Origin of the sequence: Xanthomonas sp. 3058 (assembly GCF_014199765.1) — a bacterium.
Taxonomy (GTDB): Bacteria; Pseudomonadota; Gammaproteobacteria; order Xanthomonadales; family Xanthomonadaceae; genus Xanthomonas; species Xanthomonas campestris_B.
In genome coordinates, this window is the sequence record NZ_JACHOF010000010.1 from 67,542 (window position 1) to 123,728 (window position 56,187).

The 56,187-nt window shown below is 65.5% G+C and carries 54 protein-coding genes, 2 tRNA genes and 2 pseudogenes (1 of these 58 cut by a window edge); 23 read left to right on the forward strand and 35 right to left on the reverse strand.

Annotation, left to right across the window (positions count from 1 at the left end; translation table 11 throughout):
- The 5 genes and pseudogenes from GGR61_RS21195 to GGR61_RS13665 all read right to left on the reverse strand — a co-directional run.
- Nucleotides 1-440: pseudogene (locus GGR61_RS21195) on the reverse strand (hypothetical protein); the annotation flags it as partial.
- A gap of 273 nt (nt 441-713) precedes the next feature.
- Complete coding sequence (locus GGR61_RS21385; protein WP_326520252.1) at nt 714-776, reverse strand: hypothetical protein; 63 nt, start codon at nt 774-776, stop codon at nt 714-716.
- 1,825 nt (nt 777-2,601) lie between these two features.
- On the reverse strand, nt 2,602-2,862 hold the full coding sequence (locus tag GGR61_RS13655) for a hypothetical protein (RefSeq protein ID WP_184622000.1): 261 nt from the start codon (nt 2,860-2,862) through the stop codon (nt 2,602-2,604).
- A complete protein-coding gene (locus GGR61_RS13660) occupies nt 2,863-3,507 on the reverse strand; it encodes a CDP-alcohol phosphatidyltransferase family protein (RefSeq protein WP_184622002.1) in 645 nt (214 codons plus the stop codon).
- Nucleotides 3,507-5,006, reverse strand: a complete 1,500-nt coding sequence (locus GGR61_RS13665; protein WP_184622004.1) for a TIGR04222 domain-containing membrane protein — start codon at nt 5,004-5,006, stop codon at nt 3,507-3,509. The genes GGR61_RS13660 and GGR61_RS13665 overlap by 1 nt, the downstream gene beginning before the upstream one ends.
- A 538-nt stretch (nt 5,007-5,544) precedes the next feature.
- On the opposite strand from GGR61_RS13665, the gene purH reads away from it, so the two are divergent.
- The 4 genes and pseudogenes from purH (at nt 5,545) to yccS (ending at nt 11,125) form a co-directional block, all read left to right on the forward strand.
- On the forward strand, nt 5,545-7,128 hold the full coding sequence (purH, locus tag GGR61_RS13670; RefSeq protein WP_184622006.1) for a bifunctional phosphoribosylaminoimidazolecarboxamide formyltransferase/IMP cyclohydrolase: 1,584 nt from the start codon (nt 5,545-5,547) through the stop codon (nt 7,126-7,128).
- A gap of 120 nt (nt 7,129-7,248) precedes the next feature.
- Nucleotides 7,249-8,544 carry a phosphoribosylamine--glycine ligase gene (gene purD / locus GGR61_RS13675; RefSeq protein ID WP_184622008.1) on the forward strand — a complete coding sequence of 432 codons (1,296 nt, stop codon included), beginning with the start codon at nt 7,249-7,251 and terminating at the stop codon, nt 8,542-8,544.
- A gap of 99 nt (nt 8,545-8,643) precedes the next feature.
- A pseudogene (locus GGR61_RS21200) lies at nt 8,644-8,845 on the forward strand (hypothetical protein).
- A gap of 66 nt (nt 8,846-8,911) precedes the next feature.
- Nucleotides 8,912-11,125, forward strand: a complete 2,214-nt coding sequence (gene yccS / locus GGR61_RS13680; protein ID WP_184622010.1) for a YccS family putative transporter — start codon at nt 8,912-8,914, stop codon at nt 11,123-11,125.
- A 131-nt stretch (nt 11,126-11,256) separates the two neighbouring features.
- On the opposite strand, the gene GGR61_RS13685 is transcribed toward yccS, so the two are convergent.
- Nucleotides 11,257-12,447 (reverse strand): MFS transporter, encoded by a 1,191-nt coding sequence (locus tag GGR61_RS13685; RefSeq protein WP_184622012.1) that lies wholly within the window; start codon nt 12,445-12,447, stop codon nt 11,257-11,259.
- 97 nt (nt 12,448-12,544) lie between these two features.
- Here GGR61_RS13685 and GGR61_RS13690 point away from each other — a divergent pair, with 97 nt between their 5' ends.
- The 4 genes from GGR61_RS13690 (at nt 12,545) to GGR61_RS13705 (ending at nt 16,547) form a co-directional block, all read left to right on the forward strand.
- Nucleotides 12,545-13,447, forward strand: a complete 903-nt coding sequence (locus GGR61_RS13690) for a LysR family transcriptional regulator (protein ID WP_184407817.1) — start codon at nt 12,545-12,547, stop codon at nt 13,445-13,447.
- A gap of 68 nt (nt 13,448-13,515) precedes the next feature.
- On the forward strand, nt 13,516-15,438 hold the full coding sequence (locus GGR61_RS13695) for an MFS transporter (RefSeq protein ID WP_184622014.1): 1,923 nt from the start codon (nt 13,516-13,518) through the stop codon (nt 15,436-15,438).
- A gap of 318 nt (nt 15,439-15,756) precedes the next feature.
- Nucleotides 15,757-16,137 (forward strand): CD225/dispanin family protein, encoded by a 381-nt coding sequence (locus GGR61_RS13700; RefSeq protein ID WP_070689523.1) that lies wholly within the window; start codon nt 15,757-15,759, stop codon nt 16,135-16,137.
- A gap of 44 nt (nt 16,138-16,181) precedes the next feature.
- Nucleotides 16,182-16,547, forward strand: a complete 366-nt coding sequence (locus GGR61_RS13705; protein WP_326520253.1) for a DUF2752 domain-containing protein — start codon at nt 16,182-16,184, stop codon at nt 16,545-16,547.
- Nucleotides 16,548-16,635: 88 nt separating this feature from the next.
- Here the strand turns inward: GGR61_RS13705 and GGR61_RS13710 are convergent, their stop codons facing one another.
- The 5 genes from GGR61_RS13710 to GGR61_RS13730 form a co-directional block, all read right to left on the reverse strand.
- Entirely contained in the window at nt 16,636-17,529 is an 894-nt protein-coding gene (locus tag GGR61_RS13710) for a cobalamin biosynthesis protein (RefSeq protein ID WP_184407820.1), read from the reverse strand.
- Nucleotides 17,530-17,606: 77 nt separating this feature from the next.
- On the reverse strand, nt 17,607-18,497 hold the full coding sequence (nudC, locus tag GGR61_RS13715) for an NAD(+) diphosphatase (RefSeq protein ID WP_184622016.1): 891 nt from the start codon (nt 18,495-18,497) through the stop codon (nt 17,607-17,609).
- 103 nt (nt 18,498-18,600) lie between these two features.
- The gene (erpA, locus tag GGR61_RS13720; RefSeq protein WP_184407822.1) at nt 18,601-18,987 is read right to left on the reverse strand and encodes an iron-sulfur cluster insertion protein ErpA; all 387 of its coding nucleotides are present in this window, start codon (nt 18,985-18,987) and stop codon (nt 18,601-18,603) included.
- An 83-nt stretch (nt 18,988-19,070) separates the two neighbouring features.
- Complete coding sequence (locus GGR61_RS13725; protein ID WP_184407823.1) at nt 19,071-19,520, reverse strand: polymer-forming cytoskeletal protein; 450 nt, start codon at nt 19,518-19,520, stop codon at nt 19,071-19,073.
- A 3-nt stretch (nt 19,521-19,523) separates the two neighbouring features.
- Nucleotides 19,524-20,264: a DUF6776 family protein gene (locus tag GGR61_RS13730; RefSeq protein ID WP_326520630.1), complete on the reverse strand. Its 741-nt coding sequence runs from the start codon at nt 20,262-20,264 to the stop codon at nt 19,524-19,526.
- 130 nt (nt 20,265-20,394) lie between these two features.
- On the opposite strand from GGR61_RS13730, the gene GGR61_RS13735 reads away from it, so the two are divergent.
- From GGR61_RS13735 to GGR61_RS13745, 3 genes are read left to right on the forward strand one after another with little or no spacing between them, the layout of a single operon-like run.
- Nucleotides 20,395-21,021: a DUF4126 domain-containing protein gene (locus tag GGR61_RS13735; RefSeq protein ID WP_184407825.1), complete on the forward strand. Its 627-nt coding sequence runs from the start codon at nt 20,395-20,397 to the stop codon at nt 21,019-21,021.
- 39 nt (nt 21,022-21,060) lie between these two features.
- Nucleotides 21,061-23,004 (forward strand): EAL domain-containing response regulator, encoded by a 1,944-nt coding sequence (locus GGR61_RS13740; RefSeq protein WP_184622020.1) that lies wholly within the window; start codon nt 21,061-21,063, stop codon nt 23,002-23,004.
- Between the two features lie 39 nt (nt 23,005-23,043).
- Nucleotides 23,044-25,311, forward strand: coding sequence for an ATP-binding protein (locus tag GGR61_RS13745; protein ID WP_184622074.1), 2,268 nt, complete (start codon nt 23,044-23,046; stop codon nt 25,309-25,311).
- A 331-nt stretch (nt 25,312-25,642) separates the two neighbouring features.
- Here GGR61_RS13745 and bfr read toward each other — a convergent pair whose 3' ends face one another.
- The 3 genes from bfr to GGR61_RS13760 form a co-directional block, all read right to left on the reverse strand.
- A complete protein-coding gene (gene bfr / locus GGR61_RS13750; RefSeq protein ID WP_005990707.1) occupies nt 25,643-26,113 on the reverse strand; it encodes a bacterioferritin in 471 nt (156 codons plus the stop codon).
- Between the two features lie 152 nt (nt 26,114-26,265).
- The gene (locus tag GGR61_RS13755; RefSeq protein ID WP_184407827.1) at nt 26,266-26,475 is read right to left on the reverse strand and encodes a bacterioferritin-associated ferredoxin; all 210 of its coding nucleotides are present in this window, start codon (nt 26,473-26,475) and stop codon (nt 26,266-26,268) included.
- 80 nt (nt 26,476-26,555) lie between these two features.
- On the reverse strand, nt 26,556-27,173 hold the full coding sequence (locus tag GGR61_RS13760; RefSeq protein ID WP_184622022.1) for an RNA pyrophosphohydrolase: 618 nt from the start codon (nt 27,171-27,173) through the stop codon (nt 26,556-26,558).
- Nucleotides 27,174-27,291: 118 nt separating this feature from the next.
- On the opposite strand from GGR61_RS13760, the gene GGR61_RS13765 reads away from it, so the two are divergent.
- Both GGR61_RS13765 and GGR61_RS13770 read left to right on the forward strand, forming a co-directional pair.
- Nucleotides 27,292-27,368: transfer RNA gene (locus GGR61_RS13765), tRNA-Met, on the forward strand.
- A 52-nt stretch (nt 27,369-27,420) separates the two neighbouring features.
- A tRNA-Gln gene (locus GGR61_RS13770) sits at nt 27,421-27,494 on the forward strand.
- Nucleotides 27,495-27,937: 443 nt separating this feature from the next.
- On the opposite strand, the gene rpsI is transcribed toward GGR61_RS13770, so the two are convergent.
- The gene (rpsI, locus tag GGR61_RS13775) at nt 27,938-28,330 is read right to left on the reverse strand and encodes a 30S ribosomal protein S9 (RefSeq protein ID WP_005990700.1); all 393 of its coding nucleotides are present in this window, start codon (nt 28,328-28,330) and stop codon (nt 27,938-27,940) included.
- A 2-nt stretch (nt 28,331-28,332) separates the two neighbouring features.
- A complete protein-coding gene (gene rplM / locus GGR61_RS13780) occupies nt 28,333-28,761 on the reverse strand; it encodes a 50S ribosomal protein L13 (RefSeq protein ID WP_003483082.1) in 429 nt (142 codons plus the stop codon).
- Nucleotides 28,762-28,942: 181 nt separating this feature from the next.
- Here rplM and coq7 point away from each other — a divergent pair, with 181 nt between their 5' ends.
- Nucleotides 28,943-29,596, forward strand: coding sequence for a 2-polyprenyl-3-methyl-6-methoxy-1,4-benzoquinone monooxygenase (gene coq7 / locus GGR61_RS13785; protein WP_184622024.1), 654 nt, complete (start codon nt 28,943-28,945; stop codon nt 29,594-29,596).
- Nucleotides 29,597-29,875: 279 nt separating this feature from the next.
- On the opposite strand, the gene GGR61_RS13790 is transcribed toward coq7, so the two are convergent.
- Both GGR61_RS13790 and speD read right to left on the reverse strand, forming a co-directional pair.
- Complete coding sequence (locus GGR61_RS13790) at nt 29,876-30,190, reverse strand: multidrug efflux SMR transporter (protein ID WP_003483069.1); 315 nt, start codon at nt 30,188-30,190, stop codon at nt 29,876-29,878.
- A 162-nt stretch (nt 30,191-30,352) separates the two neighbouring features.
- Complete coding sequence (gene speD / locus GGR61_RS13795) at nt 30,353-31,147, reverse strand: adenosylmethionine decarboxylase (RefSeq protein WP_010368069.1); 795 nt, start codon at nt 31,145-31,147, stop codon at nt 30,353-30,355.
- 137 nt (nt 31,148-31,284) lie between these two features.
- On the opposite strand from speD, the gene crp reads away from it, so the two are divergent.
- Nucleotides 31,285-31,977: a cAMP-activated global transcriptional regulator CRP gene (gene crp, locus GGR61_RS13800; protein ID WP_184407830.1), complete on the forward strand. Its 693-nt coding sequence runs from the start codon at nt 31,285-31,287 to the stop codon at nt 31,975-31,977.
- Between the two features lie 272 nt (nt 31,978-32,249).
- Here crp and GGR61_RS13805 read toward each other — a convergent pair whose 3' ends face one another.
- From GGR61_RS13805 to GGR61_RS13845, 9 genes are all read right to left on the reverse strand, one after another.
- Entirely contained in the window at nt 32,250-32,966 is a 717-nt protein-coding gene (locus GGR61_RS13805) for a haloacid dehalogenase-like hydrolase (RefSeq protein ID WP_184407831.1), read from the reverse strand.
- Complete coding sequence (trpC, locus tag GGR61_RS13810) at nt 32,959-33,756, reverse strand: indole-3-glycerol phosphate synthase TrpC (protein ID WP_184622026.1); 798 nt, start codon at nt 33,754-33,756, stop codon at nt 32,959-32,961. Before trpC ends, GGR61_RS13805 begins: the two co-directional genes overlap by 8 nt.
- A 319-nt stretch (nt 33,757-34,075) precedes the next feature.
- The gene (locus GGR61_RS13815) at nt 34,076-34,960 is read right to left on the reverse strand and encodes a hypothetical protein (protein ID WP_184407833.1); all 885 of its coding nucleotides are present in this window, start codon (nt 34,958-34,960) and stop codon (nt 34,076-34,078) included.
- A gap of 206 nt (nt 34,961-35,166) precedes the next feature.
- Nucleotides 35,167-36,225: an anthranilate phosphoribosyltransferase gene (gene trpD, locus GGR61_RS13820; protein ID WP_184622028.1), complete on the reverse strand. Its 1,059-nt coding sequence runs from the start codon at nt 36,223-36,225 to the stop codon at nt 35,167-35,169.
- A gap of 110 nt (nt 36,226-36,335) precedes the next feature.
- A complete protein-coding gene (locus tag GGR61_RS13825; RefSeq protein WP_184622030.1) occupies nt 36,336-36,968 on the reverse strand; it encodes a flavin reductase family protein in 633 nt (210 codons plus the stop codon).
- A 130-nt stretch (nt 36,969-37,098) separates the two neighbouring features.
- On the reverse strand, nt 37,099-37,677 hold the full coding sequence (locus GGR61_RS13830) for an aminodeoxychorismate/anthranilate synthase component II (protein ID WP_184407836.1): 579 nt from the start codon (nt 37,675-37,677) through the stop codon (nt 37,099-37,101).
- A 214-nt stretch (nt 37,678-37,891) separates the two neighbouring features.
- A complete protein-coding gene (locus tag GGR61_RS13835) occupies nt 37,892-39,241 on the reverse strand; it encodes a chloride channel protein (protein WP_184622032.1) in 1,350 nt (449 codons plus the stop codon).
- Nucleotides 39,242-39,368: 127 nt separating this feature from the next.
- Complete coding sequence (locus tag GGR61_RS13840) at nt 39,369-40,847, reverse strand: SulP family inorganic anion transporter (protein WP_221237398.1); 1,479 nt, start codon at nt 40,845-40,847, stop codon at nt 39,369-39,371.
- 682 nt (nt 40,848-41,529) lie between these two features.
- Entirely contained in the window at nt 41,530-42,798 is a 1,269-nt protein-coding gene (locus tag GGR61_RS13845) for a PAS domain-containing sensor histidine kinase (protein ID WP_184622033.1), read from the reverse strand.
- 74 nt (nt 42,799-42,872) lie between these two features.
- Between GGR61_RS13845 and GGR61_RS13850 the strand changes: the two genes are divergently transcribed.
- Nucleotides 42,873-43,241, forward strand: a complete 369-nt coding sequence (locus GGR61_RS13850; RefSeq protein ID WP_184622035.1) for a response regulator — start codon at nt 42,873-42,875, stop codon at nt 43,239-43,241.
- A 40-nt stretch (nt 43,242-43,281) separates the two neighbouring features.
- Here the strand turns inward: GGR61_RS13850 and arsC are convergent, their stop codons facing one another.
- Together arsC and arsH are read right to left on the reverse strand one after the other, a co-directional pair.
- Nucleotides 43,282-43,713, reverse strand: coding sequence for an arsenate reductase (glutaredoxin) (gene arsC / locus GGR61_RS13855; protein ID WP_184622037.1), 432 nt, complete (start codon nt 43,711-43,713; stop codon nt 43,282-43,284).
- A 73-nt stretch (nt 43,714-43,786) separates the two neighbouring features.
- Nucleotides 43,787-44,533: an arsenical resistance protein ArsH gene (arsH, locus tag GGR61_RS13860; RefSeq protein ID WP_184622084.1), complete on the reverse strand. Its 747-nt coding sequence runs from the start codon at nt 44,531-44,533 to the stop codon at nt 43,787-43,789.
- Between the two features lie 23 nt (nt 44,534-44,556).
- On the opposite strand from arsH, the gene GGR61_RS13865 reads away from it, so the two are divergent.
- The 3 genes from GGR61_RS13865 (at nt 44,557) to GGR61_RS13875 (ending at nt 46,042) form a co-directional block, all read left to right on the forward strand.
- Entirely contained in the window at nt 44,557-44,871 is a 315-nt protein-coding gene (locus GGR61_RS13865; RefSeq protein WP_184622039.1) for a metalloregulator ArsR/SmtB family transcription factor, read from the forward strand.
- A 297-nt stretch (nt 44,872-45,168) separates the two neighbouring features.
- Nucleotides 45,169-45,591 (forward strand): YqaA family protein, encoded by a 423-nt coding sequence (locus GGR61_RS13870; protein WP_184407843.1) that lies wholly within the window; start codon nt 45,169-45,171, stop codon nt 45,589-45,591.
- Nucleotides 45,592-45,790: 199 nt separating this feature from the next.
- Nucleotides 45,791-46,042 carry a hypothetical protein gene (locus GGR61_RS13875; RefSeq protein WP_184407844.1) on the forward strand — a complete coding sequence of 84 codons (252 nt, stop codon included), beginning with the start codon at nt 45,791-45,793 and terminating at the stop codon, nt 46,040-46,042.
- A 302-nt stretch (nt 46,043-46,344) separates the two neighbouring features.
- Here the strand turns inward: GGR61_RS13875 and GGR61_RS13880 are convergent, their stop codons facing one another.
- From GGR61_RS13880 to rpe, 5 genes are all read right to left on the reverse strand, one after another.
- Entirely contained in the window at nt 46,345-47,412 is a 1,068-nt protein-coding gene (locus GGR61_RS13880) for an aminotransferase class I/II-fold pyridoxal phosphate-dependent enzyme (RefSeq protein WP_184622041.1), read from the reverse strand.
- Complete coding sequence (trpE, locus tag GGR61_RS13885) at nt 47,412-48,887, reverse strand: anthranilate synthase component I (protein ID WP_184407846.1); 1,476 nt, start codon at nt 48,885-48,887, stop codon at nt 47,412-47,414. The genes GGR61_RS13880 and trpE overlap by 1 nt, the downstream gene beginning before the upstream one ends.
- Nucleotides 48,888-49,717: 830 nt before the next feature.
- Nucleotides 49,718-50,647 carry a lipid kinase YegS gene (gene yegS, locus GGR61_RS13890; protein ID WP_184622043.1) on the reverse strand — a complete coding sequence of 310 codons (930 nt, stop codon included), beginning with the start codon at nt 50,645-50,647 and terminating at the stop codon, nt 49,718-49,720.
- A gap of 234 nt (nt 50,648-50,881) precedes the next feature.
- A complete protein-coding gene (locus tag GGR61_RS13895) occupies nt 50,882-51,373 on the reverse strand; it encodes a GNAT family N-acetyltransferase (RefSeq protein WP_184622045.1) in 492 nt (163 codons plus the stop codon).
- Nucleotides 51,370-52,041: a ribulose-phosphate 3-epimerase gene (gene rpe / locus GGR61_RS13900; RefSeq protein WP_184407849.1), complete on the reverse strand. Its 672-nt coding sequence runs from the start codon at nt 52,039-52,041 to the stop codon at nt 51,370-51,372. Before rpe ends, GGR61_RS13895 begins: the two co-directional genes overlap by 4 nt.
- Nucleotides 52,042-52,163: 122 nt before the next feature.
- Here rpe and GGR61_RS13905 point away from each other — a divergent pair, with 122 nt between their 5' ends.
- On the forward strand, nt 52,164-53,003 hold the full coding sequence (locus GGR61_RS13905; RefSeq protein ID WP_184622047.1) for an outer membrane beta-barrel protein: 840 nt from the start codon (nt 52,164-52,166) through the stop codon (nt 53,001-53,003).
- Nucleotides 53,004-53,132: 129 nt separating this feature from the next.
- On the opposite strand, the gene GGR61_RS13910 is transcribed toward GGR61_RS13905, so the two are convergent.
- Nucleotides 53,133-53,462: a DnaJ domain-containing protein gene (locus tag GGR61_RS13910; protein WP_184407851.1), complete on the reverse strand. Its 330-nt coding sequence runs from the start codon at nt 53,460-53,462 to the stop codon at nt 53,133-53,135.
- 205 nt (nt 53,463-53,667) lie between these two features.
- Between GGR61_RS13910 and GGR61_RS13915 the strand changes: the two genes are divergently transcribed.
- The 3 genes from GGR61_RS13915 to GGR61_RS13925 form a co-directional block, all read left to right on the forward strand.
- Nucleotides 53,668-54,594 carry a phosphoribosylaminoimidazolesuccinocarboxamide synthase gene (locus GGR61_RS13915; protein WP_184622049.1) on the forward strand — a complete coding sequence of 309 codons (927 nt, stop codon included), beginning with the start codon at nt 53,668-53,670 and terminating at the stop codon, nt 54,592-54,594.
- Nucleotides 54,595-54,864: 270 nt separating this feature from the next.
- Nucleotides 54,865-55,494 carry a hypothetical protein gene (locus GGR61_RS13920; protein WP_260287878.1) on the forward strand — a complete coding sequence of 210 codons (630 nt, stop codon included), beginning with the start codon at nt 54,865-54,867 and terminating at the stop codon, nt 55,492-55,494.
- Nucleotides 55,495-55,545: 51 nt separating this feature from the next.
- Nucleotides 55,546-56,187, forward strand: partial view of a peptidoglycan-binding protein gene (locus GGR61_RS13925; RefSeq protein WP_184622060.1) — the 5' portion only. Its footprint extends 1,233 nt past the window's final position; only the first 642 of its 1,875 coding nucleotides appear in the window; the start codon lies at nt 55,546-55,548; its stop codon lies off the right edge, out of view.

Sequence of the window (56,187 nt, forward strand, 5' to 3'; positions counted from 1 at the left end):
TGCGGGCGGTCTGCGTACTCCCATAGCCGGCGGTGAGCGAACTGTCGCCGCCGGAGGTCTGCGTGCTGCCGTAGCCGGCGATCAAGGTGCTGTCGGCGCCGGCAGTGGAGGTGCTGCCATAGCCGGTGGTGAGGTCGCTGCCGCTGCGGGCGGTCTGCGTACTCCCATAGCCGGCGGTGAGCGAACTGTCGCCGCCGGAGGTCTGCGTGCTGCCGTAGCCGGCGATCAAGGTGCTGTCGGCACCGGCCGTGGAGGTACTGCCGTAGCCGGTGGTGAGATCGCTGCCGCTGCGGGCGGTCTGCGTGCTGCCGTAGCCGGCAGTCAGCGAACTGGCGTTGCCCGAGGTCTGCGTGCTGCCGTAGCCGGCGATCAGCGTGCTGTCCCCACCCGCCGTCGAGGTGCTGCCATAGCCGGCAGTCAAATCGCTGCCCTTGCGCGCGGTTTGCGTACTGCCGTAACCGGCAGTCAGCGAGCTCTCGCCGCCGGAAGTCTGTGTACTGCCGTAGCCGGCGATCAAGGTACTGTCGGCACCGGCGGTGGCAGTGCTTCCATAACCAGCGGTCAGGTCGCTGCCCTTGCGCGCGGTTTGCGTACTGCCGTAGCCGGCAGTCAGGGAGCTGTCGCCACCGGAGGTCTGCGTGCTGCCGTAGCCGGCGATCAAGGTGCTGTCGGCGCCGGCGGTGGAGGTGCTGCCGTAACCGGCAGTCAGATCGCTACCGGTGCGCGCGGTCTGCGTGCTGCCATAGCCGGCGGTCAGCGAGCTGGCATTGCCCGATGTCTGCGTACTGCCGTAGCCGGCGATCAACGAACTGTCGGCACCGGCAGTGCCGGTGCTGCCATACCCAGCCGTCAGGTCACTGCCATCCTGCGCGGTCTGGGTACTCCCGTAGCCGGCGGTGAGCGAGCTCTCGCCGCCGGAGGTCTGCGTACTGCCGTAGCCGGCGATCAAGGTGCTATCGGCGCCGGCGGTGGCGGTGCTGCCATAGCCGGCGGTGAGATCGCTGCCGCCCTGCGCCGTCTGGGTACTGCCGTAGCCGGCAGTCAGCGAACTGTCGCCACCGGAGGTCTGGGTGCTGCCATAGCCTGCGATCAACGAGCTGTCGGCACCGGCGGTTTCGGTACTGCCGTAGCCAGCGGTCAGATCGCTGCCGCTGCGTGCGGTCTGCGTGCTGCCGTAGCCGGCGGTCAGCGTGCTTCCGCCACCGGCCGTTTGCGAGCTGCCATAGCCGGCCACGATAGTGCTGTCGGATCCGGCCACACCGGTGCTGCCGTAGCCGGCGATCAACTCGCTACGATTACCCGCTGTTTCGGTGCTTCCATAGCCTGCGATCAGCTGACTTTGATCGGCACCGGTGAGCGTGCTGCCATAGGTTGCGATCTCGCGCGTGAGCGCCGTGTCCTGCGGATGCGGCGGCATCTGCACGCCGCCGGCGCCGGCCAATGGCGGCGGCGGCTGTGGCTGTGTCGGTGACACGGAATAACCGCTCTGCTCCACTGCCGGCGCAGTGAACTGCGCCTGTGCTGCCTTGGGAACGAATTGCGCAGCAATGACTGCGGCTACAGGCGGCTCCGGCGGGGGCGGCGCATGCTGCTCGATGCCGGCGGCAATGCACTGCATGGCGCCTGCACGGTTGCCGGCGTAGACCACCTCGGCCCGGGGAAACTTGATCATTCCCTCCTCGCCCAGCCAGATGATGTCGGCGGTGTCCACCATGCACACCACCCAGTGCGCATCGGCATGCATGTTCAGATGCGCATTGGTACCCTGCCCCCACAGCAGGCCGGTCAGGCCGTTTTCCTGCTTGATGGTGGGTTGCCAATGCGTGCACTCGACACTGCCTGTGCGTGGCCAGATCAGACCGCAATGATCGGACATATTGTTGGTGCAGGTGCGTAACGCCAAGACTTTTTCACGATTCATAAGAATGATCTCATCTGGATATTCCGGGCAGCGATGCAAGCCGACGCTGGTTGCCGCCGATAACGCGGGCACGGATCATCCAGCCGTCATGGCAAGGCAGATCCACCCGTTGGCAAGGCGAGCGCCGGCACTGCAATGGTGGGTATCAACGAACGCCCCGAGGCGCCCGTGCGCTGCGGTGTCTTGCTTGAATCGCAGGGTCATGGACGGCCGTGACTGCAAGACGCAGCTGGGGTGATGGCAAGGCTGGCTCCTGCGCGACAGCCGTTGCAGCGAATATCGAAGGGACGCCTCGCCGAGAGCGCCATTGACTTTGAACCTGTCGAACAAACAGATCAGCGAGTCCAGATCGTGGATCAGCCGTGCCAGGTCATTGTCGCCACAAGAGAAGCCAGGTGCGCATCACCGAAGAACAACAACGGGCCACGTCCCAGAATGCCGGCTTTTTTTGCCGATATGCGACCGGGTCGGAATTCTGTCCTGCGACAATGCTTGCGACATTCGAATCGTTTCGCGCACCCATCGGTTTTCGTGACGCATTGGCGTCGCACATCTTAAATACCGATGCGACGAAACCCCGCACCGGAAAATCCATGCATTAAATGAGAAGTGCGTTAGTTAATGCATGTGATATATACCCGCCTTCAGAAAGTGCACCGTTTGCACTTTCTCCGTGTTCGCTAAAGGCCCGGAACGGTGCCCAGGTTGCGGTGATGCGGGCAGCACGGCGCGGCAAACAGATAGAGCGCGTTACGCATGCAATCGATCGAGCACGCCACCGTGGCCTTCACGCATGCGGCCACGGCGTCGATGCCGCGATCGCAGCTGATCGCCGGCACCACCAGTCGGCCCCGGCGCTTATCGGATCCTCGCCGACCGCATGCCACGGTGTGAATGCGGCGATCGACCACAACGCCAGCCCGCACCTGGCTGGCCGGCAATCACCTCCACTCCAATGCGCGCACGATCGTGCGCAGCCGCAGCACTGCGGTCACCAATGCGCCGGCGATCAGCACGCACAGTGCGCCCACCAGCATCCACGCCGCAGGCGTTGCGTGGCCCAGCCACTGCACCGGAATGGCCAGCGCGGTGACCAGCGACAACCAGTGCATGCGCTGTACACGCGTCATCGGCCCCTGGCGTGGCTCCGGCGTGCCGCAGGCCAGACCGAGCATGCGCACATACGCGGTGACCACGCAGCACAACGCGGCCGCCCACCCCAGTTGCGCCGCCCACGGCACGCTGGCCTGCAGGCCATAGCCAAGCCCGATGCAGACCACGACATCGGACAGGCGATCCGGCGCATCGTTGTAGACCTCGCCCGCACGCCCGACCAGGCGCGCCTCACGTGCCAGCACGCCATCCATGCGGTTGCACCACAACCGGCCCTGCAAACCGAGCAAGGCCAGCAACAACGGCGCCGCGCCCTCGCGCGCCGGGTGGCTCAAGGCGATGTAGAACATCAGACCGGCCAGTGCGGCAAAGGCGATCCCTGCCCATGACACACCATTCGGCGTGGCGCCGCGTTCGCGCAATGCGCGTGCCCAGCGACGGCGGCGTTCCGGTAATTGCGGTGTGTGTTGCATCAGTCGCCCCCTCCCCCGCATCCACCGCATCCACCACCACCGCTGTCGCCGCCGCCACTGTCACCGCCGCCACCGCAACTGGTCGTCGAGCTGTCGCCAGTGGTGGACATGGGCGAACGCAGCGTGTGGTAGCTCTCCCACGGCGTCCCCAGCAAGGCGGCGGTGCCATACAGCGCCACCACGTGACTCGGATCGGCGCCGCCGCGCGCAGCGTCGGGTTTCACCGTCTCTCTGCGCACGGCGATCTGCTGGTCTCCGGCCAACGTGCGGCGCGCCGGCGCCAGCAGGAACCCCAACACCACCATGCTGAGCAGCACCATCAGGGCCAGCAGGTAACCGATCGGGTACCCGCCCTGCAGGCCGATCACGATCTTGCATGCGCCCAGTAGCCACAACGCTGCAACCGGGAGCGCGCTGAGCCCGCGCACCCACAGCGCATGGCGCGGATCCAGCCACAGCCCCTTCGCGACCACGCGCTGCTGCACAGGCTCTGCCAAGGCGCGTAGCGCCTGCCATGCCACGACCGGGTCTTCGGCATTGCCTGCGATCTGCAAGGCCGGGGCGAGCGCAGCTGGCACCGTGGCTACCGCGTTGCGGCGCAGCCGCACGCGCCCCTGCGCCTCTTCATCGCGCTCAAGAAATACTGCGTTGGTGGCAAGCAACTGCGCGAAATACAGGTCGGCCACGCGGGCGTCGCCACCGCTCAGGTAGGCCACCTCGGCAGCATCGGACAGGTGCTGGTTGGAAGCTCCCCCCACGCCGCGCGCCCAACGCCGCAGCAGCGCGGCTGCCGACCATGCCAGGCCGATCAGCACCACGAACAGCGCCAGAAAATGCGTTCCCCGCCAGTGCAGCGGGGACAGGACGCCGGTGTTGGCGTTGCTGCCGAACGCGGCAACGACCAACGTTGCGGCAGCCCATCCCATCACCGTGCCGATCCCGCGCGTCCACCTGTCGTGACCGGCACCGCCACGCACTGCACGCAAGGTGGCCTCCGCATCCAGCGCAGGCGACGGCGTCGATACCGACGCGCTCGGGGGCTGCCGCGCCGCTGGCCACAGCGCTGCCGGCGGCTCGCCGAAATGCTGGCGATAGCGTTCCAATGTCTGCCGGTACTGCGCCTGGAAGCGCATGTCCTCGTCAGCGCCTGCACGCCCGGGCTGATGGTGCAAGGTGGTCTGCAGCACCTGCGGGCAGAACTGCTGCCAATACGCACGGGTGTCGGTGAGGTGGGTGTGCCAGACCTGGTCGATCAACGGGCTGGGCGTGACATCCTGCGTGCCGGTGCAGGCCAGAAAACAGAAGCGGCGGTATTCCTCCACCATCCGCTGTGCCTGCGTCACGCTGCAATGCGCCTGCTTGGCGACGCGACCGACGAACGCCGCCAATGCCGCGTCATCATCGCCGAAGCGATATGCCTGCAGCCGTTGCCATAACGCCTGTTGTGCAGGCGTGGCCGCGATCGGATCAAGGCGTGCGGACTCCGGTTGATTTGTCACAAGCGCTCCTTGCCGATCGATGCCGCAGCCCATGTCAGCAGCTGCCCCCTCACACCCGCGAACTGCCACGGCCGCAGGCGGGGCATGCTGGACCAACGCGCCCGCCAATCACGCCTTGCTGCCCGTCGAGGCAGCACCCCCGCGCGCGCGCAACGCCATCTCCGGTTGCCGTGTGGCCGCGTCCTGGTTGCTGCGACCGCCGTACGTTGAGGTGGGCAGCCCGCTGCGCTGTCCGCGATGTCCGACCGAACCCGCGGGTCAGGATGCTGTGGGGTGCATCGAGCGCCATGCGCACCGGCATGCGGGCCGGTGGCAGCGGCCAGTTCGCGCCAGCGTGATGGCGCACCACCGTCGTTGCGTCGCGCGCGGTCATGCTGGGCGGTGCAGACGCCGCGAAAGAGCGTGCCCGCCAGCGGCCGCAGCGGCGCGTGGAAACGTCGTTTCAGAGCAGGGGTCGCGTCCATTGCCGTCTATTGAGTCCATTCGAGCGCTGGCGCAGCCTACAATATCGGCTGCCCCGCAACGACATCCCCCACCGATGGCCTCTGATTTCCTGCCCGTGCGCCGGGCCCTGCTCTCCGTTTCCGACAAGACCGGCCTGATCGATCTGGCCCGCGCGCTGGTGGCGCGCAAGGTCGAGCTGCTGTCCACCGGCGGCACCGCCAAGGCGATCCGCGAGGCCGGCCTGCCGGTCACCGACGTTGCCGAGCTGACCGGTTTCCCGGAGATGATGGACGGCCGCGTCAAGACCCTGCACCCGCTGGTGCACGGCGGCCTGCTCGGCCGCGCCGGCGTCGATGAAGCGGTGATGGCCGAACACGGCATCGCGCCGATCGACCTGCTGGTGCTGAACCTGTATCCGTTCGAGTCGGTGACCGCCCAGGCCGATTGCACACTGGCCGATGCGGTGGAAAACATCGATATCGGCGGCCCGGCGATGCTGCGCTCGGCAGCGAAGAATTTTGCCCGCGTGGCGGTGGCCACCGACCCGGCGCAGTACGCCGAGCTGCTCGCCGAACTCGATGCCAACGACGGGCAGCTGTCGGCGGCCAAGCGCTTTGCGCTGTCGGTGGCCGCGTTCAACCGCGTGGCGCAGTACGACGCGGCGATCAGCAACTACCTGTCCGCCGTGGCCGACAGTGCGGAGAGCGTGCCCACGCGCAGCCCGTTCCCGGCGCAGATCAATTCCAACTTCATCAAGGTGATGGACCTGCGCTACGGCGAGAACCCGCACCAGGCCGGCGCGTTCTACCGCGACCTGTATCCGGTGCCGGGCACCTTGGCCACCTTCCAGCAGTTGCAGGGCAAGGAGCTGAGCTACAACAACCTGGCCGACGCCGATGCCGCATGGGAATGCGTGCGTCAGTTCGATGCGCCGGCCTGCGTGATCGTCAAGCACGCCAACCCCTGTGGCGTGGCGGTGGGCGCGGCCTGCGGTGATGCCTACGAGCTGGCCTATGCGACCGACCCGACCAGTGCCTTCGGCGGCATCCTGGCCTTCAACAAGACGCTGGATGCGGCCACTGCAAAAGCGATTCTCGACCGCCAGTTCGTCGAGGTACTGATCGCCCCCGACTACGATGCCGGCGCGCTCGAGTACGCGACCAAGAAAGCCAACGTGCGCGTGCTCAAGATCCCGCACGGCAACGGCCTCAACAACTACGACACCAAGCGCATTGGCTCTGGCCTGCTGATGCAGTCGTCCGACAACCGCGGCATGTCGCTGGGCGAATTGAGCGTGGTCACCCAGCGTGCGCCCAGCGATGCGGAACTGGGCGATCTGCTGTTCGCCTGGCGCGTGGCCAAGTACGTCAAATCCAACGCGATTGTCTACGCCAAGGACAGCCGCACGATTGGTGTGGGCGCCGGGCAGATGAGCCGCGTGGTGAGCGCCAAGATCGCCGCGCTCAAGGCCGAAGAAGCCAAGCTCACGGTGGCCGGCTCGGTGATGGCCTCCGATGCGTTCTTCCCGTTCCGCGACGGCATCGACGCCGCCGCCGCCGCCGGCATCCAGGCGGTGATCCAGCCGGGCGGTTCGATGCGCGATGGCGAGGTGATCGCCGCCGCCGACGAGCATGGCATCGCGATGGTGTTTACCGGCGTGCGGCATTTCAGGCACTGACGTGCCGGGATTCGGGAATGGGGATTCGGGAGTGGCAACGTCGCTCTGGTTTCTGCTGTTTCCGAGCCACGCCTTGCTTCAACCAATCCCCAATCACGACTCCCCAATCTCGGCACTCACATGAAAATCCTTGTCATCGGCTCCGGCGGCCGTGAACATGCCCTGGCCTGGAAGATCGCGCAGTCCGCGCAGGTGAGCGAGGTGCTGGTGGCACCCGGCAATGCCGGCACTGCGACCGAAGCCAAGTGCCGCAATGTGGCGATCAAGGTCGATGATCTCGATGGCCTGCTCGCATTGGCGCAGCGCGAGGCCGTCGCGCTCACCGTGGTCGGCCCGGAAGTGCCGCTGGTGCTGGGCGTGGTCGACCGCTTCCATGCGGCTGGCCTGCGCATCTTCGGGCCCACCGCCAAGGCGGCGCAGCTGGAGGGCAGCAAGGCCTTCGCCAAGGATTTCCTGGCCCGCCACGGCATCCCCACCGCGTATTACGCGGTGCACACGGAAGTGGACGCGGCGCTGGCCTATGTGCGCGAAAAAGGCGCGCCGATCGTGGTCAAGGCCGATGGCCTGGCCGCCGGCAAGGGCGTGATCGTGGCGATGACGCTGCGCGAAGCCGAAGAGGCGGTGCGCGACATGCTCTCGGGCAATGCGTTTGGCGATGCCGGCGCGCGCGTGGTGATCGAGGAATTCCTCGACGGCGAAGAAGCCAGCTTCATTTCGATGGTCGATGGCACCCATGCCTTGCCGATGGCCACCAGCCAGGATCACAAGCGCGTCGGCGATGGCGACACCGGCCCCAATACCGGCGGCATGGGCGCGTACTCGCCGGCCCCGGTGGTCACGCCCGAGGTGCATGCGCGGGTGATGCGCGAGGTGGTCGAGCCGACCGTGCAAGGCATGATCGCCGACGGCGTGCCGTTCACCGGGTTCCTGTACGCCGGGCTGATGATCGATGCGCACGGCGCGCCCAAGGTGATCGAATTCAACGTGCGCTTCGGCGACCCGGAAACCCAGCCGGTGATGCTGCGCCTGCAGTCGGACCTGGTCGATCTGCTCGACGCGGCCATCGACGGCAAGCTCGACAAGGCACAGGCGCAGTGGGATCCGCGCCCCTCGCTGGGCGTGGTGATCGCGGCCAAGCCCTATCCGGAAACCCCGGTCACCGGCGAGGTCATCACCGGCCTGGACCAGGTGCCGACCAGCGCCAAGGTCTTCCACGCCGGCACGGCGCTCAATGCCGCAGGCGAGGTGATCAGCACCGGTGGCCGCGTGCTGTGCGTGGCCGCCTTGGGCGACAGCGTGCAGGACGCACAGCGCACCGCGTATGCCGGCCTGCAGCCGATCCACTGGCCCAACGCCTTCCAGCGCAGCGATATCGGCTGGCGTGCGATCGCCCGCGAGCGGCAGGCGCAGGGCTAAGCCGCGTCCTTCCCCCGCCGGCGGGGGAAGGTGCCCGAAGGGCGGATGGGGGCAAGCTCGGACATCCGCTGGTTGTCAGCCGAACAGAGCAACAGCTCACTGGTGGTCGCCGACAAGGCGGTGTTCAAACTCGCAACCACAGGTTGCAAGGTCGTCAAGCGCGATACATGCCCGTGCAGTTGGCCGGACGCGCAGCTCACGCGGCTGCGCGCAGGCAGGTGCAGTTGGGCTGCGGTGCAGGCACCGTCGTCGCGCAATCGGCTCCAATCCGCACAAACGCCGGCTACTGACAAAGAATTAGCCGCCCTCCACCCCGATGGCGCGTGCCTGCGGCAATAATGCCCGGGCACCTTGCCTAACAGAGACTGTGGCCACTCCCTCCTTCGAAACCCGCCTTAGCCGCCTGTGGGCCCATGAAAAGGCCAGCTATGGCCTGCGCGTGTTCATCGCGCTGGCGGTGGCGATGGGCGTGTGCTGGCATTGGCAGCAACTCACCGCGGTGCCGGCGCTGTTCCTGGGCGCGATCGCCAGCGCCATTGCCGAAACCGACGACAACTGGCTGGGTCGCATCAAATCGGTGCTGCTGTCGTTGCTGTGTTTCGCCGCGGCCGCTGCGGCGGTGGTGCTGCTGTTTCCATATCCGCTGGCGTTCGTGGTCGGCATGGCGTTGGCGACGTTTTCGCTGACCCTGCTCGGCGCGCTGGGCGAGCGCTACGCCTCCATCGCGCAGGCCACGGTCGCCCTGTCGATCTACGCCATGATCGGCATGGACCAGCATGGCAGCCATGACCCGCTGATCGCCTGGCATGGCGCGGCGCTGCTGCTGGTCGGGGCCACCTGGTACGGCGTGCTGTCGATCCTGTGGACCATCCTGTTCGCCAACCGCCCGGTACGCGAACGGCTGTCGCGGTTGTTCTTCGAGCTGGGCCGCTATCTCAAGCTCAAGGCCGACCTGTTCGAACCGGTGCGGCAGAGCGACCTGCATGCGCGTCGGCTGGCGCTGGCCGACCAGAACGCCAAGGTCGTTGGCGCGCTCAACGCCGCCAAGACCGCGATCATGAGCCGCTTCGGCCGGTCGGGACGGCCGGGGGTGCAATCGGGTCTGTATTTCCGGCTGTATTACATGGCGCAGGAATTCCACGAGCGCGCCAGTTCCTCGCACTATCCCTACGAAGCGCTGACCGAGGCGTTCTTCCACAGCGATGTGCTGTATCGCTGCCAGCGCCTGCTCGCGCTACAGGGCAAGGCCTGCGCGGCGTTGGGCGAGGCAATCCGGCTGCGCCAGCCGTTCGACTACGGCGAGCACAGCCGCCTGGCCACCGAAGACCTGCGCCAGTCGCTGGACTATCTGCACGCGCGTGCCGACCCGGCACTGGCCCGTTTGCTCGGTGCGCTGGAACTGCTGGTGACCAATCTGCAGAGCATCGAACGCAAGCTCTCGGAAGCGGCGCAATTCGATTCCACCAGCGACAATCTGGACACCCGTCTGCGCGATTCATCGCCACACACCTTGCGCGAAATGGCCGCACGCCTGGGCCAGCAACTCACGCCCGGCTCGGTACTGTTCCGCCACGGCCTGCGCATGGCCATCGCGCTGGTGGTCGGCTACGCCATCATGCAGTCCATCGATGCCGACAACGGCTACTGGATCCTGCTCACCACCGTCTTCGTGTGCCGGCCCAACTACGGCGCCACCCGCCTGCGGCTGGTGCAGCGGATCGCCGGCACCCTGATCGGCCTGGTCGCCACCTGGGCGTTGATGCAGCTGTTCCCCGGCACCGAAGTGCAATTGCTGCTGGCGCTGGCCGCCGCGCTGATCTTCTTCGTCACCCGCACCGATCGCTACATGCTGGCCACCGCCGGCATCACGGTGATGGCGCTGTTCTGCTTCAACCTGCTCGGCGATGGCTTCGTGCTGATCTGGCCGCGCCTGATCGACACCGTGATCGGCTGCGCCATCGCCGCGGCCGCCTCGTTCCTGATCCTGCCCGACTGGCAGGGTCGCCGCCTCAATCAGGTGATGGCCACGGTGCTTGCCAGCTGCGCGCGGTATCTGGCCCAGGTGCTGGAGCAATACGCCAGCGGCATGCGCGACGACCTGCCCTACCGTATCGCGCGGCGCGACATGCACAACGCCGATGCCGCCTTGTCGGTGGCGCTGTCCAACATGCTGCGCGAACCGGGCCGTTACCGGCGCAATCTGGATGCCGGCTTCCGCTTCCTGGCGCTGTCCAACACCTTGCTGGGCTATCTGTCTGCACTGGGGGCACATCGCGCTGCGCTCGAGGGCGACCACGATCCCGCCATCGCGCAGGCCGGCGACTACCTGCAGCGCACGCTGAGCGAAATCGCCACCGCCTTGCGCGAGCGCCAACCGCTGCCCGTGCACGATGAAACCGAAGAAGTCGCCACCGCCGAAGCGCTGGAGCAACACGCCGTGCAACTGCCGCCCAAGCAACGCCTGCTGCGCGACCAGTTGGCGTTGACCCTGCGCTTGCTGCCCAAACTACGTGCTGCGGCCTTGGCGGTCACCACCGCGCCGGCCGAGGGCACCACACGGTTGACGATCAACAAGGCCTAGCGCGTCCTTGCCGGTCGGCGTGGACGCGGCGCAGCCACGGCCGCCTCCACATGGACAGGCGAGGCGAGGCCGCGCACTGCGCGCACAGGCCATCGCCCTGCTCGCCGCGTCGTTCGTCGTGCGCGCCGCGCTTACTTCCAGGTGCTGCGCGACACACTCAAGCCCACCCACCCCAGCGCCGCTGCAGCCAGCGCCGCACCACCGATCACCACACCATTCCAGCCGGCCTGCGCATACGCCGCCGTGCCCAATGTCGAACCCACCGCACCGCCGATGAAATAGCAGGTGATATAGGCCGAGGTGATGCGATTGCGCGCGTTCGGATTGCGCTGATAGATCACGCTCTGATTGGCGATATGCACGCCTTGCACCGCGATATCCAGCAGCAGCACGCCCACGATCAGCAGCGCGATCGACTGCGGCGCACACGCCAGCAATCCCCACGACAGCAGCAACATCACCAGCCCGCCCCAGCTGACCCGATCGCCATGGCCGCGATCGGACCAATGGCCGGAACGATTGGCCGCCAGCGCGCCAGCCGCACCGATCAACCCGAACAGCCCGATCACCGCCGTGCCATAGCCATAGCTCGGCCCAGACAGCAAGAACGCCAGCGTGGTCCAGAACATGCTGAAACCGGCAAAGATCAGCCCGCCCAGCACCGCACGCGAACGTAGCACTGCATCGTCGCGCAGCAGCGTCAGCACCGATCGCACCAACTGCGGATACGACAACTGCGCATTGCCCGGATGGCGCGGCAGCCCACGCCACAACAGCCAGGCGGTGACCAGCAGCAAGCCGGAGGCGATCCAGTACACCGTATGCCAGCCGCCAACACCGGCCAGCACCCCGGCGGCGGTACGCGCCAGCAGGATGCCCAGCAACAAGCCGCTCATCACCGTACCGATCACCCGCCCGCGCTCGTGCGGGGCGGCCAGGGTCGCGGCGAACGGCACCAGGATCTGCGCCGCCACCGAACTGGCGCCAGTGACAATCGTGCCGGCCAGCAACATGCCGAAGCTGTGCGAGGCGGCGCTCACCAGCAGGCCCAGCGCACTGAGCACAAAGAGCCCGACGATCAGGCTGCGCCGCTCCAGCCGGTCGCCCAGCGGCACCAGCAACAGCAGCCCCACTGCGTACGCCAACTGCGCGGCGGTCACCACCGCCCCGGCGCTGCGCACCTGGATCCCGAACGCCTGCGCCAGCGTTTCCAGCAAGGGCTGCGCATAGTAGTTGCTCGCCACCGCAAGGCCGGTGGCCGCGGCCATCAGCAACACCAGCCGTCGTGGCAATGGCGGGTGGGCAATCGGTTCGACGGTCATGGCAGGTGCCTGTTGAAGGAATGGGCGCAGTGTGGGCAGCGACACGGCATCTTTCCAATGTATTGTTTTCACCATCTCCATCGCGTTTCGAGATCGTATGCTGACCCTGCGCCAACTCGAATTCGCCGTGGCCGTGGCCGAGGAAGGCGGCTTTACCGCCGCCGCGCGCCGTTGCAACACCGTGCAATCGGCGCTCAGCCACCAGGTCGCCAAGATCGAGGAAACCCTTGGCGCACGCGTGTTCGAGCGCGGCAGCCGCCAGGTGCGGCCTACTGCGGCCGGCGAGGTATTTCTGCACAACGCCCGCGAAACCTTGCGCGCGGCCGAGCGCCTGCACGAGGAAATGGCGCAGGCCTTGGGCACGGTGCGCGGCCGGCTCACGCTGGGGCAGATCTCCTCGCTCACCACCGTGCAGCTGCCGACGCTGCTGCGCGCGTTTCGCAGCGCGCATGCACGGGTGGACGTGCATCTACGCACCGCCATGAGCGAGGCCCTGCTGCACGACCTGAGCGAAGGCCGGCTGGATGTCGCCCTGGTCGGCGTCGGCCCGCAGGTCGCGGTGCCCGACCAGCGTCTGCTGCTGCACGAGGAAACCCTGGCATTGATCGTTGCGCCCACCCATCGTTTCGCCACGCGCAAGCGGGTGGCGCTGGCCGAGCTGGACGACGAACCGATGGCCGGGCTGATCGCCGGCGCCGGCGTGCGCGGCATCGTCGATGCGGCCTTCGCGCAGGCCGGCTTGCGGCAGCGCCAGCAATACGAGGTCACCCATGCCGATCTGGTGCGCGAACTGGTCGCCGCCGACCTGGGTGTGGGCATCGTGCCGCAGACCATGGCCGCAGCCATGCGCGGGGTGGTGACGGTCGCGCTGAAAGAGCGCTTCGGCTTTTTGACCTATGCGGTGTGGCGGCCCGATCCCACCCCGGCCGCGCGTGCCTTCGTGGCGCTGCTGCGCGCCCAGGCCGCGCGCCGCGCGCCATCGGCACGCGCGCCGCGCTGAGCGCATCGGCCATGCACCAGCCCACCGTGGAAGCCTGCTAGGCTGCGCGCGTTCGCAAAGGAAACTGCATGTCCGGTCACAGTCAGTTCGCCCTGCTCAGGCAGCGCCGCTTCTTGCCGTTCTTCGCCGTGCAGGCGTTGGGCGCGTTCAACGACAATGTCTATCGGCAGGCCATCATCGGCTTGTTGTTCTATCTCGGCATCGATGCAGCGCAGCGCACGCTGTACACCAATCTGGCCCCGGCATTGTTCATCCTGCCGTACTTTTTGTTCTCCGCACTGGCCGGGCAGATCGCCGAGAAGCTGGAAAAACAGAAACTCATCGTGATCACCACCACGATGGAAATTGCCATCATGTCGCTGGCGGCGGTGGGTTTTCTCACCGAGAACATGGTGATCCTGCTGGTTGCGCTGTTCTGCACCGGCCTGCAGTCCACGCTGTTCGGGCCGGTGAAATATTCCATCCTGCCTTCGGTGCTCAAACCCGAAGAACTCACCGGCGGCAACGGCCTGGTCGAGATGGGCACTTCGATCTCGATCCTGTGCGGCATGATCTTCGGCGGGCTGATCTTCCAGATCGCCGGCAGCCACGGGCCGGTCGCTGCGGCCACTGCGGTCATTGCGATTGCCGTGACCGGCAACCTGGTCGCGCGGCTGGTGCCCAAGGTCGATGCCGGCGCGCCGGAGCTGAAGATCAACTGGAATCCGATCCCCGAATCGCGTGCGATCATGCGTCTGACCCGGCGCACGCCGGCGGTGCGCAACGCCGTGCTCGGAGTGTCGTGGTTCTGGTTCGTCGGCACGGTGCTGACCGCGCAGCTGCCGACCTACGCGCAGCTCAATCTCGGCGGCCAGCAGGACCTGTACGTGTTCGCGCTGGCGCTGTTTTCGATCGGCACCGGCGTCGGTTCGCTGCTGTGCGAACGGCTGTCCGGGCGCACCGTGGAAATCGGCCTGGTGCCGCTGGGCGCGTTCGGTATCAGCGCCTTTTTGCTGGATCTGTACTTCGCGCGTCCCGGCGGCGCGCCCGTCAGCGATCTGTCGATCGGCCAGTTCGTGCAGCAGCCCGGCAGCGTGCGCCTGATCGTGGATCTGGTCGGCATCGGCCTGTTCACCGGTTTGTTCGTGGTGCCGTTGTTCGCGCTGATCCAGAGCCGCACGCCCAAGGCCGAACTCTCGCGCGTGATCGCCGGGCTCAACATCCAGAACTCGCTGTTCATCGTCACCGCCGCCATCATCGGCATCGCGCTGCAGTTGCCGCTGCTGGAGCTGTTCGGCGTGCGCATTCCGTTGCCGGGTTTGAGCATTCCGCAGGTGTTCCTGGCCCTGGCGCTGGCCAATACACTGGTGGCGCTGTGGATCTTCACCCTGGTGCCCGAGTTCCTGATGCGCTTTCTCAGCTGGGTACTGGTGAGCGGGCTGTATCGGCTGCGCACGCGCGACATCGACCGCCATGTGCCCGACGAAGGCGCCGCGCTGCTGGTGTGCAACCATGTCAGCTACATGGACGCGCTGATCCTGTCGGCGGTGATCCCGCGCCCGGTGCGCTTTGTCATGTACTACAAGATCTTCCGCATCCCGGTGATGCGCTGGATCTTCCGCACCGCCAAGGCGATCCCGATCGCCGGTGCGCGCGAAGACCCTGCGCTGATGCAGCAGGCCTTCGACCGTATCGATGCCGCGCTGGCCGACGGCGAGCTGGTGTGCATCTTCCCCGAAGGCGCACTGACCAAGGATGGCGAGATCGCTGCATTCAAATCGGGCGTGGAAAAGATCCTGGAGCGCCGCCAGGTGCCGGTGATTCCGATGGCGTTGCGCGGCATGTGGTCGAGCATGTGGAGCCGGCGCGATAGCCGCCTGGGCCGCATGCGCGTGCCGCGTCGGATGCGCGCCCATATCGAAGTCGTCGCAGGGGCAGCGGTGCCGGGTCACACGGCAACGGCCGCACTGCTCGAACAGCACGTGCGGGCACTGCGTCAGGATCACCCCTGAGACCGGCGGGCGCAGGCTTTGCGTCCGTCGCGCGCCGCGAGTAGCCTGTGCGTCATCACACGTTTTGCCGCCGCGCTCGCCTAGCGAACGCGACAGGTCGTACCGGGGGAAGTCGTCGTGCTCAACATCATCGCGCCTGAGGCGTCTGCCGTGATTGGCAGCTGCCGCTCATTCCAGCGGCAGGCACTCGCATCGTTAAGGGTGTGCGGCCGTTGTATGCACACACCTTCGATTGTCGCCAGTGCTGCGGCACCCACTCGATAACCCTCCCCACTCACTTATCAGTTCGCAGTCGTTTACCACCCAAGGAGCTTCACCATGAGTGCCATCCCACCGCCGATCCATCCGCAGCCTTCCGCTGTGCCGCCACCCGTCCAGCCGATTCGAAATCATCTGGCCTGGTCCATCACGATGACGGTTCTTTGCGTTCTGATCTGCTGCTCATGCTGGACGATTCCGGGCATCATCACCGGCATCGTGGCGATCGTCTTTGCGGCGAAGGTGAATCCCTTGCTCAACGTGGGCGATATTCCAGGGGCGGTCAAGGCGTCGAGTACTGCAAAAATATTGGCATGGGTCACCACCGCCATTTTTGTGCTTGGATTACTTCTTTGGATAGTTTCAATCGCCAGCCTTGGTGTAGATGGTTACAAGGCACGCATTCTTGAGATGCAGCAGCAGATCGAACAGTCGAGATAAGCGTGTCCAGGCGCCTGCTCCAACTTTCGCTCGCACCAGCTGCAGTGGCAGCTGGTGCAGGCCTATGGATTTTTTGGAAGTTTGATCCAAATCTTCCAGGAAATCCGTTCCCGCCCTGCATCTTCCATGCACTGACGGGTTACTACTGTGCTGGGTGTGGCATCACCCGCGCTTTACATGCGCTGGCACATGGCGATGTGGTCACAGCCTTCAAGATGAATGCTCTTGCGGTCGGACTATTACTATTGGTCCCGTGGGTGCTGCTGTGGCATCTCGGGTGGCAGCCAAAGCGCTTGGTGCCGCTGGCCAGATTGTCTGGCTCTCCGTGGCTTTGGATCGCGCTACTGCCCGGGTTCTGGGTGGCAAGGAACCTGCCTTGGCCACCCTTCTCCTTGCTGGCTCCAGGTTAAAGCGCGCCAGTAGAAAGTGCTGCGATGCCAACACGCAATCAATCGCTTGCTAGCTGAGCATCGTTGTTCTCACCGGGCAAATCAGACCTCACCGCACCCACCCGGCAATCACCAACAACGCCAGCACCACCATCCACAGCAGCAGCACGCGCCAGACCAAGCTCATCGCATCGCGCACTTCCGGCAGGCGGCGCCACACCGGCACCAGACCCGAATCGGTGTAGTCATGCGCTTCCTCGCGTAGCTCGGCACTGACGCTGGCACGCGCCACCGCACCCAGAAAATGCGGATCCAGCGACCAGCGGTTGCCATGCGCCTGCCGCCAGGCACGGAACACGGTGTCGAAATTGCCAACCAGCGCCATCGACACGGTGATCAACTGCGCCACCGGCCATTCCAGCGCGGCAAGCAACCAGCGCGCACCGGCCAGATTGCGCGGCGGCAGCAACACCGACAGCGGGCTTTCCACCGCCAACGCGGTCAGCCGATACAGCACCGCTCCGAACGGCCCCAGCAGCAGGAACCACCACAGCACCGCAAACCAGCGCCGCAGCCCGTTGACCACCACCGCTTCCACCAACGAGGGCGCGTCTTCGTGCACGCTGCCGCCAGCGGCCTGCAACTGCGCAATCGCGTCGCGACGCGCGCCCGGTTCGTCGGCGTCGATTACTGCTTCCACATCGCGGTCCAGATCGCGCGGCCCCCAGGTCCAGGCCAGCACCGCCACGCCGAACAGCAAGGCCAGGAAGCCGCGCCAGACGTCGTCCAGTACCCATTGCAGCAGCAACACCACCAGCAAGGCCGGCAACAACGCCAGCAGCACGCCGTAACGTCCCTGCCACGCGCCGCGCCCAGCCGCGTGGCTGTCGAGCCGGCGCAGCCAGTGGCCAAACCATTCGAAACGCCGCAACCGCGCCACCTGGGCAGGCACCAGGTGACCCAGCGCAAGTGCGACCACGACAGCAACCAGGGTGGTAAACATGGGCGAGCCTCCTCAGCCGAGTCTAGAGCGAACGCCGGCAGGCCGGGGCTGTGCGTTTTTGGCGCAGTCGGCCAGGCTCAGCCATGCGCGCGATGCCAATGCTCGATCAGCGCGCGTGCGATGGAAATTCGTGGTGGCAGCCCGATGTCGCCTTCGCCGGCCAATGCAGCGGTGACCTCGGCATGGCTGACCCAGCGCGCGTCTTCCAGCTCGCCGGTGACCTGCGGCACCTCGGTCGCCGCCGCGCGCGCCGTGAACCCCAGCATCAACGCGCCCGGAAACGGCCACGGCTGCGCGCCCAGATAGCGGCAGTCCTGCACCTGCACGCGGGTTTCTTCGTAGACCTCGCGCGCCACGGTCTGCTCCAGCGACTCGCCCGGCTCCACAAATCCGGCAATCACCGAATAACGGCCCGGCGCCCAACGTGCCTGACGCCCCAGCAGCAAGCGCGCGCCATCGCTGACCGCCACGATGATCGCCGGATCCACACGCGGGTAATGCTCGGTCTGACACTGCGTGCAATGGGCGATGAAGCCGGCCCGCCTGAAGGCGATCGCTCCACCGCAGACACCGCAAAAGCGCGTACGCGACTGCCAATGCAGCATCGCGCGTGCATAGGCCAAGGCGGTGGCGACGTCGGCCGGACAGTCGGCGGCGGCCTGGCGCAGATCGATGCGCTGCGCTGCCTGCACAGAGGTCTGCTCGGCCAGCAGACAGAACCAACCGACGTTGTCGCGCAGGCCCAGAAAAATCGCTGCCTCCGGCACCTCGCCAAGCGCGGCGCCGTCCATCAGCAGTGGCTGACCCTCGGCATCGGCCAACGCCGTGCCCTTGGCATCGAGCAGCAGCACGCGGCCTTGCGGCCACAGGCGCGCCAATGCATCGGCATCGTCACGCAGCAGATCGCCACGATCCAGCGGCGCATGCGCGAAAGCAAAACCGGCTGTTGAAAAAAGAGACTCTGGCATCGACGCAAGCCTGCCGATAATCGGCGACACCCGCAACCATGTGACGCCAGGAGAACACGCTAGCAACGGCGCCTGTTCAGACGCCGGGCTCTCTCCACTGCACTCAGACGCTGAAACTGCTGCCGCACCCGCAGGTGGTCTTGGCATTCGGATTGCGGATCACGAACTGCGCACCGGTCAGGCTCTCGGTGTAATCCACCTCGGCACCCATCAGGTATTGCAGGCTCAGCGGGTCGACCAGCAGGGTCACCCCATCGGTGGCCACGGCCAGGTCATCCTCGGCGCGGTTCTCGTCGAATTCGAAGCCGTACTGGAAGCCGGAGCAGCCGCCGCCCTGAATGTACACACGCAATGCCAGGTCGGCATTGCCTTCTTCCTGGATCAGCTCGCGCACCTTGGCGGCGGCGGCCAACGAAAAGTTCAGCGGCCGGTCGATGGACTGGTAGTCCGGTGCCGGGGCGGCGGTGGGTAGCGAAACGAGCGTGCTCATGGCGTCAGCATGGGGGCCAGGCGGCCACACTTCAAGCAGGTCCGGGCAACGTCGAAGCCGGGCTTCAGTCGCACCCGCCGCACTCAGGCGTCGGCGGTCTCGGCCTGCGGGGCCTTGACCTGCTCGGCGCGGCTGGCATCCGGGGCCGGCAACGCGGCGGTCGCGCCTGCGGTGGCGGCATGAATCAGCCGGCCAGTGAGCTGCGCACCGGCGCTCATCTCCACCACCTGGTAATGCACATTGCCCTGCACGCGCGCGTTGGGCGCCAGCTCGACCCGCTCGGCAGCATGCACGTCGCCGGTCAGTTGCCCGTTGATGATCACCACCGGTGCGCGCACCTCGCCTTCGATGCAGCCCTGCTCGGCCACCGTCAAGGTGGCGCTGGCGCCCTCTTCGGCGATGACCTTGCCCAGGATGCGGCCTTCCACATACAGCCCGCCGCTGAACATCAGGTCGCCGCGAATGATCACCTGCGGCCCGATCAAGGTGTCGACCACGGTCTGCGCACCACGGTTGGACTTGTTTCCGAACATGAGCTACTCCCCCGCGCCATTACCGGCGACTTTCCAATCGAATGTCTGATTGACCGGCGCCCCATCGCCGCTCAGGGAGATTTTGACACGTTGCGGGGTGAAATCCTTCGGCAGGATCACACTGCCGTCCAATTGCTGGAAATACCGGAACGAATACGGCTGCCCGGCGGCATCGGGCTTTTGATGCAGCTCGTTCCAGCTCACCGTGACCAGCTTGCCGGCGCGCACGCCTTCCACCGCAAAGCGCAGCTGGCCCTGGCTGATCGCACCCCGATTGAGGTTCTGGGTCAGCACCACGCTGTAATTCCAGGTGCCACCGGGCTCGGCAGTGAACTGCACCGAGTGCGCGTTGAGCCCCTTGCGCTGCGCGGTCGAGCCCACCAGCCGCTCGTAGAAGGCCACGTCGGCGCGCAGTGCGGCGATCTGTTCGTCGCGCTCGGCCAGCGAGGCCTGCACCTCGGTGTTGGCGGCGCGGCTGATCTTGTCGGACATCGCCAGATTGACCTGCCGCTGCTGCAACTGCTCGATCAACCGGCGTTGCTGGGCCTGGGCGCGCTGCGCCTGCTGCAGCGCCGATTCGGCCTCGACCAGACGCGGTGCGGCGTGACGCGTGGCCATCCACCAGACCCCGCCCAGCGATGCCAACCACACGATGACGATCGCCCCCATCCACAGCCAGCGGCTGCTGGAGCCGCCACCGCCGGTTTCGCGGCGGACGATCTGAACGCGTGCGGTCGGTCTCATGGGCATCGGGTCCGGACGGGCCGGCGCAGTCATGGGCGGCGTAGTGTGCCAGAGCCTCGGCGGCCGTCGCGCTGGCGCTGGACCGACGGTTATCCGATAGTTCTGCAATTGTTTGCAGGGAAACACCGCCATGAGCGACACCCACCTGTTCGTGATCGGCATCCTGCTGGCCTGGCTGGCCGGCATCCGTGTCTACCTCACCGTGTTCGGCGTCGGCCTGGCCGGCCTGCTCGGCTGGATCGAGCTGCCGCAGGCCCTGCACCCGGCGCAGTCGTGGTGGGTGCTGGGCACCTCGGGTGCGCTGGCGGTGGCCGAATTCTTCGCCGACAAGATCCCCGGCGTGGATTCGGGCTGGGACCTGCTGCAGACGCTGGCGCGCGTGCCGGCTGGCGCATTCCTGGCGGCAGCCACGTTGTCGCCCGATGGCAATCTGGGCGCGGGCGCGCTGGCGGCAGGCGCTGGCGTGGCGCTGACCAGCCACACCCTCAAGGCCGGCACCCGCGCATTGCTCAACACCTCGCCGGAACCGGCCAGCAACTGGATCGCGTCGCTGGCAGAAGACACCCTCGCCACCACGTCGCTGGCCCTGGCACTGGCCCACCCATGGCTGGCGCTGAGCGTGGCGGTAGGTTCCAGCCTGCTGGCCACGCTGGTGGTGTGGTGGGTCTGGCGGCTGCTGTGGCGGGGTATGCACCGGCTGGCCGCGCCGCTGCGCTCGGCCACCACGCCGGCTGCACGTCGCCCCCCGCTATCGTGAAGTTCATCGCATAATCGTTCGCGACTGCAGGGAGTATCGATGGCCGCCCGAGATCCGGTTCCTTTCACCCCGCGTGACGATACCGCCACGCGTAATCGTCCGCTGCGCGCGGAAACCCCGCCGGCCGACTACTGGCAGCGCTGGGCCGACGAAACCGCAGCTGCGTCAGAAGACGCTGCGCCGGTGAGTGCGGCCATTATCCGCGCGCCGGGAAGCGCTGCTGCGCCCATGCCGCCGCAGGCCGTGGCCCACGGAAACAATGCGGGCAGCACGGCCGCATCGCCCAGGCCTGCAGCGCAATCGGAAACCCGCGACGACGGCGACCACGTGGCAGCCGATGCGCCGTATCGCGTCCTGATCGTCGAAGACGACCGCTCGCAGGCGCTGTTCGCACAGAGCGTGCTGCATGGCGCCGGCATGCATGCGCAGGTCGAAATGACCGCCGCCAGCGTGCCGCAGGCGATCCAGGACTACCACCCGGATCTGATCCTGATGGACCTGCACATGCCGGAGTTGGACGGCATCCGCCTGACCACCCTGATTCGCCAGCAGCCGGGCCAGCAGCTGCTGCCGATCGTGTTTCTCACCGGCGACCCGGATCCGGAGCGTCAGTTCGAAGTGCTCGACAGCGGCGCGGATGATTTCCTCACCAAGCCGATCCGCCCGCGCCACCTGATCGCCGCAGTGTCCAACCGTATCCGCCGCGCGCGCCAGCAGGCGCTGCAACAGGCAGGCGAACCCGTCAGCGTGCGCAGCAATCCGGAAACCGGCCTGCCCACGCGCAGCCACGTGATGGAATTGCTCGCCGACGCGCTGAAGCACACCCAATCCGGCGGCCTGTTCTTCATCGAGATCGCCAGCGCGCTCGGTCTGCGCGAACGCTATGGCTACGCCGCCTACGAGCGCCTGATGAGCCAGGCCGGGCATCGCCTGGCCAGTGCCGCGCATCCGTATCCGCTGGCCCGCTTGAACGACAACAGCTTCCTGCTGCTGGCTGTGGACATGCCCGAAACCGGGCTGGAACAGCACGCATTGGAGATCCGTCAACGGCTCTCGGCCAATGCCTTCCCGGTGCGCGAAGAAGAATCGGTGCACGTGCGCTGCGCGATCGGCCTGGCACCGCTGAGCCTGGGCTTCGACGACACCGGCAGCGCGCTGGAAGCGGTCGAACGCACCGCCTTGCAGGCACGCCTGCGCAGCGACGGCGTGCAGGTGTATCTGGCGCCCAGCCAGGCCGAGCAACGCGAGCAACTGCGTCTGGTCGAAGGCCAGCTCGAATTGGCCTATCAACCGATCGTGGCCGTAGCCGGCGGCGACACCGCGCAATACCAGGTGCTACTGCGGCTGCGGCAGAGCGATGGCACGCTGCTGTCGGCCGGCCAGGTGATTCCCGCTGCCGAAGCGGCCGGGCGCATCGCCGATCTGGACCAACAGGTGATGGACCACGCGCTCGGCCTGCTGCATCTGTACCAGCACGCCAGCCCGCCGCTGCGGCTGTTCGTCTCGCAGTCGCCACGCACGTTGGCACGCGACGCCTTCGCTGACTGGCTGCTCCAGGCCCTGGCCGAGCGCGGTGTGGCCGGGCAATCGCTGATTGTCGATCTGCGCCTGGACGATGCCTTGATCCACGCCGTCACCGTGCAGCAGTTCTGCGCCAAGCTGATGCCGGCCGGCGTGCAGTTCTGCCTCAGCCAGTTCGAGCCCGGCGACGAAGCCAACGCGCTGCTGAGCCAATTGCCGCTCAGCTTCGTGCGCATGGCCAACCGCTTCGCCGATGCGCATGGCAATGCCGACATCCGCGACCAGTTGCGCAGCGCGATCAACGTCGCCCACCAGCGCGGCCTGTTGATCATCGGCCAACGCATCGAAGACCCGCAGGCTGCCGCGGCGATGTGGATGAGCGGGGTGGATTTCATCCAGGGCAATCTGGTGCAGACCGTCGGCAAGGAACTGGACTTCGACTTCACGAACGCGGTGCTCTGAGTGACGGCGCGGGCAGGAGGCCTTCGCGCCTGGAGCACACTGGCTCCCCTGGCGGCCATTGCCGCAACGCTGGCCGCAGGCCTGCAGTGGTGGAGCGCAATTCCCGGCCCCTGGCTCGTCGTTGCCGCCAGCGCGGCAGCACTCGCGGGGGTGTTCGGCGTGTGTGCCGCCATCGCCAGCGACCGCGATGCGCGTGCGCAGCTGGCCCTGTCGCAGCGCCTGGACGACGCCGAAGCCACCCACGCGCGGCTGCAGCAGGAATTGCAACGCCATGGCGAACTCGAACAGCAGCTGCTGCGCGCCAAACAGGCCGCCGAAGCCGCCACCCTGGCCAAGGGCGAATTCCTCGCCACCATGAGCCACGAAATCCGCACTCCGCTCAACGGCATCATTCCGATGCTGGAGCTGATCTCCAGCGGTCAACTCAGCCTGGATCAGCGCGACATGCTGCAGACCGCAACCAGTAGCTCACTGCAACTGCTGCGTATCGTCGACGACATCCTCGATTACTCCAAGCTCGAAGCCAACAAGCTGGAACTGGAGACCACCACCTTCAACCTGCGCGAGCTGCTCGACGGCGTCGTGCAGCTGTTGCAGCGCACCGCCGAAGGTCGCCAACTGCGGCTGAGCCTGGACATCGAGCCGTCGGTACGCCTGCTGGTGCGCGGCGACCCGGTCCGCCTGCGGCAGGTGCTTGGCAACCTGATCGGCAACGCGATCAAGTTCACCGAACGCGGCAGCGTGGACGTCCAGCTGCGGCGCCTGGGCGAAACACGCGCCCAGCATCTGTTGCGCTTCCAGGTGCGCGATACCGGCATCGGCATCGCGCCGGAGCAGCAGGTGCGTCTGTTCCGTTCCTTCGCCCAGGCCGATGCCTCCACCACGCGCCTGTACGGTGGCACCGGGCTGGGACTGGCAATCTGCAAGCGCATCATCGACCTGATGGGCGGACGCATCGGAGTGGAGTCCGAACCCGGACGCGGCGCCACGTTCTGGTTCGAAATTCCGTTGCTCAAGGTGATCGGCGACCTGCAGCAGAACACCGGTGGCGATGCCGAACGGGTGATGGTGATCAGTTCCGATGCACGCCTGTCGCAACGCCTCAAACATCTGCTCGACAGCTGGGGCCTGTCGCACGTGCTGATGGAAACCACCCAGGAGGCGCTGGAACGCCTGCGCCGCCACAGCGACACCGAGGGCTTTGGCTGCGTCATCGCCGACTACGACACCCTGCGCTACAGCGCGCGCGCCGTGCATCGCGCACTGGCGCGCCCGGAGGATCTCGTCAGCGCGCGGCTGATCTGGCTCTACGGCGAAGAGCCGGTGCCGTCCGAGTTGCAGGACAACGCCAGCATGGCGCCGCGCCAGAGCCCGGACGATACCCTGCGCACGCTGGTGCTGCCGCCCGATCCCAAGCCCGCCGTGGCGCCCATGCTGGCCTCGGCGATGATTCCCGAGCCGCCGCCGGCACCACCGACCAATTCCCGCGAGGCGCGCATCCTGCTGGTCGAGGACAACCCGGTGAATCTGCTGGTCGCGCAGAAGCTGCTGGCCGTGCTGGGCTTCGAGGCCGACACCGCCACCGACGGCGAAGCCGCGCTGAGCAGCATGGAATCCACCCGCTACGACATGGTGTTCATGGATTGCCAGATGCCGGTGCTCGACGGCTATGCCGCCACCCGCCGCTGGCGTGCGATGGAAACCGAAAGCGGCGGCCGCCCGATCCCGATCGTGGCGATGACCGCCAACGCCATGGCCGGCGACCGCGAACGCTGCCTGGCTGCCGGCATGGACGATTACCTGTCCAAACCGGTCGCACGCGAACAACTCGACGCCTGCCTGCAGCGCTGGCTGCCGCGCCAGCCGCAATCGCCCGGACCGACCAGCGCCGCGCCGCTTGCACCCGAGAACGCCAGCAGCACGGTCCAGCAGGCACGCGCACTGCCGATCCTGGACAACAGCGTCATCGACGAGCTCTACGACGTGGCGGGCACCGACACCATCACCATCCTGCAACTGTTCCTGGAGGATGCCCCGGGCATCATCGAACAGCTGGAAACTGCGGCCACCAACCGCGACAGCATGCAGCTGCGCGATCTGGCGCACACGCTCAAGTCCTCCAGTGCCAACGTCGGCGCCCAGGCGCTTTCCAACGCAGCGCGACGGATCGAACTGGCCGCACGCACCGGCACCATCGAACGCCCCTCGGTGATGGTGGCGCTGGTCATCGCCGAATACGCCCGCGCCCGCCTGGCCTTGCTGGGCCAGGTCGCCCGCCTGCGCGCCGCCAGCCGCGCGGCCGGCTGAGCCGTCACCCCGGAAGAAATTGATGAACTGAGCGCATCGCGCCCTGACCCGGCGCCGAAGCGCTGCCTGTGTCTCTCTCGCCAAGTTCAACGAATGACGCAAGGCGTCGCGTGCCTCACACACGTTCTGCCTGCACAGCGCGCATTCGGCCTACAACAGATGATCGGGCGGCACGAACATGCCCCTCTTGCTGCAGGAGAGGGATTGCGGACAGGGGACGAGCGACGCGGCGCGTACCCGACACACGCACCCAATCAAAACCTCGGCGCGCGTGTCATCAACGCCGAGCAGAGCCACGCCATCTGCGGGCCCTCTCTGGCATCAGCCGCGCTCAATCATCCAGCTTGGTCAGCAGATAATTGGGCTCGCCAATGCGCGCCACCAGATCCAGCTGGGTTTCCAGCCAGTCGATGTGCTCTTCTTCCGACTCCAGGATGTCCACCAGCAGCTGGCGGCTCACGTAGTCGTTGACGGTTTCCGCATACGCCACCGCTTCGCGCAACACCGCGACCGCCTCGCGCTCCAGCGCCAGATCGCAGCGAAACATTTCGGTGGGGTTCTCGCCGATGCGCAGCTTGCCCAGCGCCTGGAAATTGGGAAGCCCTTCGAGAAACAGGATGCGGTCGGACAGCTTGTCCGCATGCTTCATCTCGTCGATGGATTCCTTGTACTCATGCTCGGCCAGTTCCTTCAGGCCCCAGTTCTTCAGCATCTTGGCATGCAGGAAATACTGGTTGATCGCAGTGAGTTCGTTGTAGAGCACCTTGTTGAGGTACTCGATGACCTTGGTATCGCCCTTCATGCGATGTCTCCGAGACAGTGAGCCGGCCGCACTTTAACGCGTTGGCGCGGCGCATGAAGGAACGCGAATCGTGATCAGTTGCGGGACGCGTAGTCGGCCGCTGCATGAGCGCGCCGGGCATCGCCCAGAGCGCAGGACAGGCCACTCGGACCTCAGGCAGCGCTGGCGAACCCCAGCAGAGGCAACGGTAGCGCGCGCGTGGCGTGCGCCTGGCTCAGCAGGTCGGCGGCCATCTCAAGACATGAACCACAATTGGACCCGCAGCCGGTGCGCATGGTGAGCTCGGCCAGGCTGGCGCAGCCGTTTTCGGCCGCTTCGCGGATCTGGTGGTCGGTGACCCCATTACAGATGCAGACGTACACGGTATCGGTCGGGTGCTGGCGATCCGGAGAGGACCGGTGCTGATTCCACCGCAAACGAGAATAGGTGTCAATTCCAAACGTTAATCATTATTAATCCAGGTGGCGCGTGGCCCGCTGCGCTTGCGTGGCCGCTTGCGCGGACTGTCGTGCCCGGCCGCGCTACTGCCCGGCAACCAGGCCTCCAGCGCACGCTCCGGCATCACCCCGACAGCGGCAGGCCCGGCCAGATTCTGCGCCAACGGCGCCAGGTGGCGCAGTGCACGCGCGTAGACGCCGCGCTTGAACATCACCACATGTTCGACCGGATACCAGAAATCCACCCAGCGCCAATGGTCGAACTCCGGCGTGTCGGTCTGGTCGAGCTTGAGATGGGATTCGTTGCCGGTGAACTGCAGCAGGAACCACACCTGCTTCTGGCCGATGCAGACCTGGCGTTCGTTGCGGCGCACCGCCCGGCTGGGCAGCCGATAACGCAACCATCCAGGCGTGGCGCCGAGCAATTGAACATGCTCGGGCAACAACCCGGTTTCTTCGCGCAACTCGCGGTACATGGCTTCAACGGGGGTCTCGTCGGTGTTCATGCCGCCTTGCGGGAACTGCCAGCCGTCCCTGCGCACACGTCGTGCCCAGAACACCTGACCGTCCTGCCGCATCAGCACGATGCCAACGTTTGGCCGGAAGCCGTCCGGATCGATCACGATGCGGACTCCTGAAAATCTACTGTCACCGACTCTGCCACGGCGACGCCCGGGTCACAAGCTGAAAACGAAATACTTGACAACACCTTGGCGCATCGTGAGAATTGCCGGCTCCCTAGGCTATGTAGCTCAGCCGGTTAGAGCACAGCACTCATAATGCTGGGGTCGGTGGTTCGAGTCCACCCATAGCCACCAAGGTATTCACGCCCTCACCGGCATGCGATAATCTTGGATCAATCCGTTTTATTGCCCCGTCGCCAAGCGGTAAGGCACCTGACTCTGACTCAGGCATCGGTGGTTCGAATCCATCCGGGGCAGCCAAACACCAAAGGTCCGATCTCACGATCGGGCCTTTTTTGTTGCCCGACCGTTTGCCAGCCGCCCCCAGCCAAGAAGGATGGAGGCAAACATCCCCGCCCAAGGCCAACCGGGAATCGCTGCTGACACTGCCCACCACTCAACGCGTGAAGGCACGAACGCGGCTGCAGCAAGATGCCCCCCGGATGCATAACGCACCTACGGGCGCCATCCGTCGCCAATGACCTCAGTGATTGGACAGCTGCACAAGCCGGGTATCGCCATCGCACGCGGTCGACGAGATACCCATCTGCCGCCTGCAACGCTGCCAAGCCCGGCGAAAAAACCTGCCTCCGAACCAGCATCGCAGGCACCACATTTGCAGATCCCAAAACGACAAAAGCCCGGCATGACCGGGCTTTTGACGCAGGCGCCCCGGCGAACCGGGACGCACCAAACGCGATGGATCAGCGCTTGGAGAACTGGGTCGCGCGACGGGCCTTGTGCAGACCGACCTTCTTACGCTCGACTTCGCGGGCGTCGCGGGTCATGAAGCCAGCCTTGCGCAGCTCGGACTTCAGGGTTTCGTCGTACTCGACCAGCGCGCGGGCGATGCCCAGGCGGATCGCACCGGCCTGGCCGGTGGTGCCGCCGCCGGAGGCGGTGACCAGGATGTCGAAGCTCTCGGTGTTCTTGGTGAGTTCCAGCGGCTGACGCACGATCATGCGTGCCGTCTCACGGCCAAAGAACTCGTCCAGCGGACGGTCGTTGACGGTGATCTTGCCGGTACCCTTGCGCAGGAACACGCGAGCGGTGGAGGACTTGCGGCGGCCAGTGCCGTAGTTTTGCGTGATAGCCATGATTAGATATCCAGAACTTGCGGCTGCTGGGCGGCGTGCGGATGCTCGGCACCCGAATAGACCTTGAGCTTGCGGTACATGGTGCGGCCCAGGGGGCCCTTCGGCAGCATGCCCTTGACGGCGATTTCGATCACGCGCTCCGGGTGGCGCTGCAGCGCCTGCTCCAGGCTCTCGGTCTTCAAGTTACCGATGTAGCCGGTGAAGCGGTGATACTTCTTGTCTTTCAGCTTGTTACCCGTGACCACGATCTTCTCGGCATTGATCACCACGAGGTAATCGCCAGTATCGACGTGAGGGGTATAGACCGGCTTGTGCTTGCCGCGCAGACGGCGAGCCAGTTCGGTGGACAGACGGCCGAGCGTCTTGCCGGCGGCGTCAACGAGATACCAGTCGCGCTGGACGGTCTCGGACTTGGCGGTGAACGTAGTCATGAGAAAACTCTTGAGTGGTCGGGCGGATTGCAGCGGCAATGACCGCTGGAACTTTGCCACGCGTTGTGAAGGCGAAACAGAAGAGGCGGGATTGTACGGGACACCCTCCTGCGACGCAAGTTGCACCGTCAGGCCCGGATCGGCGGTTGGCAGCAGGTCGGCCGGAGGCCAGAATCGGGGCATGACCCATACCACTCCTTCCCGACTGCACAGCCCGCTCGACCGGCTGCTGGTCGAAGCCCAGCGCGCGCTGGACACGGTATTCGGCAATCCGCCGGCAGAACGGCCCAACCCAGCCGCCGACACTCCCGACGTGGCGCTGGACCCGGAGCAACGCCGCCATGCCGCCGGCTTGATGCGCATCAACCATGTCGGCGAAGTCTGCGCGCAGGGCCTGTACTTCGGCCAGGCCGCCGTCGCCCGCGATGCGCACACCCAGCAGCACCTGCTGGAAGCCGCGCAGGAAGAAACCGACCACCTGGCCTGGTGCGCCGATCGCCTGCACGAACTGGACAGCCGCCCCAGCCTGCTCAACCCGGTCTGGTATGCCGGCAGTTACGCACTCGGTGCCCTGGCCGGGCTGCGCGGCGACGACTGGAGCCTGGGCTTCGTGGTCGAGACCGAGCGCCAGGTCGAAGCCCATCTAGACGAGCACCTGGAGACCCTGCCGGAGATCGACCAACGTAGCCGCGCGATCCTGCGCGTGATGAAGATCGACGAAGCCCGCCACGCCGACCACGCCGAACAAGCCGGCGCCCGCATCCTGCCCTCCCCCATCCCCACCGCCATGGCCCTGGCGTCCAAGCTGATGAAGACCATCGCCTACCGGCTGTAGCCGGCCGGGAATGGGGAATGGGAATGGCGGCTGACGGCGCCCAAGCAAACCAGGCCTTGCACTCGCAACACCCAACTGGAGCAGAGCCCCCTTTGTTAAGGGGGCGCGCCGAAGGCGCGGGGATAGGGAGCTACGGAGTGGGGCCCAAGGTTTGCGCAGCAAACTTTGGGGGGGGCAGGCCCACGCAGTGGGATTGACCACGCGTGGGGCCCAAGGTTTGCGCAGCAAACTTTGGGGGGCAGGCCCACACAGTGGGACTGACCACGACCACGACCACAACTACCCGACCAGCTTCAATCCAATCACACCGGCAACGATCAAGCCGATGCAGGCCAGCCGCGACCACGACGCACTGTCGCCGAACAGCGCGATGCCGGCGATGGTGACGCCCAGCGCGCCGATTCCGGTCCAGATCGCGTACCCGGTGCCCACCGGGATGGTCTTCAGGGCCTGGGTCAGAAACCACAGGCTGATGCCCGCCAGGCCGATCGTCAGCACGGTCGGCCACAGGCGGGTAAAGCCGTCGCTGTACTTCAGGCCCATGGCAAAGCCGATTTCGAACAGGCCGGCCAGCAGCAGATAGATCCAGGGCATCGCATCACTCCTCACTTGAAAAACGCACAAAAAAAAAGCGACCCAGTGTTTGCACACTGGGCCGCCGTCGGCTGTGGAACGCGAGGTCATCGCGTGGCGGGCCGTCCCGCCTTGATTCTTTCGCGCGCCTGCACACAGGCGCGCAACAGCTGGTCCCTGCGCTTATTCGCTCAGGTTACGACCGTGAAACAGCTCTTCGATCTCGCGCTTGAGCAACGTTTCGATCTTCATGCGCTCCTTGAACGAAAGGTTCTTGGCGCGCTCTTCGAACAGGTACTGATCCAGGTCGAAGTCCTTCAGGTGCATCTTGGTGTGGAAGATATTTTCCTGATAGACGTTGACATCGATCATCTCGTAGCGCGACTTCACGTTCTTGGCGAGGAAGTGCTGGATCGAGTTGATCTTGTGGTCGATGTAGTGCTTCTTGCCCTTCACATCGCGGGTAAAGCCACGGACACGGTAGTCCATGATCACGATGTCTGATTCCAGAGTCTCGATCAGATAGTTCAGCGCCTTCAGCGGCGAGATCACGCCGCACGTGGCGACGTCGATGTCGGCGCGGAACGTGGCGATGCCTTCCTGCGGGTGCGTTTCCGGATATGTATGGACAGTGATATGACTCTTGTCCATATGAGCAACCACGGCATCGGAGATCAACTCCTTGCCGGCCTGCTTCTTATCGATGACGGGCTCTTCCGAAATGAGGATCGTTACCGACGCCCCCTGCGGATCGTAGTCCTGACGTGCGATATTGAGGATGTTGGCGCCAATGATCTCGGCCACATCGGTCAGGATCTGCGTCAGACGATCAGCGTCGTATTGCTCATCGATGTATTCGATGTAGCGCTGACGCTCCTCTTCGGTGCGCGCGTAACAGACGTCGTAGATGTTGAAGCTCAACGCCTTGGTGAGGTTATTGAACCCCTGTAGCCTCAGGCGAGGCAACGGCTTGACCACGTCGGTCTGTCCTTATGGAAGGCGGGAAAGGAAACAATTATGAGCCAAAGATCCCAGCAACGAAATGCCAACGTTCAGAATGGTTTACCTTGCATGACTCATGCCGTTAAGCTTCAGGAACTACACGCGGAACTACCATGAGCCCAGGAAACACGACGGTTGTGACTACGACGGTACGTAACGCTACCCCTTTGCTGGCGCTGGACGCGGGCACGATTGAACGCTTCCTGGCGCACAGCCATCGCAGACGCTATCCGACCCGGACCGATGTGTTCCGGCCAGGAGACCCGGCTGGCACCCTCTATTACGTGATCAGTGGCTCGGTGAGCATCATTGCCGAGGAAGATGACGATCGTGAGTTGGTGCTGGGCTACTTCGGTAGCGGCGAGTTCGTCGGCGAGATGGGGTTGTTCATCGAATCCGATACCCGCGAGGTGATCTTGCGCACCCGCACCCAGTGCGAGTTGGCCGAGATCAGCTACGAGCGGCTGCAGCAGCTGTTTCAGACCAGCCTGTCGCCGGACGCGCCCCGCATCCTGTATGCGATCGGCGTTCAGCTCTCCAAGCGGCTGCTCGACACCACAAGGAAAGCCAGCCGCCTGGCGTTCCTGGACGTGACCGACCGCATCGTGCGCACGCTGCACGATCTGTCCAAGGAGCCGGAAGCGATGAGCCACCCGCAGGGCACCCAGCTGCGCGTCTCGCGGCAGGAGTTGGCACGCCTGGTCGGTTGCTCGCGCGAAATGGCCGGGCGCGTGCTCAAGAAGCTGCAAGCCGACGGCCTGCTGCATGCACGCGGCAAGACAGTCGTGCTGTACGGCACCCGCTAAGCGCTAGCCGTTGCGGTTGGTGTGGCTCTCGCACCAACCGCTGCTGACGCCGCATGCAACAAGGCATGCGGTCGATGCAGCCGGGGCGTGCTGGCGAGCGATGGCAAGGCGCGTGCTGCGTCTCGCCGGAGGCTTGACCGGCCGCAGCCACGACATCTGCGCACGCGGAAGCGTGAGTTCGATCAGCGCCGAATCACGCAATCGCACTGCGATCGCACGGACAAAGCCAAAAGAAAGCGGTGCTTGCAGCGGCCGCAGCCTGGAAACAGGCGCTACAACGCCTTGCCACCCCGATCGCGACACCCCCAGTTGAGGATCGGCGTTCCGGCAGGCAGCACCTGGCGGAACAACGCTTCGCGATTGGCCTTGGGATTGACCACCACCGGCGCGCGCGCCGCCTTCAATAGCGGCAGGTCGGCGGTGCTGTCCGAATACGCGATGGCGATGTCGGCGTAGCCGCGCTCGCGCAACATGCGCATCTTCTCTTCGTTGTGGCAGTGACGGCGCGCGGTGACCGCCCCCAGGCGTGGGCCCACCAGGCTGCCGATCACCGGCACGTCCTGATGTGCCACGAAGCCGAGAATGGCGCGCGCCAGCTCCGGCGGCGCACCGGTGGCAACCACGACACGATCTCCTGCCGCGCGGTGCTCGGTGAACACCTTCAATGCGTGCGGCAACAACCGCTGCCGGATCTGCGCCTCGTGCTTGAGCACGTACGCATCGATGAAGCGGTTGAACTCGCGCGCGCGGTGCAGGCCGAAGGTGGCGATCCAGACATAGCCGGACACACCGCGACGACGGGTCGGCAGCATCGCCACCATCGGCCCGAGCAGCGGCGACGCCAGCAGCGCGACCAGCAGGCGCAACGGGTTGCGTTTGATCAACCAGGCGAACAGATGGCTACCGGAATCGCCGTCGTAAAGCGTGTGGTCGAAATCGAAGACCACCAGCGGCGCATCGTCGCGCGGTGCCGGATACGACTCAGTCATGCGCGAAGAATAGCTGACGCAGCGACTCGCCGGGTTCGGGTGCACGCATGAAGGTCTCGCCCACCAGAAACGCGTTCACACCGTGTCCGCGCATCAACTGCACATCGGCCGGGGTGACGATGCCGCTCTCGGTGACCAGCACACGGTCGCGCGGCACGGCGGCCCGCATGTCCAGGGTCGTCTGCAGCGACACGTCGAAGGTGCGCAGGTTGCGGTTGTTGATGCCGATCATCGGCACCGGCACCTGCACCGCGCGCTCGAGCTCGTCGATGTCGTGCACTTCCACCAGCACATCCAGGCCGATCTGCATGGCCAGGCCGGACAGATCGGCCAGCTGCGCGTCCTCCAGCGCCGAGACGATCAGCAGGATGCAGTCGGCGCCGAGCACGCGCGCTTCGTAGACCTGGTACGGGTCGACGGTGAAATCCTTGCGCAGCACCGGCAGCGTGCAGGCGTCGCGCGCCTGCCGCAGATACGCGTCGGACCCCTGGAAGAAATCCACGTCGGTCAGCACCGACAGGCAACTGGCGCCACCGAATTCGTAGCTGACCGCGATATCGGCCGGATGGAAATCCGGACGGATCACGCCCTTGGACGGGCTGGCCTTCTTCACTTCGGCGATCACCGCCGGGTCACCGGCCGCGATGCTGGCCTGCATGGCCGCGGCAAAACCGCGGGTGAGCGGCAGATCGGCAGTGCGCGCGATCAGCTCGGCCAGCGGCACGCGGGCGCTGCGCTCGGCGACTTCGTCGGCCTTGCGGGCAAGGATGGTATTGAGGATGTCGCTCATGCGGTTTGTGTCCTGATGAGCGGACATTATCGACCAAGACGGTGACGACCGGGGTAAGGATCCAGGATCCAGCAGACGGATCCAGCGGACCAGGTAACCGCCGGTTGCCCTGGGAAAGGCAGCGCGCCATGGAGCGATACGCAGTCGTCGTTGCAGATGTGTACCAGCGCCGCCTTGCCGTGTCGCCAATGATGACGGCCAACGTGCATCGATCGCCTCGGCCGTCGATTGACTGAGCGATGCGCGCAGTCGTCGGGCAACCCATCCGTGACCGCTGCTGCGGCGTTGCGGCCAGGCGCCAAGGCCACCGCATCCGACCTCAACCGTTCGCCCGGCGTTCCTCGAAGTCCTCGCGGTCCATCACCTCGAAGTACAGGTCTTCGGACCAGTTCATCAGGCCCAACGGGTGCTTGGTGGCGCCTGTCCGGGTACTGTCGCAGTCGTCGTCGAAGCGCAAGCCGTAGAACGCATCCAGCGGCGGCGCGTGCAGTTGCGCCGCAGCGCGGCGCACGAGCTGCGCAGCGTCGTGCATGTCGGCCGGCAAGGCGGCGAACGCGGCACCGACAGCGCGGCATCTGTCGATCTCTGCCTCGACGCAGTCGCGCAGTCCCTGCTCCTCGCCCTCCGACATGAGGTCGAGCTCGACTGTTTCCAGCAGCAGGAAATCATCGCTGCGCTCTTCCAGAAAGATCAGCGATTCGTCCAGCCAGCTCGGCAGATGTTCGACCGCCGCAGGCGCCGGGCCGGGCGGTTGCGCAGCCAGTTCAGCGGAGGACGGTGCAGCCGAGAACATGCGCTTGAGCCGCCCGGTGAAAGACACAGGTGCAGGTGCGGGTGCAGGTGCGGGTGTGGGCATTGCAGGTGCAGCGGTTGCGACGAGAATTTTTACGATCTCGACAAAGCGACGGAACCGTTCCATGCCTGGGTCGAACGTGCTGCTGATTGCATAAAGGCGCGTCTTCCGGCCAGCCTGTGCATGCGCGCCATCGCTGTGTCCATCGTCATCGTCGCCCGGCGCTTCGTCATCATCGCCCAGACCGTCCGAGACCAGCGATGCGCACAGCTGGGGATCGGCCGACATCAGCAGCCGGTATACGAACGGCACGTCATACGGCCACTCCGACAGGCCGCAAATCATTTCCGGTCGATCGTCGTACGCCGTTGGCCGGTTGCTGAGGCTGTAGAGATAGGATCGGTTGGCCACGCAAACTCCTTGTCATCGCGTGCGGCAGACGCTGCGGACAGCAGCTTAGCGCTCCATCCATGCGCCGACCATCTCCGCCGAGGCGGAAGGCGTGCGCGGGCGGCTGAACGCGGGCAACGCGGCACCCGCGTTGAGCCAGCGCATCGCGCGTCGCCGGCCCCCCCGACGGCCGCGCCGCGCGCGTGCGGTCACACCAGATGGCCCGCTCAGACGCAGCTGCGCTCGGCGCCATCCAGACCCGCCAACTCCCGCGTACACGCGACATACGCATCCAATCTGGCGCGTGCCGAGCCGTCGGCCAGCACCGCGCGCGCGCGCGCGACGCCGTCGGCGATGCTGTCGGACACGCCGGACACGTAAAGGGCTGCGCCGGCGTTGAGCGCAACGATGTCCAGCGCCGGGCCGGGCACGTTGTCCAGCACCTGCAGCAGCATCGTGCGCGACTCGGCGGCATCGGCCACCTTGAGGTTGCGACTGGCCGACATGGCGATGCCGAAATCTTCCGGATGCACTTCGTATTCGCGCACCTGGCCATCGCGCAGTTCGCCGACCAGGGTGCCGGCACCGAGCGAGAGTTCGTCCATGCCATCGCGCCCCCACACCACCAGCGCGCGCTCGGCGCCCAGCTCGTGCAGCACGCGCGCCTGGATGCCGACCAGATCGGGGTGGAAGACGCCCATCAGGATATTGGGCGAGCCGGCCGGATTGGTCAGCGGACCGAGGATATTGAAGATGGTGCGCACGCCCATTTCGCGGCGCACCGGCGCCACCACTTTCATGGCCGGGTGATGCACCGGGGCGTACATGAAGCCGATCCCGGTCTGCGCCAGCGAGGCGGCGACCTGCGCTGGCTGCAGTTCGATCGCCGCGCCCAGCGCTTCCAGCGCGTCGGCACTGCCGGACTTGGACGAGACGCTGCGGTTGCCGTGCTTGGCGACCTTGGCGCCGCCAGCGGCGGCCACGAACATCGCGCAGGTGGAGATATTGAAGGTGTGCGAGCCATCACCGCCGGTGCCGACGATGTCCACCATGTGACGATGGTCGGTCACCTCCACGCGCCGCGAGAATTCACGCATCACCGTTGCCGCGCCGGCAATCTCGCCGATGGTTTCCTTCTTGACCCGCAGCCCGGTGAGGATGGCGGCGACCATCATGTCGGACACCTCGCCACGCATGATCTGCCGCATCAACTCCACCATTTCGTCATGGAAGATTTCGCGGTGTTCGATGGTGCGCTGCAGGGCTTCTTGCGGAGTCATGGGCATGGGGGCAACCGTGGTAATGCGAAGAAAAAAGGGGGCTGCAATGCGGAGCGCTCAGCCTGAGCGGTGCGCGCGTGCACATCCACAGGGCAATGCGACGGCATCTACAACGCTCACTGCCCCGGACGCCGCATCTGGAAGCGCGCCTGTGCCTGCACTTCAAAATAGTCTGCCGGACCGCCCGCGCGCAGGATGGTCTGCACGGCAGACGGGTCGTAAATGCCGTCCTGCAATGCCGCGTGCGCCAGATGCACGCCCACCACTTCGCCCAGCACCAGCCAGGTTTCGATGGCCTGCCCGTCTGCGGTCTGCAGCGGCAAGAGCTGGCTGAGCCGGCATTCGAAACTGACCGGGCTGGCCGCAACGCGCGGGGCATTGATCAGCCGCGACGGCGCCATCTGCAAACCAGCCAGGGCGAACTCGTCGACCTCCGACGGCACCATCGCCGCACTGGCATTCATCGCCTCGGCCAACGGACGCGTTGCCAGGTTCCAGGTGAACGCGCCAGTGGCTTCGATGTTGCGCAAACTGTCCTTGCGGCCGATGCTGGCAAAGCCCACGATCGGCGGCACGTAGTTGAAGGCATTGAAGAAGCTGTAAGGCGCCAGATTGGCGATGCCGTCGGCCGAACGCGAGCCGATCCAGCCGATCGGCCGTGGGCCGACGATGGCATTGAATGGGTCGTGCGGCAGTCCGTGGCCTTGCGCCGGTTCGTAGAAATGGACGCTGTCGTTGGGCATGTTCATCGTGATCCGGGGGTTGACGCAGGCAAGGCGCAGCACAGGTAATCGCTGACGCTGCGATCGCACCCAGCCGATGCGGCGGCGACATCCAGCGACGCCGCGACACGTGCGACCAGCACGGCGTGCAGCACGCTCAACGCTCCAGGAAGTTCTTCAGCAAGGCGTGCCCGTGCTGGGTCAGGATCGACTCGGGGTGGAACTGCACGCCTTCGACCGGAAACTGACGGTGGCGCAGGCCCATGATCTCTTCCACCGAACCATCCGGGTTCTCGGTCCAGGCAGTGACTTCCAGCGCGTCCGGCAAGGTGGTCTTGTCCACCACCAGCGAGTGATAGCGGGTGGCCTCGTAACTGTCCGGCAGGCCGGCGAACACGCCCTTGCCTTGATGGCGGATCGGCGAGGTCTTGCCATGCATGATGTTGCCGGCGCGGATCACATCGCCGCCATAGACCTGGCCAATGCTCTGATGGCCCAGGCACACACCGAGGATCGGCGTGGTCTGGCCCAACTGCTCGATCAGCTGCAGCGAGATACCCGCTTCGTTCGGCGTGCAGGGGCCAGGCGAGATCACGATGCGCTCGGGCTTGAGCGCGGCGATCTGGTCGACGCTCATCGCATCGTTGCGCACCACCGTGACCTCGGCGCCCAAGGCCTGCAGGTACTGCACGAGGTTGTAGGTGAAACTGTCGTAGTTATCGAGCATCAACAGCATGTTCGGCGTATCCGATGTATTCCAAAAGGGGACAACCCCAGAAACTGCAGCCATACCCGCCAATGCGCTGATACCCAAGCCGCCGGTCGGAGGAGGCAACACTGATTGCCTATCTTCGCACGTGCCTGCTGCGGCTCACCTCTGCCGCACCCGATCGGTTGGCGTCGGTGCATGCGCTGCGAAACGCGGCCTGCTGCCCGACCCGAGGATCTGGTCAGGCGGCGGGTGGCGCGGCCGGACGCGTTTCGGCAGGCGGCAGCGCGGGCCCGGTGGTCAACTGCTCAGCCAGGCCCCGATAGATCGGCACATGACAGACCAGACCGGAGACACCGCGTGCCAGCAGTACGGTGGCCAGGATCGGCAGCAGCATGCCGCTGGTGTCGGTCAGCTCCAGCGAGATGACCGCCGAGGTCAATGGCGCCTGGGTGACGCCGGTGAGGTAGGCACACATGCCGAGCACCACGAATGCGGCCGGGTCCACGCCAGGCATCAACACCGACAGGTTGTGCCCCAGTCCTGCGCCCACCGCGAGCGCGGGCGAGAACAGGCCGCCGGGAATTCCCGCGACATAGGACGCCAGGTTGGCAAGCAGCTTCATCAAGCCGAACTCATGGCCCACGGTCGCGTGCCCCTGTACCAGGCCGCGCGCCTGCTCGTAGCCGGTTCCGAAGGCGCCAGTGCCGAACACCGCCGCAAGCGACACCACCAGCAACCCGCAGCCGGCGGCCAGCAGCACCGGATGGTCCCGGCGCAGCGCTCCCAGCCAACGCGGGCGGCCGGACACGCTGAGCAGCACCAGACGCGCGAATAACCCACCCAGCAACCCGGCGACGCTGCCGCACAACAGGATCGCCAACCAGCCCTGACCGAGCGGCAGAAACGTGGCCACCCTTCCGAAGTAGACGTAATTGCCCAGGATGCCCAAAGACACCACGCCGCCCACGATCACGGCCGCCAACAGCGTGCCGGAGAAGCGATGTTCGAAGCGCCCGCTCAGTTCTTCGATCGCGAACACGATGCCGGCCAGCGGCGTGTTGAAGGCCGCCGCGATGCCGGCTGCGCCGCCGGCCAGCAGAAAGTGCGAGAGCTCGCGCGGATCGCGAAACCCCAGCCAGCGGCCGAAGGTGTACATCACGCTCGCGCCCACGTGCACGGTGGGACCCTCACGCCCGACCGAAGCGCCGCCCAGCAGCGACAACGTGGTCAGCAGCAACTTGCCGGCCGATACGCGCAGCGACAGATTCGTGCTGCGGAATGCGGCGTCGTCGGGTGTCTCCAATGCGGCGATCACCTGCGGGATACCGCTGCCGCGCGTGGGCCGCAGCACCCCGCTGGTCAACCACGCCAGCAACGCGAAGATGCCCGGGGTCAGCAACAACGCCCACCACAGCGAATGGCCGATGATGCGCTGGAACAAGGAAAACGCGGCATCGCTGGCCTTGGCGAACAGGATGGACACCAGCGCAACCGCCACCGCGCCGCCCCACAGGGTGATCCGCCGCCGCCACCGCTCCGATGCGAGCGCTGCGCGCAGCGTGCTGCGGGAGGAATGTGAACTAGACATGCCCCATTGTCCTCCAGGTCGCAGGCGCCTGGAAGCGGCGCCTGCGCCGGGCTGGCCGCTGCCGTCACTGGCAGCGGCACGACGTCGCACGGTTCCGCATGGCGTCAGCGCATCGTGCGCGCTACGGTCAATGACCGACCGACAGGCGCGCTCCTTCGCGACGATGCATGCCGAGCCGATCGACCAGCGTTTCGCTGGCCGCGTTCAAGCCGATGACCTCGACCTCGGCACCATGCGCCCTCAACTTGAGCACTACCCGATCCAGCGCAGCCACCGCACTGATATCCCAGAAATGGGCGTGCGTCAGGTCGATCAGCACCTGCGTGGGCGGATTCAGAAAATCGAAACTGGTGGCGAATTGTCCAGCCGATGCGAAGAACACCTGGCCACGGACCGCATACACACGCACACCATCCTGGCGATCGACCTCCTGCACATCCAACATGCGCCCGACCTTGCGTGCGAAGAACAGCGCCGACAGCAGCACGCCGGCAAGCACGCCCCTGGCCAGATCATGCGTCCACACCGTCACCACCACGGTGCCGATCATCACCACCGACGAGCTCTTGGGATGGTGGCGTACATCGCGCAACGAGCCCCAGCTGAACGTCCCGATGCTGACCATGATCATCACCGCCACCAGCGCCGCCATCGGAATCTGGCTCACCCAGGTGGCGCCATAGACCACCATCAGCAACAACACCACCCCGGCGACCATGCACGACAACCGCCCGCGTCCGCCGGAGGTCACGTTGATCACCGATTGGCCGATCATCGCGCAGCCCGCCATGCCGCCGAAGCAGCCAGCGACGATGTTCGCCAGCCCCTGGCCGGCACACTCGCGATTACGTTGCGATGGTGTATCGGTCATGTCCTCAACGATCTGCGCGGTCATCAGCGATTCCAGCAACCCCACCACCGCCAAGGTGGTGGAGACCGGCAACAGAATCTGCAGCGTGTCCCAACTCAGCGGCACATCCGGCAGCAAGAACGTCGGCAGACTATCGGGAAGATGGCCCATATCGCCCACCGTGCGTATGTCGATGCCCCAGCACACGCAGACCACGGTGAGCACCACGATGGCCACCAATGGCGAGGGAATGGCGCTCGTCAGCCGTGGCAGCAGGTAGATGATGGCCAGGGCCGCAGCGCACACGGCGTAGACCGGCCATGGCATGCCGATCAGCTCCGGCAACTGCGCCAGAAAGATCAGGATCGCCAGCGCGTTGACGAAGCCGGTAATCACCGAACGTGAGACAAAGCGCATCAACGCACCCAGTCGCAAGGCACCAGCGATGACCTGCAGCACGCCGGCCAGGATGGTGGCTGCCAGCAGATACTGCAGACCATGGTCCTTGACCAGATCCACCATCAATAGCGCCATGGCGCCGGTCGCGGCGGAAATCATGGCGGGACGGCCACCGGCGATGGACGTCACCACGGCAATACAGAACGCCGCGTAGAGACCGACCTTGGGATCGACACCGGCGATGATCGAGAACGCGATTGCTTCGGGAATGAGCGCGAGTGCGACGACGATGCCGGCGAGTACATCGCCACGCACGTTGCCGAGCCATTGCTGGCGCAACGAATAAAACTTGGACATTGGAAACCGCTCCGCGTACCGGAAAACGCACGGCACGAGTACATGAACACGAAAAACACCTGGACCTTCGCTAAAGCAGCGAGCGCGTGATGCGTTGGGTCAGGGTGGTGTCATGGAGCCGGGGAGCCATTCGGAGATCGAGCGACAATGGTAACGCGCGCTGCTGCGACCGGGCAAGGCACAACGCGGCGCACGTGCATGGCCCTGCATTGCAGGCATGCAGGCCGGCATCGTTGTGACGCGCCCGCGTCTTGACGCATCTGCGAACCGCAACGCGCAGCACTGCGGTTCGCAGTGCCATAGGTTCAAGCGGTATCGCAGCGTGATATACCGGGACACGCCTCCCTGCCGATCCTGCGCGCGTCGAATTTATGCGCCTTGCACTGATCCGGCAGATTGGCCGGTATCGATTGACTGCACACCACGCCGGTTGCCGCGCTGTTTTCACCGGAGAATCCTGTGTCCTTCGAAAGTGGCATCACGCTGCATCGCTATGCGCGAACCGATGTCAACTTCCGGACCCGGCATGCTGCACGGCACTACGCACGGCAATGCATGCACGCATGCACACTTACCGGGCTGGCTTGCTGAAAAGCGATCAATAGCTGGTGCCGCAGCGTCTGCCCCGTATCGCCCAGGTACACGGCCGGCAGCGACTGCACGCACCGGCCCGCATCGAGTTTCAAAGCGCGGGAAATCCCAAGGTAAAGCAGGCGCCCTGGCCGGGCTCCGATTCCACTTCGACAAAGCCGTCGGCCTGCCGGACGGCGCCATCCACTTGTGCCAAGCCCAGCCCGGTGCCCTTGCCCTCCGGCTTGGTGGTGAAGTACGCATCGAACAGCTGGTCGCGAATGGCGGGCGCAATGCCGCTGCCGTTATCCCTGACCGCGATGGTGACGTAATGGCCACAGCGTGGATGGGTATCGCGGCCAACGTTGCGATGGGTCCGGTTTTCTACCGTGATACCGATCTTGCCGTGCTCGCCGCAGACATCGCGTGCATTGATCACAAGATTCATCAGCGCGCGTTCCAGCGTGTGCGGGTCCACCAGCACCATGCTGTTGGACGCCGTCGTCTTCCAGTGGACGGACACGGCAGTGCCGGCAGCCTGTTGCAGCAACGGCATCAGACGGGCGACCAGAACATTGAGATCCACACGTTCGGGCGCGTAAGGATGATGGCGCGCAAAGCCCAGCAGGCGCTGCGCCATGATCGATCCCTGCTGTAACGCACCTTCTGCCATCTGCAGAATCTTTCTGTCGTCCTCGCTGATGGAGGTGCGCGACTGAACCACGTCGATGGCGGCAGCGGCGGTCTGCAGCACATTGTTCAGATCATGGACGACGCCTGCCAGCAATTGGCCGACGGCTTCCCCCTCCTGCGCGCGCTCGGCGACGGTTTCGGCCAGACGCTGCGCTGCGCGTGCGATGTCCAGCTCGATCGCAATGCGTGAGTCAGTGCCGGCAACGCCTGACTGCGCAACGCCCGCTACGTCGTACAGATCGTCTTGCATGAGCAACGGCTCCGCACGCGGGTTCAGCGTCTGGTTGAGCGTGCGCAAGGCCTGTTGCGATTGCCGACGTTCGGTGATGTCGCGGTTGACGGCCAGCACACCTTCGATTTCACCATGCGCATCGCGTAGCGGCGTGGTCGATACCAACCACACCTGGTGTTGTCCCCCGGCATTGATGCATTCGGCTTCGAACTGTTGCGACTTGCCTTGCGCGGCCGCCGCCAGCGCCTGCTCCACCCTGGACCTGAACCGCTCCGGCCACAACGATGCCCACGGCTTGCCCACGACCGACTCGGCATTCACACCCGCCACGCGCGTCAATCCATGCGCATTGACGAATTTGACGCGTCCATCCAGCGAGATTTCCTTGATGGAATCCAGCGAGAGTTCGACGACCTGACGGTAACGATGGTCGGGAAAATCCTGCGTGCCGTTCATAGTCTGCACATCGATCACGTACTGTTCGCACCAAAAACGTAGTGTGATGCATGTACTCCTAGAAGTCCTGCGTTATGCGCTCCATCGAAGAAAAACTGATTCTCGTCGTCGAGGACAATCACGACACCCTCGAGATCGCCACCTTGTTACTCGCAGACTGCGGTTACGTCGTCGTCACCGCCAGGGATGCGCAGGAAGCGCTTGAGCACATTCATCATTATCCAACGATCGCACTCGTATTCACTGACCTGCAGATGCCTGGACTGCTGGATGGATATGGGCTGATCGCCTACCTGCGCGCCGATGGCAACATGGTGCCCGCCATCCTGACCTCCGGGCTGGGCTATTCACCCAAGGGATTGCCGCCCCGCACCAGCTTCCTCAGCAAGCCCTACACGCGCCACAACCTCGTCAGCAATATCGAGGCGTTCGTGGGCCATTGAAGCACTCGATGCGCATGGCCGCACGGTGCGCCGTTTGCACTCACGCCTGCGCGTCGATGATGCGTTCTCCGCGCGCATCCAGTACCTGCTCACCGTCTTCTTTCCAGAACGCATCGGTTGCTGCCGGCAAGATCTCCAGCACCTGTTCCGACGGCCGGCATAGACGCACGCCGCGCTCGGTCTCGACAAACGGACGATTGATCAGAATCGGATGGGCCAGCATCGCGTCGAGCAAAGCCGCATCGCTCAGCCCAGCATCGCCCAATCCCAGCTCCGCATACGGCGTGCCCTTCTGGCGCAATGCATCGCGGACATTCAGACCGGCGCGTGCAATCAGATCGACCAGACGTTCGCGTGTTGGCGGGTGCGCCAGATACTCGACAATCTCAGGCTCGATGCCCACATGCCGAATCAGCGCAAGCACGTTGCGCGAGGTGCCACAGGCTGGGTTGTGATAGATCGTGGCTTTCATGCAAGCGCGCTCCGCAGGTCGTCGTCGTTGGTCGTTGGTCGTTGGTCGATGGCAGCGCCACCAGATCGATGTGTCACTCGGTGGTGTCTGCCGCCGCCGATGCAACCGCGCCGGCTTGCTGCGCCAACCGCGAGGCGGCAGTGCTGTCCTTACGCTCGCTGTAGCGATCGACCAGGTAGTCGCTGCTGTCGCGCGTGAGCAGGGTGAACTTGACCAGTTCTTCCAGCACGTCGACCACGCGGTCGTAATAGGCCGATGGCTTCATCCGTCCGGCGTCGTCGAATTCCTGCCATGCCTTGGCCACCGACGACTGGTTGGGGATGGTGAACATGCGCATCCAGCGCCCGAGCACCCGCAATGCATTCACCGCATTGAAGGACTGCGAGCCACCGCTGACCTGCATGACCGCCAGCGTGCGCCCCTGGGTTGGCCGCACGCTGCCCTGCTGCAGCGGCAGCCAATCGACCTGGTTCTTGAAGACGGCGGTCAGGGTGCCGTGACGCTCAGGGCTGATCCACACCTGACCCTCGGACCAGATCGATGCGCTACGCAACTCCTGCACCTTGGGGTGTTCGGGTGCAACGGCATCGGCCAGCGGTAGATCCACCGGATCGAACACCCGTACCTCGGCACCGAAATGCTGCAGCAAGCGCTCGCACTCGAACGCCAGTTTGCGGCTATAGGACTCCGGGCGCAGCGATCCATACAGGACGAGGATGCGCGGCTTGTGTCGGCTTTGCAGCGACAGCCTGTCCAGATCGGGCGCCTGAGCCAGGCCAAGGTCGAGATGGGGAAGCGCAAGATCGGCTTGCTCGGTCATTTTCATTCTACTATTCTAGAATTATGGAAAATAAAAGTGCAAGCAAAGCCCTGTCCGCCCTGGGCCAGGAAACCCGCCTGCGCGTCTTCCGCCTACTCGTGCAGGCAGGCCGCGGCGGAAAATTGGCCGGCGACATTGCCCAGGAACTCGCACTGCCTGGCGCCACGCTGTCTTTCCACCTCAAGGAGCTCGGCAACGCAGGGCTGATCAGCGCCGAGCAGCGCGGCAGGACCATCTGCTATCGCGCCGATTTCCAGGCCATGAATGCCTTGTTGGCCTATCTCACCGAAAACTGTTGCGCCGGCGATGACGGCTGCGCTGGCGACATGCGCTGCTGAACACCCTGACCGTCACGTTTGAGCTGTCGGCAGCGCCCCGATCGTGTTTCGCTGCCAGCGTGCGAATCGCCACGCCGCAGGCGACGCCCGCACTGAACTGGTCAACCCTGTAGCGCGAAGCGGGGTTGATCGCCAGGTCCATCAACTGCACGCAGCATCCGCCGCGTTGCCAGAGCGCCAGAACGGCCGCTGTGCACCGGCCTGCTCGCCATGCCACATTGTCGTGACGGCGCAATCGCGTTAACGCGCCTGGCTCTCCGGCGGTCCATGCCACTGCGCCCCCACTCAACCCCGCCAATGTCCTATCTGTCGCTCTTTGTGCTTGCCCTCGTCGCGGCCACCCTGCTCCCCGCCCAATCGGAGACGGCGTTGGTTGCGCTGCTGCTGCGCGGCGATTCGCCGGCCGGACTTGTCGCGGCGGCAAGCCTCGGCAATGTGCTGGGCTCGCTGATCAATTGGTGGCTCGGGCGCGAGGCGCTGCGTTTCCAGAGCAAGCGCTGGTTTCCGATCAAGGCCGCGGCCTTGCGACGGGCCCAGACCTGGTATGGCCACTACGGCAAATGGTCACTGCTGCTGAGCTGGATGCCGATCATCGGCGACCCGCTGACGCTGGCGGCCGGCGTCATGCGCGAGCCGCTGCGTGTGTTCCTGCCGTTGGTGGCGATCGCCAAGACCGCGCGTTACGTCGTGCTCACATGGGCAACGCTTAGCATCGTCTAAATATCCAGACAGCCTGCTCGCCGGCGACTACCGCACCGGCGTGAGGGATCTCCTTACTGTCCTAGCTACTTTTACCGATATTCCAATGCGCACTTTTCCTTCACAATCACCGGGCGACGTCGGCTTGACGACGCGATACGCGACAACCATCGGCGTGGCACGCACCCGACCATCGAATCAAGGAGGATCCCCGTTGGGCATGGCGTCAATCCGGCACGTGGGCGACTACCAGCTCACCGCACATATCACCCCGAACGACGGCCGCTTTGCATCCGAGATACTGGTGTCACGGCCTGGCGGTCTTACCCTGTATCGCTACGACTTGCCTGTCGCCGCCTTTGCCGACCGCAGGGCCGCCTACGATTACGCCAGGCAATGGATGGCTGCATGCACCGTGTCTGCCGATGGCCGCCTCTCCAACGACAGCCTGCATGCGTCACACGCTGCCTGAGCCGACGCAACGCACTGTGTGAGCCGCGTCCGTGGCGGATGTCCGGCCACCGCGCGTGGAGAACCGCGCAGGGCTGAGCATGTTCTTGGACGAACCTGCGTGCCAGGCCCCGCTGCAGATGGGTGTTGCTGCCGTTGAGGTCGACGCAAAAACGGTCAGGATCGGCCGTTCAATACACCTGTCACAGATGCCGCTGCGACGGCAGGCTGTTGACCTATGTCGTTGCAGCAAGCGGCAGCATCAACAGGCTTGCGACGATCCAGCGTTCGATTCGCTTCATCGTGCTCGTCCCTGATGAATGGTCAGGTCTGCGCCTCGGAGGCAACCAGCGCTGCGAGGTCGGCGCATAGACGATCGACCGATGCGGCGGTGGTTGCCCACGAGGTCACGAAGCGGATCACCTGGCTGCCATCGGCGCGTCCTTCCCAGCGCTCGAAGTCGTAGCGTTGCGCCAGCTGTGTGGCGCGTTGCGCGCTGACGGCGATGAATTGCTGGTTGGTCGGCGAGTCGCTGGTGAACTCGGCGCCAGCGGCCAGCAATCCCGCGCGCAGGCGCTGCGCCATGCTATTGGCATGCGCGGCCAACGCGAAGAACAGGCCATCCTCGAACAAGGTGGCGAACTGCGCGCCCAACACCATGCCCTTGGCCAGCAGCGCGCCGCGCTGCTTGATCAGATAGCGGAAGTCCGCCTGCAATGCGGGATTGACGATGACCAGAGCTTCGCCGAGCAAAGCGCCATTCTTGGTGCCGCCGATGTAGAACGCATCGGTCAGCGCGGCAATGGTCGGCAGATCCAGATCGTTACCGTCGGCGGTCAGCGCGGCGCCCAGACGTGCGCCATCCAGATACAGCAGCAGCTCGTGCGCGCGGCAGAAGCGCGACAACGCATCGAGTTCGGCACGGGTGTAGATGGTGCCGCTCTCGGTGCTGTTGGAAATGTAGACCAGGCGCGGTTGCACCATGTGCTCGTTGCTGTGCACGTCCAGCAACGGCTGGATCAGCGCCGGCGTCAGCTTGTCGTGCAGCGCAGGCACCGTCAGCACCTTGTGGCCGGTGGCTTCGATCGCGCCGGTTTCGTGCGTGGCGATGTGCCCCGCCTCCACCGCGATCACCGCCTGATGCGGGCGCAGAAACGCGGCGATTGCGATCAGGTTGGTCTGGGTACCGCCGACCAGCAGATGCACCTCGGCCTGCGCTTGCGCGATCGCGGTACGAATCAGTGCGACGGCACGGGCAGTGTGGCGATCGGTGCCGTAGCCGGCATTCTGCTCGGCACTGGCCTGCACCAACGCCTGCAACACACGCGGATGCGCGCCTTCGCTGTAGTCGTTGCGGAAGCTGATGCGCACAGCGTTGCCCTGGCCGTCCATCACAACCCCTTGGCCGCCTGCGCAACCGCACGGAACAGCGCGCGGCCCTTGTTCATGGTTTCCTGCCATTCCAGATCGGGATCGGAGTCATACACCACGCCGCCGCCGGCTTGCACGTACAGATAGCCGTCCTGGATCACCGCGGTGCGGATCGCAATCGCGGTATCGGCATCACCGTGCCAGCCGATATAGCCGACTGCGCCGGAATAGACGTTGCGCTTGACCGGTTCCAGCTCGCGGATGATTTCCAGCGCGCGGATTTTCGGCGCACCGCTGACGGTGCCGGCCGGGAAGGTGGCGCGCAGCACGTCGCTGTAGTTCAGGCCGGCCTTGAGCGTGCCGGTGACTTCGCTGACGATGTGCATCACGTGGCTATAGCGTTCGATCACAAACTGCTCGCCCACCTTGACCGTGCCCGGTTCGGCCACGCGGCCGACATCGTTGCGGCCCAGGTCGATCAACATCACGTGCTCGGCGCGCTCTTTCGGATCGGCCAGCAATTCTTCTTCCAGCGCCTTGTCCAGTTCCGGTGTTGCGCCGCGCGGGCGAGTGCCGGCGATCGGCCGCACGGTGACCACGCCATCGCGCAACCGCGCCAGGATTTCCGGCGATGAGCCGACGACCTGGGTGCCGCCGACATCGAGAAAATACATGTACGGCGAGGGATTGAGCGCGCGCAAGGCGCGGTACACATCCACCGGACGCGCGCGGAACGGCACGCGCAAGCGTTGCGATGGCACCACCTGGAAAATATCGCCGGCGCGCACGTATTCCTGCGCCTTGCGCACCACCGCGTGATATTCCTCGCGGGTAAACGAGGAGCGGAAATCCGATTCGTCGATCGCATCGGAAATCTGCGCCTGCGGATACCCCGCGCCCCCCTGACGCAAGCGATGCGCCAGTTCGTCCAGACGCCGCTTGGCACGCACATAGGCCTGCGGCTGGCGCGGGTCGGCATGCACGATCAGGTACAAACGGCCTTTGAGGTTGTCGAACACCGCCAGCTCTTCGGACAGCATCAGCAGGATGTCCGGCGTGCCCAACTCATCGGGTTTGTCGCCGCTGCCCAGGCGCGGCTCGATGTACTGGATGCATTCGAAGCCGAACCAGCCGACCAGCCCGCCGGTGAAACCGGGCAAGCCATCGAGCTGCGGCACCGAGTGCTCGGCACGCAAGGCGTCGACCTCGGCCAGCGGGTCGGCGACCTCGCGGGTTTCCAGCACTTCGCCATGCTCGCTGATTTCCAGCGTATGCCCGCGGAAGCTGTATACCCGCCGCGCCGGCAGGCCGATGATGGAGTAGCGCCCGAAGCGTTCGCCGCCTTCGACCGATTCGAACAGATAGGTGTAGGCACCGTCGGCGAGCTTCAGATAGACCGATAGCGGCGTGTCCAGGTCGGACAGCACTTCGCGGACAACGGGGATACGGGTGTGGCCTTCAGCGGCCTGGCGCTGGAACTGCTCTGCAGTGATCAAGACGACTTTCCTTCCGGGACTCTGTGACGGGGCGGACGACGGCAACGGGCCACCATCGCCACCAGCGGCGAGCGGAAGAGAACGAGCGTGGAGTCGTCAGGCGGGACACCCAACTACTGTAGCGCAACTGCTGGCGCAGGGCAGCAGGCGCGGGGCCAACGCCGTGCGAATTGCGAAGGTGGGTCGGGCGTTGTCGGGGGCGGTTTCCCGAGGTGACTGGCATCAAACCCGGGCAGCGCGTGCCTGCCGCTGCATACGGTTTGCGCCGCCACTGAGCCATGGCGGCGCGCCAGTGCAGGGCGAGGTCTCCGGAGGCGGCATGCATGTCGGCGGCGGCCCTCACCCCAACCCGGCTCCCGCACGCGGGAGAGGGGCGAGTGCGCAGGCGATCTCGACGTCCCTACGCCGGAGCGCAAGGTTCCGATTCCCCGGTGCGACGCGCTGGCCCCCGGCGTGCAACCTCCCTTCTCACACGTGCGAAGTCCCTTCTCATCCCTTCTCCCACCTGCGAGGTCCCTTCTCACAAATGCAAGATTCCCTTCTCCCGCGTGCGGGGGAAGGTGCCCGCAGGGCGGATGGGGGAGGCATGACCGGCAGGCCAGCCGATCAAGACCGGTGCCCTCCCACAACGGGCCCGGAGGGAACGCGGCCATAGCGGCGCGATGGCCGTTGCTGCGCTTGAGATAAGGCCTGCAGCTGTTCGTATGCCCGGATCCCATCGATCCAGACTAGCGTGCTGATTGATCTCTGTACGCGCCCGCCGACCGGGACGACCAGGCGCAGCGCCGCACACTCGCGCCCGTGCGATTCCCCAATCCCGATTCCCGCATTCAATCCCCAAGCAACGGGCAATCCACGGGCAAATGCATCCGCAACCGCGCCGGCACGCATTCAATGCGGAAATGCAGCGAGGTTTCCGGTTCGCCATCCAGGTTCAAGGTCAGCGGCTGATGGGAGACGATTTCCAGCCACGGCAGCTGCACGCGCACCGCCACGCGTTCCAGCGCGGCCTGCTTGCCGCCGGTGATCAGCGTGCCCAGCGTGGCGGCCACTTCGCCGTCGAGCGCCGGCACGATGGTGACGTCGAGCAGGCCGTCGTCGATCAGCGCTTCCGGGCACAACGCCTGGCCACCGCCGGCCTGACGGCCGTTGCCCAGGCCGAGCGCGATGAACTCGCCTTCCCAGCTGAAATCCGGGCCGCTGAAGCGGGCGCTGATCGGGTCGATCCGGCCCAGCCGCGACATGCCGGTGATCAGGTAGGCCAGGCCGCCGAGCATCTTCTTCAAGCCCTCGTCGGTCTCGACGGTGACCTGGGTGCCGAAGCCGCCACTGGCGACATTGGCGCACCAATGCGGGCCGTGTTCGGCATCGATCCGCAACAGGTCGATGGGGTACCCAGCGCGCTCGGCAATCAGATCCAGCGCATCCAGCGGCGCGATCGGGAGGTTGGCGGCCGTGGCGAAATCGTTGGCGGTCCCCAGCGGCACCAGGCCCAGCGACGGCAGCCCGGCGGCATCGGCGGCGTGATGCGCCAGCGCGGCGGCCACTTCGCTCAGCGTGCCGTCGCCACCGGCGGCGACCACCGTGTGCACGCCATCGGCAACTGCCTCGCCGACATAGCGCTCGGCATCGCCGTCTTCCCAGGTGACCCGCACATCGAGCCGGACACCGCGCTTGCGCAGCGCTCCCACCGCCTCACGCAGGTCCGGATTGTCGGTGGACTTGCCGTTGAGGATCAGACGCCAGTGGGGCGGGGCCATGCGCGCTGCCAATGCTGTGAGGGTGATTGGCGCAGGCTAGCAGCGGGGCGCCAGCTGCATTGTGAATACGCAACGTTGCCGGGCTGTCATTGGCATGTCATCGATGACCGGGAGAGTAGAAGGCCATAGCAGGGACGACGGGCGGAGGCAGGATCAGCCTCCAATTTTCTCGAAGGCCGCTCCCAGTGGAGCGGCCTTCTTCTTGCGTGGTCCTTGCCGGGCGGCGCGGATTGCTCAGGCGCTGGCGGCAAACGCGGCCAGGCGCTCGCCATCGAGCCGGTACACGGTCCAGCCGTCCATCGGACGCGCGCCGGCCGCCTTGTAGAAATCGATGGCCGGCTGATTCCAGTCCAGCACCGACCACTCGAAACGCCCGCAGCCACGCTGCACGGCCAATTGCGCCAGGTGCCGCAACAACGCCAGCCCGGCGCCCTGCCCGCGCGCCTGCGGACGCACGAACAGGTCTTCCAGATACAGGCCGTTGCGGCCGAGCCAGGTCGAGTAATTGAAGAAGTACACCGCAAATCCCACTGCCTGGCTGTCCTGCTCGCAGATCAGCGCGTGCGCGGTGGCGCCGTCGTTGAACAGGCTGGCGCGCAGCGTCTCGGGGCTGGCCTCGACCGCGTCGGGCTCGCGTTCGTACACCGCCAGCGCGGTGATCAGCGCGTGCAGCAGCGGCGCATCGTCGGGCGTGGCGGCGCGGATCCGCAGCGCGGGCGCACTCATCGCACCGCAGCCACCGCTGCACGCATCTGCGCGATCACCTGCGCATAGTCGGGCGCGTTGAAGATCGCCGACCCGGCAACGAAGGTGTCGGCGCCGGCTGCGGCAATCGCGCCGATGTTGTCGGCCTTGACCCCGCCATCGATCTCCAACCGGATCGGCTTGCCCAGGGCGTCGATCTTGCTGCGGATGGCGCGCAGCTTGTCCAGCGCCGAGGGAATGAAGGCCTGCCCGCCGAAACCGGGATTGACCGACATCACCAGCACCAGATCCAGCTCGGGCAGCACCCAGTCCAGGATGTCCACCGGCGTGGCCGGATTGAGCACCAGCCCGGCCTGGCAGCCGTGCGACTTGATCAGCTGGATCGTGCGGTGCACGTGGCGGCTGGCTTCGGGATGGAAGCTGATGAGGGTGGCGCCGGCCTCGGCAAAATCCGGCACGATGCGGTCCACCGGCTCGACCATCAGGTGCACGTCGATCGGCGCGGTGATGCCGTGCTTGCGCAGCGCCTGGCACACCATCGGGCCGATGGTGAGGTTGGGCACGTAGTGGTTGTCCATCACGTCGAAATGCACCCAGTCGGCGCCGGCTTTCAGGACGTTGTTCACTTCTTCGCCCAGACGGGCGAAATCGGCGGACAGGATGGACGGGGCGATCGCCGTCGGTTGCATGGGTAGCTCGTCAAGGAACGGGAACCGCATTGTCGCAGGCACGCAAAGCCAGTGCATCCGTTGCGGCCCGGCCTGCGTATGCACCTGACCGGCGCACCGCGCCATTTTGCGAAGGACACTGCATGAAGACCACCCCGCTCGCCTCCGCTGCACTTGCTTTGCTGGCCCTTGCCCCGTCCGCCTGGGCGCAAACCGGCCCAGCCGACTGGTCCGGTGTCTCGATCGGCGCCACGGTCGGCGGTGCCGATGTCAGCGGCGTCTCCGGTGGGCGCTTCGGCTTCGACACCGATCTGGACGGCCGCGACGGCGACCAGGTCAGCACCGCCACCGGTGCCAACGCATTTTCGCCCGGGTTCTGCGGCGGCGCGGCGGCCGGAAGCAGGCCGGCCAGCGGCTGCAGCAAGGACAAGGGCGGCGCCGAATACGGCGCGCGGCTGGGTTATGACTGGCAGGCCGGCAACTGGGTCTATGGCGTGGTGGCCGAGTACACCCGCAACGACCTGCGCGACAGCGTCAGCGCCTTCAGCACGACGCCGGCGTTCTATACCTTCACCCGCCAGCTCAACCGCACCGCCGCGCTGCGCGGCCGGATCGGCTATGCGTTCGGCGCGCAAGGCGACTTCCTGGCTTATTTCACCGCCGGCGTGGCACGTGGCGAGTTCGACCACAGCTTCTCCAGCAGCAACACCGCCAACAGCTTCACCGGCAGCGGCGGCGACAGCGCCGACGGTTATCAGGCCGGCCTCGGTCTGCAGCGGCGTTTGAGCGACAACGTCTCGGTGGGCGTGGAATACCTGTTCACCCGCCTGCAGGACGAAGACACCCGCGTGCGCGTGGGGCCGGGCACCGCACCGGCGACCAACCCGTTCCTGCGCGTCAATCCGGCCGGCACCGATCTGCGTCGCACCGACACCGACTTTTCGTCGAATGCAGTGCGTCTGACTGCGACGTATCGCTTCTGAGTCTTGATGCCTGAGTGACCAAGACGCCTGACCGGTGACCCGGCCAGGCGTCTTGGTGCTGGCGCCGACTCCGATCCTGCCGCAGATCGCCATATCCCCTGGCGCCGCCACCGGATGCGCGGCACGCCATCAGCGTTTGCGCAAGCGCTGAATCCGGTCGTAGGCGGCGTTGATCTGGCTGGCTTTCTTCTCGGCCTGGCGACGCGCTTCCGGCTCGGCGTTGGCCACCTTGTCCGGGTGGTAGCGCGACATCAGCCGGCGATAGGCCAGGTCGATCTCGGCGGTGGTGGCGTCCGGCTCCAGCCCCAACGCTTCGTAAGGGTTCTCGGCGCGGCGCTTGAACCAGCCGGCGTCCACCGCATGGCCGATCGCCAGGCCAATCAGCAGGCCCATCACCGGTGCCCCGCGAAACAGCAAGGCGCCGGCCAGTGCGCCGAGCAGTTTTCCGTACCAGGACATGGGCAATCGGGGCGGGAGGCGGGCTGGCGATCTTACCCGAACCTCCACCCGGCCTGGCTGACACGCCCTGCACGGCGCCCGCCCGGCGGCGGCCAATAAATCCTGCGGGCCGCAACGAAGCGCCGTACACTACGCGGCCCGCTGCCCACCCGCGGGCCCGCCGGGTCCCGGGGACAGCGTCATTGCGACGTCCTTAGGAGTGCCTGTGTCGACCACGCTGTTGCAATCCGATCTACCCGGCCTGCCGTTGCGTCACCGTGGCAAGGTGCGCGATGTCTTCGACATTCCCCGCGACCGCCTGCCCGCCGATGCGCCGCCCGGCGATTATCTGTTGATGGTGGCGACCGACCGCCTGTCCGCGTTCGACGTGGTGCTGCCCGACCCGATCCCCGGCAAGGGCGAGATGCTCTGCCAGGTCTCCAACTTCTGGTTCCACAAGACCGAACACCTGATGCCCAACCATCTGGTGAACATCACGGTGGAACAGGTGCTGCCCGAGGGCGTGGACCCGGCCTTGTACGCCAGGCGCGCAGTGGTCACCCGCAAGCTCAAGCCGGTACCGGTGGAAGCCATCGCACGTGGCTATCTGATCGGCAGCGGTTGGAAGGACTACCAGCGCACCGGCAAGGTCAGCGGCATCGAGTTGCCCGACGGCCTGCGCCAGGCCGAGAAACTGCCCGAGCCGATCTTTACCCCCTCGACCAAGGCCGCCGTTGGCGACCATGACGAAAACATCGACTTCGACGCGATGGTCAAGACCGTCGGCGCGGAACTGGCCGAGCGCGTGCGCGATGCGACCTTGCGCATCTACCGCTTCGCCGCGGACTTTGCCGCCGAACGCGGCATTTTGCTGGCCGACACCAAGTTCGAATTCGGCACCGACGCCGATGGCCGGCTGTACATCATGGACGAGATGCTGACCCCGGACTCGTCGCGTTACTGGCCGGCCGACCAGTACGAGCTCGGCACCAGCCCGCCCAGCTACGACAAGCAGTTCGTGCGCGATTATCTGGAAACCCTGGACTGGGGCAAGACCGCCCCCGGCCCGCAGCTGCCGGCCGAAGTGATCGACCGCACCCGCGCCAAATATGCCGAAGCGCTGCAGCGGCTGGCGGGCATTTCGGTTGATTGATGGGTTGGCGCCCCCTCTGTCGGGGGCTTCGAATCGCACTGACGCCGCCATGACTTGAGCGCCGACATACTCGGCGCGGCCTGGACCGAATCCAAGATGCGGCCGGAACCAGCTGGCAGCCGTGCGTGAAAGTTTATAACGTCCGGCCGCGTGTACTGGCGTATAAACCACTCCATCAGGCTCGCCGCGATGGCGCGCCTCTTTTCCAACGAGGTCGCAATGGCTCCGTCACGTCTACTTTTCGGCGACTCGCGCGCGTTCCGCAGCGCCATGCTTTCCAGTTCATTGCTCGCACTGAGCGCCTGCAGTGCCGGCGAATCTGCCGCACCTGCCGCCGCGCCAGCCGCGCCAGCCGCGCCTACGGCATCAGCTGCAACCCCAGCACCTGCAAGCCCTGCGATAAACAACACACTTACCTCGCTGATACAAGCCAGCGGCGTCAAGTGCACCGATACAAAGACGGCGAGAGGCTGCACTGCAGGCAATGTCGATAGCGGTGATTTTTACGACGTAGAGCTTTCGCCCGATTGTGGCGATGGGGGTTTCTTCGCTGGCGTTGCACAAGCCAAAGGGGTGGATGCACTGAATACCGTGCCCACGACAGGCAGCAGCGCGACGGCAAACGCCAACCTGGCACAGGGCCAGCTCGTCTGCGTCCAGGCGATCGGCCGCGCAGGACAGAACCCACTTTATTATTACGTCGTGGCAATTCCCGCAGACAGCGTTGCAAAGTGCAAGAATAATGCGCTGTGCAAGACGTATGGCGATAGGCCGATCAAGCGCATAAAGCCCGCAAGTGGTGATGCCTGCCATGTAGCAGCACCAGGGCAGTATGTTGGCAGTTGCGCGCAGGGATGGGTCAGCGCGGATGCACTCGACGTATTTTCAAACGGACTGTAAGTCAGCTATTACGCATCAGGTTCGACCAACCACTCAGCAAAGGAACAGCTCATGTCGGATCCAAAAATCACCCGCGTGGTCAGTAGCGTAGGCACGACGCGTACGCTGGAAATGGATGACGGCAGCGTCATCACGCGCTCCGGCGGCACCGTCTCGTGGCGTAACAACAATCCCGGCAACCTCAAATTCGAATTCGCCGGAAGTGCCGATACGACCGTCCATAACCCACGTACCCGCGAGCAGGCGCTCGACGCCGCGCAGAATCGCTATCAGGGCGTGGTCGGGCTGGATCAATGGGGCAACGCCGTCTTTGAAAGCTACGAAGCCGGCCGCGCTGCCAAAATCCAGCTACTGGAGCGTCGCTTCGCCGAAAAGACCGTCGAAGAGATGCTGCCAAGTTATTCAACCGCTGATTACAGTGGCCGCACCCATCACAAGGAGCAGGCCGCCGCGATCTTTGCCGAGGGCGATCGACACGGCGTGGATCTGCGCGAAAAAACCGTCGGACAGATGAGCGTACGCGAACGCGAGGTGCTCGCGGATGGAATTCGGCGTTTCGAGGGCTGGCGCGCGGGCGAGGTAACGACCACCCAGCAACCTTCGCACACGCCATCAGCGGCACAGGCCCAGACGCCGTCATCCACGACGCCCGTCGGAACCACACCTGCGGCCAATCAAGTGGCAGCCGCCGCC

What these genes read in the sequence shown, in the direction of transcription:
- GGR61_RS13660 (WP_184622002.1), bottom strand. Translation starts at nt 3,507, where the DNA reads ATGCAACACACACCGCAATTACCGGAACGCCGCCGTCGCTGGGCACGC.
- purH (WP_184622006.1), top strand. Translation starts at nt 5,545, where the DNA reads ATGGCCTCTGATTTCCTGCCCGTGCGCCGGGCCCTGCTCTCCGTTTCC.
- purD (WP_184622008.1), top strand. Translation starts at nt 7,249, where the DNA reads ATGAAAATCCTTGTCATCGGCTCCGGCGGCCGTGAACATGCCCTGGCC.
- GGR61_RS13685 (WP_184622012.1), bottom strand. Translation starts at nt 12,447, where the DNA reads ATGACCGTCGAACCGATTGCCCACCCGCCATTGCCACGACGGCTGGTG.
- GGR61_RS13690 (WP_184407817.1), top strand. Translation starts at nt 12,545, where the DNA reads ATGCTGACCCTGCGCCAACTCGAATTCGCCGTGGCCGTGGCCGAGGAA.
- GGR61_RS13695 (WP_184622014.1), top strand. Translation starts at nt 13,516, where the DNA reads ATGTCCGGTCACAGTCAGTTCGCCCTGCTCAGGCAGCGCCGCTTCTTG.
- GGR61_RS13700 (WP_070689523.1), top strand. Translation starts at nt 15,757, where the DNA reads ATGAGTGCCATCCCACCGCCGATCCATCCGCAGCCTTCCGCTGTGCCG.
- GGR61_RS13710 (WP_184407820.1), bottom strand. Translation starts at nt 17,529, where the DNA reads ATGTTTACCACCCTGGTTGCTGTCGTGGTCGCACTTGCGCTGGGTCAC.
- nudC (WP_184622016.1), bottom strand. Translation starts at nt 18,497, where the DNA reads ATGCCAGAGTCTCTTTTTTCAACAGCCGGTTTTGCTTTCGCGCATGCG.
- erpA (WP_184407822.1), bottom strand. Translation starts at nt 18,987, where the DNA reads ATGAGCACGCTCGTTTCGCTACCCACCGCCGCCCCGGCACCGGACTAC.
- GGR61_RS13725 (WP_184407823.1), bottom strand. Translation starts at nt 19,520, where the DNA reads ATGTTCGGAAACAAGTCCAACCGTGGTGCGCAGACCGTGGTCGACACC.
- GGR61_RS13730 (WP_326520630.1), bottom strand. Translation starts at nt 20,264, where the DNA reads ATGAGACCGACCGCACGCGTTCAGATCGTCCGCCGCGAAACCGGCGGT.
- GGR61_RS13735 (WP_184407825.1), top strand. Translation starts at nt 20,395, where the DNA reads ATGAGCGACACCCACCTGTTCGTGATCGGCATCCTGCTGGCCTGGCTG.
- GGR61_RS13740 (WP_184622020.1), top strand. Translation starts at nt 21,061, where the DNA reads ATGGCCGCCCGAGATCCGGTTCCTTTCACCCCGCGTGACGATACCGCC.
- bfr (WP_005990707.1), bottom strand. Translation starts at nt 26,113, where the DNA reads ATGAAGGGCGATACCAAGGTCATCGAGTACCTCAACAAGGTGCTCTAC.
- rpsI (WP_005990700.1), bottom strand. Translation starts at nt 28,330, where the DNA reads ATGGCTATCACGCAAAACTACGGCACTGGCCGCCGCAAGTCCTCCACC.
- rplM (WP_003483082.1), bottom strand. Translation starts at nt 28,761, where the DNA reads ATGACTACGTTCACCGCCAAGTCCGAGACCGTCCAGCGCGACTGGTAT.
- coq7 (WP_184622024.1), top strand. Translation starts at nt 28,943, where the DNA reads ATGACCCATACCACTCCTTCCCGACTGCACAGCCCGCTCGACCGGCTG.
- GGR61_RS13790 (WP_003483069.1), bottom strand. Translation starts at nt 30,190, where the DNA reads ATGCCCTGGATCTATCTGCTGCTGGCCGGCCTGTTCGAAATCGGCTTT.
- crp (WP_184407830.1), top strand. Translation starts at nt 31,285, where the DNA reads ATGAGCCCAGGAAACACGACGGTTGTGACTACGACGGTACGTAACGCT.
- GGR61_RS13805 (WP_184407831.1), bottom strand. Translation starts at nt 32,966, where the DNA reads ATGACTGAGTCGTATCCGGCACCGCGCGACGATGCGCCGCTGGTGGTC.
- trpC (WP_184622026.1), bottom strand. Translation starts at nt 33,756, where the DNA reads ATGAGCGACATCCTCAATACCATCCTTGCCCGCAAGGCCGACGAAGTC.
- trpD (WP_184622028.1), bottom strand. Translation starts at nt 36,225, where the DNA reads ATGCCCATGACTCCGCAAGAAGCCCTGCAGCGCACCATCGAACACCGC.
- GGR61_RS13825 (WP_184622030.1), bottom strand. Translation starts at nt 36,968, where the DNA reads ATGAACATGCCCAACGACAGCGTCCATTTCTACGAACCGGCGCAAGGC.
- GGR61_RS13830 (WP_184407836.1), bottom strand. Translation starts at nt 37,677, where the DNA reads ATGCTGTTGATGCTCGATAACTACGACAGTTTCACCTACAACCTCGTG.
- GGR61_RS13835 (WP_184622032.1), bottom strand. Translation starts at nt 39,241, where the DNA reads ATGTCTAGTTCACATTCCTCCCGCAGCACGCTGCGCGCAGCGCTCGCA.
- GGR61_RS13840 (WP_221237398.1), bottom strand. Translation starts at nt 40,847, where the DNA reads ATGTCCAAGTTTTATTCGTTGCGCCAGCAATGGCTCGGCAACGTGCGT.
- GGR61_RS13845 (WP_184622033.1), bottom strand. Translation starts at nt 42,798, where the DNA reads ATGAACGGCACGCAGGATTTTCCCGACCATCGTTACCGTCAGGTCGTC.
- GGR61_RS13850 (WP_184622035.1), top strand. Translation starts at nt 42,873, where the DNA reads ATGCGCTCCATCGAAGAAAAACTGATTCTCGTCGTCGAGGACAATCAC.
- arsC (WP_184622037.1), bottom strand. Translation starts at nt 43,713, where the DNA reads ATGAAAGCCACGATCTATCACAACCCAGCCTGTGGCACCTCGCGCAAC.
- arsH (WP_184622084.1), bottom strand. Translation starts at nt 44,533, where the DNA reads ATGACCGAGCAAGCCGATCTTGCGCTTCCCCATCTCGACCTTGGCCTG.
- GGR61_RS13865 (WP_184622039.1), top strand. Translation starts at nt 44,557, where the DNA reads ATGGAAAATAAAAGTGCAAGCAAAGCCCTGTCCGCCCTGGGCCAGGAA.
- GGR61_RS13870 (WP_184407843.1), top strand. Translation starts at nt 45,169, where the DNA reads ATGTCCTATCTGTCGCTCTTTGTGCTTGCCCTCGTCGCGGCCACCCTG.
- GGR61_RS13875 (WP_184407844.1), top strand. Translation starts at nt 45,791, where the DNA reads ATGGCGTCAATCCGGCACGTGGGCGACTACCAGCTCACCGCACATATC.
- GGR61_RS13880 (WP_184622041.1), bottom strand. Translation starts at nt 47,412, where the DNA reads ATGGACGGCCAGGGCAACGCTGTGCGCATCAGCTTCCGCAACGACTAC.
- yegS (WP_184622043.1), bottom strand. Translation starts at nt 50,647, where the DNA reads ATGGCCCCGCCCCACTGGCGTCTGATCCTCAACGGCAAGTCCACCGAC.
- GGR61_RS13895 (WP_184622045.1), bottom strand. Translation starts at nt 51,373, where the DNA reads ATGAGTGCGCCCGCGCTGCGGATCCGCGCCGCCACGCCCGACGATGCG.
- rpe (WP_184407849.1), bottom strand. Translation starts at nt 52,041, where the DNA reads ATGCAACCGACGGCGATCGCCCCGTCCATCCTGTCCGCCGATTTCGCC.
- GGR61_RS13905 (WP_184622047.1), top strand. Translation starts at nt 52,164, where the DNA reads ATGAAGACCACCCCGCTCGCCTCCGCTGCACTTGCTTTGCTGGCCCTT.
- GGR61_RS13910 (WP_184407851.1), bottom strand. Translation starts at nt 53,462, where the DNA reads ATGTCCTGGTACGGAAAACTGCTCGGCGCACTGGCCGGCGCCTTGCTG.
- GGR61_RS13920 (WP_260287878.1), top strand. Translation starts at nt 54,865, where the DNA reads ATGCTTTCCAGTTCATTGCTCGCACTGAGCGCCTGCAGTGCCGGCGAA.